The 57,671-nt window shown below is 40.9% G+C and carries 48 protein-coding genes (2 of these 48 running past the window's edge); 23 read left to right on the forward strand and 25 right to left on the reverse strand.

What is annotated here, in order from left to right; genetic code table 11:
* Positions 1–373: the 5' portion of a class I SAM-dependent methyltransferase gene (locus tag ACFEL9_RS02890; protein ID WP_385885968.1), read on the reverse strand. It extends 371 nt beyond the left edge of the window; 373 of the gene's 744 nt are visible here — the first part of the coding sequence; it begins with the start codon at positions 371–373; the stop codon falls past the left edge of the window.
* A gap of 53 nt (positions 374–426) precedes the next feature.
* Positions 427–1,083 (reverse strand): response regulator, encoded by a 657-nt coding sequence (locus tag ACFEL9_RS02895; protein ID WP_385885970.1) that lies wholly within the window; start codon positions 1,081–1,083, stop codon positions 427–429.
* Between the two features lie 1,541 nt (positions 1,084–2,624).
* Here ACFEL9_RS02895 and ACFEL9_RS02900 point away from each other — a divergent pair.
* Positions 2,625–3,455, forward strand: coding sequence for a sensor histidine kinase (locus tag ACFEL9_RS02900; RefSeq protein WP_385885972.1), 831 nt, complete (start codon positions 2,625–2,627; stop codon positions 3,453–3,455).
* A 50-nt stretch (positions 3,456–3,505) separates the two neighbouring features.
* A complete protein-coding gene (locus tag ACFEL9_RS02905; protein WP_276500460.1) occupies positions 3,506–4,156 on the forward strand; it encodes a response regulator transcription factor in 651 nt (216 codons plus the stop codon).
* 38 nt (positions 4,157–4,194) lie between these two features.
* Here the strand turns inward: ACFEL9_RS02905 and ACFEL9_RS02910 are convergent, their stop codons facing one another.
* The 8 genes from ACFEL9_RS02910 to ACFEL9_RS02945 all read right to left on the reverse strand — a co-directional run bounded on the left by ACFEL9_RS02910 (position 4,195) and on the right by ACFEL9_RS02945 (position 11,155).
* Entirely contained in the window at positions 4,195–4,851 is a 657-nt protein-coding gene (locus ACFEL9_RS02910; protein WP_385885974.1) for a CoA transferase subunit B, read from the reverse strand.
* A 3-nt stretch (positions 4,852–4,854) separates the two neighbouring features.
* Complete coding sequence (locus ACFEL9_RS02915) at positions 4,855–5,553, reverse strand: CoA transferase subunit A (protein ID WP_385885976.1); 699 nt, start codon at positions 5,551–5,553, stop codon at positions 4,855–4,857.
* A 15-nt stretch (positions 5,554–5,568) separates the two neighbouring features.
* A complete protein-coding gene (locus ACFEL9_RS02920) occupies positions 5,569–6,048 on the reverse strand; it encodes a DUF4296 domain-containing protein (RefSeq protein WP_385885978.1) in 480 nt (159 codons plus the stop codon).
* On the reverse strand, positions 6,045–6,965 hold the full coding sequence (porD, locus tag ACFEL9_RS02925; protein ID WP_385885980.1) for a type IX secretion system protein PorD: 921 nt from the start codon (positions 6,963–6,965) through the stop codon (positions 6,045–6,047). The genes ACFEL9_RS02920 and porD overlap by 4 nt, the downstream gene beginning before the upstream one ends.
* The gene (coaBC, locus tag ACFEL9_RS02930) at positions 6,958–8,154 is read right to left on the reverse strand and encodes a bifunctional phosphopantothenoylcysteine decarboxylase/phosphopantothenate--cysteine ligase CoaBC (protein WP_385885982.1); all 1,197 of its coding nucleotides are present in this window, start codon (positions 8,152–8,154) and stop codon (positions 6,958–6,960) included. Before coaBC ends, porD begins: the two co-directional genes overlap by 8 nt.
* A gap of 89 nt (positions 8,155–8,243) precedes the next feature.
* Positions 8,244–8,585, reverse strand: coding sequence for a DNA-directed RNA polymerase subunit omega (locus ACFEL9_RS02935; protein WP_276500454.1), 342 nt, complete (start codon positions 8,583–8,585; stop codon positions 8,244–8,246).
* Complete coding sequence (locus ACFEL9_RS02940) at positions 8,560–9,378, reverse strand: outer membrane protein assembly factor BamD (protein WP_385885984.1); 819 nt, start codon at positions 9,376–9,378, stop codon at positions 8,560–8,562. The genes ACFEL9_RS02935 and ACFEL9_RS02940 overlap by 26 nt, the downstream gene beginning before the upstream one ends.
* A gap of 157 nt (positions 9,379–9,535) precedes the next feature.
* Positions 9,536–11,155 (reverse strand): OmpA family protein, encoded by a 1,620-nt coding sequence (locus tag ACFEL9_RS02945; protein WP_385885986.1) that lies wholly within the window; start codon positions 11,153–11,155, stop codon positions 9,536–9,538.
* 197 nt (positions 11,156–11,352) lie between these two features.
* On the opposite strand from ACFEL9_RS02945, the gene ACFEL9_RS02950 reads away from it, so the two are divergent.
* The 8 genes from ACFEL9_RS02950 to ACFEL9_RS02985 all read left to right on the forward strand — a co-directional run bounded on the left by ACFEL9_RS02950 (position 11,353) and on the right by ACFEL9_RS02985 (position 18,560).
* Entirely contained in the window at positions 11,353–12,315 is a 963-nt protein-coding gene (locus ACFEL9_RS02950) for a polyprenyl synthetase family protein (protein ID WP_385885988.1), read from the forward strand.
* Positions 12,316–12,346: 31 nt separating this feature from the next.
* Complete coding sequence (gene recJ, locus ACFEL9_RS02955; RefSeq protein ID WP_385885990.1) at positions 12,347–14,068, forward strand: single-stranded-DNA-specific exonuclease RecJ; 1,722 nt, start codon at positions 12,347–12,349, stop codon at positions 14,066–14,068.
* A 149-nt stretch (positions 14,069–14,217) separates the two neighbouring features.
* On the forward strand, positions 14,218–14,574 hold the full coding sequence (rpsF, locus tag ACFEL9_RS02960) for a 30S ribosomal protein S6 (RefSeq protein ID WP_276500449.1): 357 nt from the start codon (positions 14,218–14,220) through the stop codon (positions 14,572–14,574).
* A 3-nt stretch (positions 14,575–14,577) separates the two neighbouring features.
* Positions 14,578–14,841, forward strand: coding sequence for a 30S ribosomal protein S18 (rpsR, locus tag ACFEL9_RS02965; protein WP_276500448.1), 264 nt, complete (start codon positions 14,578–14,580; stop codon positions 14,839–14,841).
* Between the two features lie 79 nt (positions 14,842–14,920).
* A complete protein-coding gene (gene rplI / locus ACFEL9_RS02970; protein WP_385885991.1) occupies positions 14,921–15,367 on the forward strand; it encodes a 50S ribosomal protein L9 in 447 nt (148 codons plus the stop codon).
* A gap of 276 nt (positions 15,368–15,643) precedes the next feature.
* Complete coding sequence (rbp, locus tag ACFEL9_RS02975; RefSeq protein WP_385885993.1) at positions 15,644–16,042, forward strand: RNA-binding regulator; 399 nt, start codon at positions 15,644–15,646, stop codon at positions 16,040–16,042.
* Positions 16,043–16,326: 284 nt separating this feature from the next.
* A complete protein-coding gene (locus ACFEL9_RS02980; RefSeq protein ID WP_385885994.1) occupies positions 16,327–17,703 on the forward strand; it encodes a glycosyltransferase in 1,377 nt (458 codons plus the stop codon).
* Between the two features lie 35 nt (positions 17,704–17,738).
* On the forward strand, positions 17,739–18,560 hold the full coding sequence (locus ACFEL9_RS02985; protein ID WP_385885996.1) for a universal stress protein: 822 nt from the start codon (positions 17,739–17,741) through the stop codon (positions 18,558–18,560).
* Positions 18,561–18,620: 60 nt separating this feature from the next.
* On the opposite strand, the gene ACFEL9_RS02990 is transcribed toward ACFEL9_RS02985, so the two are convergent.
* Positions 18,621–24,047, reverse strand: coding sequence for an alpha-2-macroglobulin family protein (locus ACFEL9_RS02990; protein ID WP_385885997.1), 5,427 nt, complete (start codon positions 24,045–24,047; stop codon positions 18,621–18,623).
* Positions 24,048–24,370: 323 nt separating this feature from the next.
* Between ACFEL9_RS02990 and pbpC the strand changes: the two genes are divergently transcribed.
* Positions 24,371–26,692 (forward strand): penicillin-binding protein 1C, encoded by a 2,322-nt coding sequence (pbpC, locus tag ACFEL9_RS02995; RefSeq protein WP_385885999.1) that lies wholly within the window; start codon positions 24,371–24,373, stop codon positions 26,690–26,692.
* 19 nt (positions 26,693–26,711) lie between these two features.
* Here the strand turns inward: pbpC and ACFEL9_RS03000 are convergent, their stop codons facing one another.
* The 4 genes from ACFEL9_RS03000 to ACFEL9_RS03015 form a co-directional block, all read right to left on the reverse strand.
* On the reverse strand, positions 26,712–28,265 hold the full coding sequence (locus ACFEL9_RS03000; RefSeq protein WP_385886001.1) for a GMC oxidoreductase: 1,554 nt from the start codon (positions 28,263–28,265) through the stop codon (positions 26,712–26,714).
* A gap of 17 nt (positions 28,266–28,282) precedes the next feature.
* Positions 28,283–28,675 (reverse strand): hypothetical protein, encoded by a 393-nt coding sequence (locus ACFEL9_RS03005; protein ID WP_385886002.1) that lies wholly within the window; start codon positions 28,673–28,675, stop codon positions 28,283–28,285.
* Positions 28,676–29,015: 340 nt separating this feature from the next.
* Entirely contained in the window at positions 29,016–30,377 is a 1,362-nt protein-coding gene (locus tag ACFEL9_RS03010) for a flavin monoamine oxidase family protein (protein ID WP_385886004.1), read from the reverse strand.
* 108 nt (positions 30,378–30,485) lie between these two features.
* Positions 30,486–31,205, reverse strand: a complete 720-nt coding sequence (locus tag ACFEL9_RS03015) for a head GIN domain-containing protein (RefSeq protein WP_385886006.1) — start codon at positions 31,203–31,205, stop codon at positions 30,486–30,488.
* A gap of 318 nt (positions 31,206–31,523) precedes the next feature.
* On the opposite strand from ACFEL9_RS03015, the gene ACFEL9_RS03020 reads away from it, so the two are divergent.
* From ACFEL9_RS03020 to ACFEL9_RS03045, 6 genes are all read left to right on the forward strand, one after another.
* Positions 31,524–33,905 carry a 3-hydroxyacyl-CoA dehydrogenase/enoyl-CoA hydratase family protein gene (locus ACFEL9_RS03020; RefSeq protein WP_385886008.1) on the forward strand — a complete coding sequence of 794 codons (2,382 nt, stop codon included), beginning with the start codon at positions 31,524–31,526 and terminating at the stop codon, positions 33,903–33,905.
* Between the two features lie 130 nt (positions 33,906–34,035).
* On the forward strand, positions 34,036–34,266 hold the full coding sequence (locus ACFEL9_RS03025) for a hypothetical protein (protein WP_385886009.1): 231 nt from the start codon (positions 34,036–34,038) through the stop codon (positions 34,264–34,266).
* Between the two features lie 100 nt (positions 34,267–34,366).
* Complete coding sequence (locus ACFEL9_RS03030; protein ID WP_385886010.1) at positions 34,367–34,681, forward strand: transposase; 315 nt, start codon at positions 34,367–34,369, stop codon at positions 34,679–34,681.
* 110 nt (positions 34,682–34,791) lie between these two features.
* Positions 34,792–35,478: a peptidase M10 gene (locus ACFEL9_RS03035; protein ID WP_385886012.1), complete on the forward strand. Its 687-nt coding sequence runs from the start codon at positions 34,792–34,794 to the stop codon at positions 35,476–35,478.
* A gap of 134 nt (positions 35,479–35,612) precedes the next feature.
* Positions 35,613–36,986, forward strand: a complete 1,374-nt coding sequence (locus ACFEL9_RS03040; protein ID WP_385886014.1) for a M16 family metallopeptidase — start codon at positions 35,613–35,615, stop codon at positions 36,984–36,986.
* 151 nt (positions 36,987–37,137) lie between these two features.
* Positions 37,138–38,475 (forward strand): M16 family metallopeptidase, encoded by a 1,338-nt coding sequence (locus ACFEL9_RS03045; protein ID WP_385886016.1) that lies wholly within the window; start codon positions 37,138–37,140, stop codon positions 38,473–38,475.
* Positions 38,476–38,491: 16 nt separating this feature from the next.
* Here ACFEL9_RS03045 and ACFEL9_RS03050 read toward each other — a convergent pair whose 3' ends face one another.
* Entirely contained in the window at positions 38,492–39,436 is a 945-nt protein-coding gene (locus ACFEL9_RS03050; protein ID WP_385886017.1) for a TIGR01777 family oxidoreductase, read from the reverse strand.
* 81 nt (positions 39,437–39,517) lie between these two features.
* Between ACFEL9_RS03050 and ACFEL9_RS03055 the strand changes: the two genes are divergently transcribed.
* The 6 genes from ACFEL9_RS03055 to ACFEL9_RS03080 all read left to right on the forward strand — a co-directional run bounded on the left by ACFEL9_RS03055 (position 39,518) and on the right by ACFEL9_RS03080 (position 45,035).
* A complete protein-coding gene (locus ACFEL9_RS03055; RefSeq protein ID WP_385886019.1) occupies positions 39,518–40,504 on the forward strand; it encodes a glycoside hydrolase family 43 protein in 987 nt (328 codons plus the stop codon).
* Between the two features lie 9 nt (positions 40,505–40,513).
* Complete coding sequence (locus tag ACFEL9_RS03060; protein ID WP_385886021.1) at positions 40,514–41,428, forward strand: ABC transporter ATP-binding protein; 915 nt, start codon at positions 40,514–40,516, stop codon at positions 41,426–41,428.
* An 86-nt stretch (positions 41,429–41,514) separates the two neighbouring features.
* Positions 41,515–42,300 (forward strand): ABC transporter permease, encoded by a 786-nt coding sequence (locus ACFEL9_RS03065; protein ID WP_385886023.1) that lies wholly within the window; start codon positions 41,515–41,517, stop codon positions 42,298–42,300.
* A 193-nt stretch (positions 42,301–42,493) separates the two neighbouring features.
* On the forward strand, positions 42,494–43,108 hold the full coding sequence (locus ACFEL9_RS03070; protein ID WP_385886025.1) for a hypothetical protein: 615 nt from the start codon (positions 42,494–42,496) through the stop codon (positions 43,106–43,108).
* A gap of 103 nt (positions 43,109–43,211) precedes the next feature.
* Positions 43,212–44,720 carry a pyridoxal phosphate-dependent decarboxylase family protein gene (locus tag ACFEL9_RS03075; protein ID WP_385886026.1) on the forward strand — a complete coding sequence of 503 codons (1,509 nt, stop codon included), beginning with the start codon at positions 43,212–43,214 and terminating at the stop codon, positions 44,718–44,720.
* A gap of 93 nt (positions 44,721–44,813) precedes the next feature.
* Positions 44,814–45,035, forward strand: coding sequence for a hypothetical protein (locus ACFEL9_RS03080; RefSeq protein WP_385886028.1), 222 nt, complete (start codon positions 44,814–44,816; stop codon positions 45,033–45,035).
* 454 nt (positions 45,036–45,489) lie between these two features.
* Here ACFEL9_RS03080 and ftsZ read toward each other — a convergent pair whose 3' ends face one another.
* From ftsZ to ACFEL9_RS03125, 9 genes are all read right to left on the reverse strand, one after another.
* Positions 45,490–47,418 carry a cell division protein FtsZ gene (ftsZ, locus tag ACFEL9_RS03085; RefSeq protein ID WP_385886030.1) on the reverse strand — a complete coding sequence of 643 codons (1,929 nt, stop codon included), beginning with the start codon at positions 47,416–47,418 and terminating at the stop codon, positions 45,490–45,492.
* 164 nt (positions 47,419–47,582) lie between these two features.
* A complete protein-coding gene (gene ftsA, locus ACFEL9_RS03090) occupies positions 47,583–48,956 on the reverse strand; it encodes a cell division protein FtsA (RefSeq protein WP_385886032.1) in 1,374 nt (457 codons plus the stop codon).
* A 297-nt stretch (positions 48,957–49,253) separates the two neighbouring features.
* Positions 49,254–50,318 (reverse strand): cell division protein FtsQ/DivIB, encoded by a 1,065-nt coding sequence (locus ACFEL9_RS03095; protein ID WP_385886033.1) that lies wholly within the window; start codon positions 50,316–50,318, stop codon positions 49,254–49,256.
* 220 nt (positions 50,319–50,538) lie between these two features.
* On the reverse strand, positions 50,539–51,939 hold the full coding sequence (gene murC, locus ACFEL9_RS03100; RefSeq protein WP_385886035.1) for a UDP-N-acetylmuramate--L-alanine ligase: 1,401 nt from the start codon (positions 51,937–51,939) through the stop codon (positions 50,539–50,541).
* Between the two features lie 60 nt (positions 51,940–51,999).
* Positions 52,000–53,142 carry an undecaprenyldiphospho-muramoylpentapeptide beta-N-acetylglucosaminyltransferase gene (gene murG, locus ACFEL9_RS03105; RefSeq protein ID WP_385886037.1) on the reverse strand — a complete coding sequence of 381 codons (1,143 nt, stop codon included), beginning with the start codon at positions 53,140–53,142 and terminating at the stop codon, positions 52,000–52,002.
* 12 nt (positions 53,143–53,154) lie between these two features.
* A complete protein-coding gene (locus ACFEL9_RS03110; RefSeq protein ID WP_385886039.1) occupies positions 53,155–54,429 on the reverse strand; it encodes an FtsW/RodA/SpoVE family cell cycle protein in 1,275 nt (424 codons plus the stop codon).
* A 96-nt stretch (positions 54,430–54,525) separates the two neighbouring features.
* Positions 54,526–55,866, reverse strand: a complete 1,341-nt coding sequence (gene murD / locus ACFEL9_RS03115) for a UDP-N-acetylmuramoyl-L-alanine--D-glutamate ligase (protein WP_385886040.1) — start codon at positions 55,864–55,866, stop codon at positions 54,526–54,528.
* A 239-nt stretch (positions 55,867–56,105) separates the two neighbouring features.
* Positions 56,106–57,383, reverse strand: a complete 1,278-nt coding sequence (gene mraY / locus ACFEL9_RS03120) for a phospho-N-acetylmuramoyl-pentapeptide-transferase (protein WP_385886043.1) — start codon at positions 57,381–57,383, stop codon at positions 56,106–56,108.
* 97 nt (positions 57,384–57,480) lie between these two features.
* A protein-coding gene (locus tag ACFEL9_RS03125; protein ID WP_385886045.1) for a UDP-N-acetylmuramoyl-L-alanyl-D-glutamate--2,6-diaminopimelate ligase crosses the window boundary here: on the reverse strand, positions 57,481–57,671 show its 3' portion. The gene runs 1,273 nt beyond the window's last position; 191 of the gene's 1,464 nt are visible here — the last part of the coding sequence; its start codon lies off the right edge, out of view — the gene reads right to left on this strand; its stop codon occupies positions 57,481–57,483.

Consider the following 57,671-nt stretch of genomic DNA (forward strand, 5'->3'; position numbering starts at 1 on the left):
AAGTATCATTGGCATTAAAAAAATTTAAGCTATTTCCCATACATAAGGCCAAATCAAAAATATCGTTGGTATAAAACCGAAGGACATCGGCTTGAATGGCTTTTATGGGAAGAGATTTTTTTTCAGCTATTTCCTTTATTTCATTTATATATTCTTGCAGGTTATCGACCGCTGTAACATTTACTCCTTTTTGTGCCAGGGCTATTGTATGCCTGCCATATCCGCACATTACATCCACCACTTTACTTTCATGGTTAAGATTGAAATATTGCTGAATAAACTCAGCTTCTTTTACTGAGAATTCCGGCGGAATGATTGCCCGCCAAATATCTTTATAGTAGCCGTCGAAATAGGTATTATTAATGTTTTCCATTAAGACTTTGTAAAAATATTCACGCCGGAGAAATTACACGCAAATGGATAGGATTATTCCAAAAGTTTATTTCTCATTGCATACATTACTAATCCTGCAATGGTTTTGGCCCCCACTTTTTGTTTCATGTTTTGCCGAATGGTTTCAATGGTCCGTGGACTAAGAAAAACTTCTTTAGAAATCTCATCAGTAGTCTTGTCCTCAGCAATGAGCTTTAAAATCCGTATCTCCTTTTCCGACATTTTTACCGGGTTGGGATAAAATTGACGAACCGTTTTTTTATGCTGCAGTTTCAGCAATACGGCTTTATTAACTAACTCATTAAAGTAAAAATCATCGTTCATGCAGGTAAGGATGGCCTGATATATTTCATCAGGATCTGTTGTTTTTGTAAGGTAGGCATTGGCACCCATCTCCATCATTTTCGTAATCATTTCCTGGTCGTCATACATGGTGAGCACAATTATCTTAAGTGCCTCATACTCTTTACGGATCATACTGATGGCATTGATGCCGTCAACTTCCGGCATCCGGATATCCATGAGTATTACATCGGGCAATTTGAGCTGTAGCTTATGCATAAGGTCCTTTCCGTCCTCCGCCTCCCATAATATCTTTAAATACTCCCGGTCTTTTAATGCCATTCTGATTCCATCACGGAAAATTTTATGATCATCGGCGATTGCAATTTTTATCTCCTGGCTATGCATTACAACTTTAATTTTAAGCAGTCAATTAATGGATGGTGATTTTTCGATTCCAAATGTAGTTTTTTTTGCATTTCTTATTTGTTTCGTTTTCAAATTTTTGGGCGATATAATTGAGTATAGGCATACATTATATTACATTTTAATATTGGTGCTTCATACGTTCAAATGAGTAGAATTTGTCGGAAGTCTACTACAATAACGGTAAAAAAACTGAGTTTTTAAAAGCAGCAATACTGCTCTTGTCCACACAGAAATGTGGATATAGCTTTGTTGTAAGTTGATTGACAAAGATTAGCCGCATCCAATATCCTGACCGGTAAAACCGGAAAACCGTCCATAACAAGATTTCCAATTATCCATTGAAAACCTAAAGCGAAATCCAATGTCAATCAACTTATTTTTACTTTTCCACTCCAGGTTTTAAATAGCCCCAATTTTTCTTTTTGCTTCTTTACTCTTCCTATAGGAAATTAACTTCGTTAAACTACTCATTAAAATAGTGAAAATACTGTTCTTGGTTCGAAAAAATACTCTATTTTCGAAAGTATGTTTACTTAGTAAATAGTCTATGATTCTTTACTGTAAAGGGTTTGATGAGTTTCTAAGAGTTTACCAACAAAAAACACCCCATGGAATTCCCCCCCTGCAATGTCAATTTTTACATCCAGAATCGATTCTTGAACTAAAAAAAACGTTACTGTTATGAAAAAGGCACTGAAAAATTCACGCATCCTTGTAGACGTTAAAGACCTTTCGGTTTTCGTTTGGGAAGACGCTGAATAAGCTAATTAGAAAGTTTCAATTTCTGAAAAGTTTTTCTATTTTTGGATAAAATCCATATAATAGAAAAGCTTTTTTTACATATACTTATCTACTCTTATTTGCTTCTTCCCGTTACCTTTCTTTTTTCCAAGAGTAAAAGAAAAGTTGACTTAGTCATCGGGATTTATGGAGTTATTTTTTTCATTTTTCTATTTCTACAGGATAAAAGCCTCATACCAAAAGAAATAATACGCTTGTATCAGTCATTTTATACTTTCTGCGAATATTCCTTCCTAACCTACTTGCTTTTTCAAAATATTACGATAAAAAAATTACGAATAACGATCTGGATTTTATCTTCCTTTTTTGTAGGCTTTTTGATATACGACTTTTTAAGCAACCAAATAGTTAAGCTGGATTCGATATCAGTAGGGATTGAAACAGTTTTAATTTTCATCTATATATCATTTTTCTTTTACCAAAGTTTTAAGAGTGTGAATAATGAATATATATTCAGTCAGCCAGGCTTTTGGTTATCCCTGGGCATTTTGATTTACCTTGGAGGTACTTTTTTCTTTAATATTCTCGTTAATGATATCGATGAAACACAAGCGTACAAATATTGGTTCCTGACTTATATAGCAGATACTATTAAAAATCTGTTTTTTTGTGTTTCTATTATCGTATATGCCCGCAACCGTCATAAGCAAAAGCTTCCACCTAAATCTGTACCATACTTAGACCTTGACATGAATTAACCTTACCCACCCAACAACGATATGTTTTTACTACAAGCCACTAGCCCATCTTCAGGAGTATCCTCCGTGCTGTTTATCGGCACCATGGGTATGCTTGTATTAACCGTCGGGCTGGTGTTATTTATAATTTTCCACCAGCGTAAGGTATCCCGCTACCAGCGTACGCTTCAAAAAATGGAGGAGGAGCAGCAAAAAATCCTTCTTGATGCATCAATAAGGCTGCAGGAGGAGGAAAGACAGCGTCTTGCTGCCGATCTGCATGATGATGCCGGCCCCTTGCTGGCGACCGCCCGTTTATACCTCAATGAAAACCTGGTAAACCAGGACAAGGCAACTCAATTACAAGCCATTTTCCAGGCGAGACAAATAATTGACGATACCATTCAGTTGGTACGGAATATCAGCCATAGCCTGATGCCGCCTACATTGAAGAATTTTGGGCTCGAATCCGCCATCAATGATGTTTTTCAAAAAATCAGTGGCTCAGGCAGCATGAATGCCAGCAGCCGCTTCCATGACTATAGAGACAGGTTAAAACCCGAAAAAGAGCTGATCATTTTTCGCATCGTCCAGGAGCTTATCAATAATATTTTAAAGCACAGCAGTTCAAGCTTTATTCATTTGACACAAAATGTGCATGGAGATAAGTTTTACCTCCGGATACACCATGATGGAAGAGGTATTATCCAAACTGACTTTGACAAGCTGAATAAAAGTAATATCGGGCTTGGCCTGAAAAATATCAGCAGCCGCCTGCGTGTAGCTAAAGGAAACATTTATTTCGAAAAGGATATTTCGCAAACGTATTATAAAGTAACCATTGAATTACCTAAGGACGATCCATACGAGTAGTTGCTAGTTAGTTGCTGATTATTTGCTAATTTCACCTCTTATCTGAAACTATGGGAATCATTAAGGTAGCTATTGCTGACGACCACAAAATTTTCCGAAAAGGAGTCATCCTTTCATTGCGTCCATTTACCAACATCAAATTTGTACAAGAGGCAGAAAACGGCGACGAATTGCTGAGTGGAATCGCACAATCTGAGCCCGATGTTGTGCTAATGGATCTTCGTATGCCCGGTAAAGACGGTATCGAGGCCACTAAATTTATCAGCAAGCAATACCCCAACATAAAAGTGCTGGTGCTGAGTATGTACGAGGATGAACGTTTCGTCTATCATCTTATGGAAAACGGGGCAAACGGTTATATGCTGAAAAATGCTGATCCGCAGGAAATACGGAGAGCAATAATGGAAGTGTATGAAAAAGGCTACTACCTCAACAACTTTGTTAACCGGATTCTTTTAAAGAAATCCCACTCCCGTCAAAAAGTGGTGCCATCTCTAAATAATGAGGTTACGCTGAGCGATAAGGAGAGAGATGTGCTCCGCTTTATCTGTATGGAATTTACCGCCCAGGAAATAGCTCAAAAAATGGAAATAAGTCCCCGAACAGTGGAGGCGATTAAAGATCGGCTCATGGAGCGATTTGGGAGCAAGAATACTGCGGGCCTTGTTTTTTTCGCCGTAAAGAATAACCTGATCGACTAAGCCTTGCCTTTAAACATGATTTAATTCACCGCGTCGGCTTAAAAACTCATCTCGGGAACTTCGCCTTCGATTACAAGCCTACCGGCTGTTTTTGCCTTTATTTCATCAATACTGACACCCGGCGCTCTTTCCAATAACTGAAACCCATTTGGCGTTACATCCAGGACCGCCAGCTCTGATACAATCCTCCTGACACATTTCAGCCCGGTTATAGGAAGAGTACACTTAGGCAAAAGTTTGGATTCACCTTTTGGATTGCTGTGCATCATGGCCACAATAATATTTTTGGCACTTGCGACCAAATCCATTGCTCCACCCATGCCCTTGACCATTTTCCCGGGAATTTTCCAATTAGCTATATCCCCTTCCTCACTTACTTCCATGGCTCCTAAAACAGTCAAATCCACTTTGCCGGCACGGATCATCCCAAAACTCATCCCCGAATCAAAGAATGCAGAACCGGGAATCGTCGTGATGGTTTGTTTGCCAGCGTTAATCAAATCCGGATCTTCCTCTCCCTCCCACGGAAATGGTCCCATGCCCAATAAACCATTTTCACTCTGAAATACCACGCTAATCCCCTCAGGAATGTAGTTAGCTACCAGGGTAGGTATTCCAATTCCCAGGTTCACATAATATCCATCTCTCAATTCCCTGGCAATGCGTTGGGCAATTTGTTCTTTGGTTAACGCCATGTCTTACAATTTTTTTCTTACGGTTCTTTGCTCTATTCTTTTTTCATAATTAACTCCCTGGAATATTCTATGAACGTAAATACCGGGAGTATGGATATTGTTAGGATCCAGCGAACCGGCTGGCACTATTTCTTCCACTTCAGCGATGGTAACCTTGCCTGCCATTGCCATAAGTGGATTAAAATTGCGGGCTGTCTCTTTATAAATCAAATTACCATGTGTATCACCTTTCCAGGCTTTTACAAGAGCAAAATCAGCCTCGAAAGCATATTCCATCAGGTAATCTTTTCCTTTAAAATTCCGCACCTCCTTGCCTTCGGCGACTTCTGTTCCTACACCGGCTGGAGTATAAATAGCCGGTATGCCGTAACCAGCCGCGAGACAGCGTGTGGCTAATGTACCTTGAGGAATCAACTCCACTTCCAACTCTCCACTTAGCAACTGGCGTTCAAATTCAGCGTTTTCGCCCACGTAAGAAGAAATCATTTTTTTTACCTGGTGTTGTTTCAGCATAAGCCCAATTCCAAAGTCATCGACACCGGCATTGTTGGAAATGCAGGTCAGTTGCTTAACTCTCTTTTTTACTAATGCTGAAATACAATTCTCAGGGATACCACACAACCCAAATCCTCCCAACATAATTACACTCCCATCGATTATATCAAAAATAGCCTCATCAGCATTTGCGATCACCTTTTTCATAGCAAAACTTAAGTATTAAACTGCCTTTATATCTTTCTTTTGTATTCTCCGCTTCCTGATCGAATCTATGATTCTGTTTTGACGTTCGTTCTTGAAAGGAGGTGGGATTCTTTTTTTAATAGAATCACTGAGAATGGTAGAATCTTTAGTTGGCTTAGGTGGCCCGATCGGCACTGTTTTCTTGCTTAATGAATCCAATAGCTCTCTCATTAAATCGGGATGAGCCTGGTAGTAAGAGTAGCTTTTTTCAAATTTCTCTTTTGTCGTTTTATGCAATTGATAAACTTTATTGTACCATTTTTCGCTTTCCGCTATCTTATCAATCGACGAATCTTTATTAAAAACAAAGCCATTCAGAAATTCTGCAGTACGGGTCATATCCCAAACTATTTCCTGCATTTTTTGCCTGGGCAAAATTCCTGCTGGCAATTTATCCTTATTGGAACAACCGAATAAAATTGAAAAGATTAAACCGAATAATAAAAACTTCCTCATTTTAATTCTTTATAGGCCATCGCGTTGGTAATATCCAGTTTGCTTAAAATCTCTCTTATCCTGGTTTTTGTATCTGGATTTGCGCGGCTAAAAACCTTCACCAATTCAGTACTCTTTCCCTGGAAAAAAAATTGCATGATCATGGAATTGGGGTTTTCGGTGTTGATAGTGTTTAAGAAATTTAGAGAATTGGAAATTCCACTTCTTGCCTGCTCTTCGTTTTCATAAAACAAATCCATGCCGGTTCGATAGTAAGCATAAATCGCATCATGCATTAAAGCAAATCGATTGTTATTGAGATTTTCAGCCAACCAATAACGGTTCCTGATATTTTCAAAAGATCGCCACCCGGTAATATCCCTGCTTTCGGGAGCGTTGTTTACAATATTCCATGCCTTTTTAAAATACGCATCGCCTCCCCGCAACGAAAAAGATCCATAATCAAATCCCAATATGATATTGATATAATAAGCAAAAATTGCAGGCAGATTTGCAGCTGAAGGATCACTCCCCTGCACCCGGTTTTCATTGAATTCAATGGGTTGAAACTCCTGGTAGCGAAAAACAACATCATCATCCAGGAAGTTAATAATTGGTGAATTATAGGAGCTGTTGAAAATAGGTCTTGCAGCCTGGACAGTAAGTTTTCCTTTATATAAATTATTGCCTAAATCCTGCTCAACGTTTAATAAAAAATTACATTGGATCTTTTCACCGGGTTGAAATGCGTCATTGGTCCATTTTCTGTTATTGACGAAATTGTTTAAAGCAGTCTGCAAAGTTTGAAAGATATTTTTATTTACCTGGGAACCGACCTTGCCCGATAAAACAGAAACCCGGGCCTGAAGTTCCTGCGCCCTTATCTCATTTCCAAGCACAATCGCAATAAGAAAAATAAACAATACTCTTTTAAGCATAGCATGAGTTTATAATGGTATCCACAATATCTTTCGCCACTTCACTTTTTGATTTGGTATCAAATGATATCTCCGTACCATTCTTTTGAAAGATGGTAATTTTATTAGTATCGTGTCCAAAGCCAGCACCAGCGTCATTCAACGAATTGAGAATGATCATGTCTGCATTTTTTTTATTCAGCTTTTCCCGGGCATAGTCTTTTTCATTCACAGTCTCTAATGCAAACCCGACCAGTATTTGATTTTCTCTCTTTATTTCACCAAGGCTTTTTAAGATGTCTTTGGTTTTTGTAAGTTCAACTACAAGGCCGTCGTCCTTCTTTTTAATTTTCTGATCCGCCTTTGTAACGGGAGTATAATCAGCTACTGCAGCTGCCATGACGGCAATATCTGTTTTTTCAAAAACCTCGTGACAGGCATGGTACATTTCATCAGCTGAAGTCACCTTAACAAGATGTATCCTATTTGAGGGAAATGATATTGAAGTAGGACCTAATACCAAAGTTACCTCTGCCCCCCTTTGGTGTAATTCCTCAGCGATAGCAATGCCCATTTTGCCGGATGAATGATTACCAATAAAACGAACCGGGTCAATGGCTTCGTATGTAGGACCAGCCGTTACCAGGGCTTTTTTACCTGCAAGTGGCTTGCTTGAAAAAAAAATGTCAGTAATAAGCTGCAGAATCTGATCTGGCTCCGCCATCCGACCTTCACCAAACAGGCCACTGGCCAGCTCACCCTTTGCAACCGGGAGTATCGTGTTGCCGTACGATTGTAATAACCGCAGATTATTCTGCGTGGAAGGATGACGCCACATGTCTTCATCCATTGCCGGAACTACAACTACGGGACAGGTTGCAGAAAAATAAGTAGCCATTAACAGATTATCACACTGGCCATGGGCCATTTTTGCAAGGGAGTTACAACTTAGCGGAGCTATCAACATAAGGTTGGCCCAGCGGCCAAGCATGACGTGGTTAGCCCAGGTTTGCTCATCAAACAAATCGATTAATACTGGATTTTTGCTTAGCGTAGATAAAGTCAGCGAAGACACGAAATCTTTAGCGGAGGGGGTCATAATTACCTTTACTTCCGCTCCCTCTTTGATCAATAATCTTACAAGATAAATAGCTTTATAGGCAGCGATGCTGCCGGATATACCCAATAATATCTTTTTTCCATGTAGCATCGTCTTCCAAAATTATCTATTTGCCCATAAAATACAAAAGCGATATAGCTGTCACCATATCGCCCAAAGTATTATTGTAATTACCTGGTTTAATCAAATAACTGGTCTTCTCCCTTACGGAAATAAATTTTATCATCCATAAACTCCTGTGTAGCCAATAAAGCAGGATTTGGCATTCTTTCGTAGGCACGGGAAATTTCTATTTGCTCTTTATTTTCATGGATTTCTTCAAGGCTATCCGTATGGCTGGCAAATTCATCCAGTTTGTTATGAAGCTCTTCCTTAAGAGATATATTTATCTGGTTTGCTCTTTTTGCAACAACGGCAATAGACTCATATAAATTGCCGGTCTTCTTCCTCAGATCATCAAGGCTTTTTGTTTCCACATTGTTGGCAATACCAGCACTAAGCTGACGTCTTAGCTTGCTCATTTTTTAAATTTTTAATATTTGTTTGAGATAAAGTCATGTAGTCTTGAACATCTTTGCGCAACTTACTTTCAGGAAAACGATCGACAAAATCCTCACACTCGTTAATCACTTTTTCAAATCGTTCCGTTTTCTTTTCCTCGATGCTCATTTCAGCGTACCGAAAATACGATTTTATGATCATAAGCTTATACTCATCGGCTTGTGGGGATTCGGGAAACCCGTTTAGTAAAGCCGTAAAGGCAACTCCTGCAGCTCTGAATTGCCCCATATCAAAGTATAGCTTCGCACTTTTATAGTCTTTGATCTCCAATTTTCCCCTGCATATATCGATTATTTCAGAAGCCTGTTTATTTCTTTCTGAGCCCGGGTGAGTATTGATAAAAACCTGCATCATTCCCATAGCCTTAATGGTATTGGTTTGATCCAATTCCGGCTTTGGAGATTGCTTATAAAAGCTATAGGCTCTCATGTAATCCATTTCCTCCGCCTTGGGGCTATTGGGGAAAATTTCGAGGAACGTTTTAAAGAGATTTTCTGCATTTAAATAATCAGCCTGGTTATAGGCGCAATATGCGTATTTGTAATAAATGTCCTGAAATTCAGGTCTTGTTTTATAAAAGGGCATTACATCTTCATATAAAACCTGTGCTTTGCTGTATTTTTTTTGAACGAAATACTTTTCAGCTACACGCAACTTGTATTCGGGATCAGGACTTTTAAGTACTTTATTAATACTTTTTCCTCCGCAACTTGCAAGTAAAACAGTTATCAGTAATACCGGTATAAAACGCATAAAGGTGTGCAAAGTTAATGGATGGCAACAAAACTTATATAAAAAAGATAAGTGGCCAAAATCGTGCAGTTAAGATTTTGATAAAGCAATGATAAGAAAAACCCTTCCACAGAAGTGGAAGGGTTTGTATATCAGCAAAAAGTAAATCGCTAAATTTTTATCTTTTGCGAAGATTCGGGTGTGGAGGAGCCACTGTGTTAGGTCCTTCTTCACCCTCAGCTGCGCCGCGCAGATCAACTGTATCGCAATCACCACCCTCCTGGCCATAGTTGAAGATAAAGCGGTCGGCACTTAGACCTTCTTTTTCAACCAGGTGAGTGATTACCTTATTCACGTGATCCCAGCTCAATTGCTGTTCTTTTTTGCTTGAAGAGCAATAACCGATCACGACTACTTTACACTCAGGAGCGTTACGCAATTTAGCAGCTACTGTAGCCAAAACAGCTTTATTATCATCGCTCAGCACATTTGATCCTTTTTTGAAGGAAATGCTTGGTAATGCACCTAACTTCTCTGCGCAATTATCTTTAGCAACCAATCCTTCGAAGCAAGATTTATCCGGGCATGGGCATTTACCTACACCGTCAGCATCTACTGGTTGGCAATGAGTTGGGGTGATCAATTCTTTATCTTTAGAATCAGGAACACCATCACCATCCGTATCACGGCTTACACCATGAGTATCAACCGGTACGCCGGCAGGAGTTTGCTCTTGGTCAAATTGGTCAGTAACACCATCACCATCTGCATCTGGTAAAACTGGTTTTGGCAGCCTCATCAGGCGAGGATTGCGGATTTCGCTGTAAGCGTAATCCAAAGGATTCAACCAGTAAAGAGGTTCAACAGATTTCGCGCCCAGGTTGAAGTTTAAACCAACAGTTGCATAATTATAAGAGTCAAAATCACCGGTAAGGTCACCTTGTTCAGACCAACGCTGACCATCTAGTAAATCGTCTTTAATAAAAGTCACACGATCTTCAATAGCCAGGTTGATACGATTGCTTAACTTGAAAGCCATACCTAAACCAACTGTACCAGAAGGTTTAAATGTATCGCCGAACAATTTGGGACGTGTTTCACCATGATTTTCAGCAGGTGATTCGTAAGAATCATCCAATATATCTTTCAACTCTTTACGAGTATCCTTGCGATCTTTATAAACGCCGCCATTTACTCCGCTAAAATCGGTTTGATAAGACGCTGTTCCATTAAGTGCATTTACTTTGGTATCATAAATTGTTCCTCCAATACCGCCAAACACATACATATTAAACCCTGTTTTGGCTTTATGAAAGCGAATATTATTAAGGGTTATAACTCCCTGGAGGGAAAGGTCATTTACACTTGTTTTATAGTTATTGTAATATAATCCGGTATACCCGTTCGCAGACCAGGGATTATCGGGTCTTGAAGGGATGTAACTAGAAGGTTTCCAATTCAAACCTTTACCAGTACCATGCAAATACTCAAGTCTCATAGAAAACACATAACCAAATGATTTCCTGATATGAGCACCAAACCCTAAAGTTGGAAAAACAGAAGGCATATCTCCACTAACTGTGAAGGCGCCCCCTTTAATACCTATTTCCCATTGATTACGAGGTTTGGCCGGAAAATTATTGGTTCCGTTCAAAAACTCAGTATGCTGAGGCATTCTTTTAGACGGAATTACAGAAGAATCTGACACATTATGGCCGCCAACTTGACCTTGGGCAAAGCTAAATGATGCCAGTAGACAGAATAAACCTGCCAGTAAAGTGTACTTTTTGCTTATCATAACTAAGGATTAAGATTGAGAAAACAATGTCCTAATAAAACGCAAAAATATGACTTGAACCACAATAACCAAATTTTTGTGAAAATTTTTCATGTAGTTTGTTCTTATTTTTCAATTACTTAGTCACAAAAAAAGTCAATTTCGTTGCATTCACCGCATTAATTTTTTGCAACGTAAATTGCCATTTTTTTTAACATATGAGCTTACCCGTAGGATTGATAGAAACAGAATTGAAGGTATTTGAAACCCGGTTCAGAGAGGCAGTTCGCAGTCAGACCCCCCTCCTGGATAGAATAATGAGATATATCGTAAAGCGGAAAGGCAAACAAATTCGCCCAATGTTCGTGCTACTTTCTGCAAAATTATGCGGTGAGATCACTGAACCGGCATACAGGGCGGCCTCACTGGTTGAACTTTTACATACTGCGACCCTTGTACATGATGATGTGGTGGACGATTCCCAGGAAAGAAGGGGGTTTTTCTCTGTGTATGCATTGTGGAAAAACAAAGTTTCCGTTTTGGTGGGCGACTATTTACTGGCAAAGGGACTATTAATGTCTTTGGATCACAATGATCATAAAATTCTTCACATCCTGTCCGATGCAGTCAGGAAAATGAGCGAAGGGGAGCTTTTACAAATAGAAAAAGCCAGGTCACTCAACCTGAGCGAAGAAATATATTTTGAAATTATTCGCAACAAAACTGCCTCTTTATTAGCATCGGCCTGTTCGGCAGGCGCCTGGTCAACCAGCAATAACGAGGAAATTGCTGAAAAAATGAGGCTCTTCGGTGAGAAAACCGGCATGGCCTTTCAGATCAAAGATGATCTGTTTGACTATTCAAGCGAGAATGTGGGCAAGCCAACCGGCAATGATATCAAAGAGAAAAAACTAACTCTTCCCCTGATCTACACATTAAACAATACTGATAAAAAAACAAGACGGGAAATTATTTATATTGTCAAAAATAAAAACCAGGATAAAGAAAAGGTAAGTTGGATAATCAAAAAAGTCAAAGAAACCGGCGGCATCGCATACGCCACTGAAAAAATGAACCAATTCAAGAAGGAGGCATTAGATATTCTTAATCAATTCCCGGAGAATGCCGCCAGGCAGGGATTAGAAAATCTTGTACTCTACGTAACTGACAGGAAGTATTGAGTGCCGGCTTGCTTAAAAAGATTTAGGAAGAATGAAGAAACGGTGGACAATATTACAAGACGACAGGGAGAATACTCTGCTTTTACAAAAGGCCCTTAATATTCATCCCACCCTTTGCAAAATTTTATCTCAACGGGGGATCTCAAATTTTGAAACTGCAAAAGACTTTTTCAGACCGCAGTTATCTCATTTGCATAGTCCGTGGCTAATGAAAGACATGGATAAAGCGGTTGAAAGAATATTGCGGGCAATTACAAATCATGAAAAAATTTTAGTGTTCGGGGATTACGATGTAGACGGAACAACTGCTGTTGCCTGCATGTATCAATTCCTTATAAAACAACATTTCAATGTTGACTTTTATATCCCGCACCGATACCGGGAAGGGTATGGAGTTAGCAAAGCTGGGATCGACTTCGCAAGAGAAAATGGCTTTGATCTGATCATTTCACTGGACTGTGGCATTAAATCAGTTGATCTGATCTACTATGCAAAAGAGCTAAATATCGATTTTGTCGTTTGTGATCACCATATGCCCGATGAAGTATTGCCGCCTGCTGTTGCTATTTTAAATCCCAAACAAAAAGACTGTAGCTATCCCTATAAGGAACTTTGCGGCTGCGGCGTTGGTTTTAAGTTGATAATGGCTTTGGCCGAGAAAATGAATCTTTCCGGGGATCATGTCTATGAATTTCTTGATCTTGTAGCAGTGGCCATCGCAGCCGATATTGTCCCAATGACTGGTGAAAACCGGGTTTTGGCTTTTCATGGTTTAAAAAAAGCCAACGAAAATCCCAATAATGGTATCAAGGCCTTGAGTTTCCTGAGTGGACTAAAAACCGAATTGCATATTCACAATCTAGTTTTCATAATTGCTCCAAGAGTGAATGCAGCAGGAAGAATGGATGATGCCAGGAAAGCAGTAGAGTTATTTATTTCAAAAACCTATGATGACGCTTTGGGATTTGCCGAAATGCTTCATAGCGATAACAGTGATAGAAAAGAGGCTGATATTAACACTACGCTTGAGGCACTGTCACTTATTGAGGCCAATGATCAATGGCAAAAAAACAAATCGACTGTTCTGTTCCAGCCTCATTGGCATAAAGGTGTAGTCGGAATTGTTGCGTCAAGAGTGATAGAACATTATTACCGTCCTACAATCATTTTAACCCAATCAGGAGAGTTTGCTGCTGGCAGTGCCAGGAGCGTTCCGGGCTTTAATCTTTACGAAGCTATTCATGCCTGTAAAGAACACTTACTCGGCTATGGAGGCCATTTTGCCGCAGCCGGAATGACCTTGGAAATAGATAAAATTGATGCGTTTAGAAACAAATTTGAGGAGATCGTCGCTTCGACCATCAATCCCGATTTTTTAGTTCCGGAAATTGTCATAGATGCTGAAATAGGCTTTGAAGATATTACCTGGCCTTTTTACAATATTATCTCCCAAATGGAACCATTTGGGCCTGAAAATCTTCGCCCGGTATTTCTCGTAAAAAATGTTACTGACAACGGCTATTCGAAAATAGTGAAAGAAGAACACCTTCGTTTTTGTTTAAAAAAGAATAATATTACTCTGACGGGAATCGGATTTAACATGGCATCCAAATACGAGTTTCTCAAATATAAACAGCCGGTTGACGTAGTTTTTAAAATTGATGTGAATGAGTGGAACGGAGAAAAAAATCTTCAGCTAAGGGTTATTGATTGCTTACCTTCAGATGAAATTAATTACAAATCAACGAATTAGACTTGATTTCCCTTTAGAGATTCTTATTAAACCGAAAGTCTAAAAAACTTTGACATCACCCTCCCTGTTCTACCTTCAAATACTTATCTTTGCCGCCCCGTAGCCAAAAGCATGGGGATAAACAAATTTTAAATCACAAACACAGGTAAATGAACAATTACGAATTGATGGTGATTTTTACCCCTGTTCTGAGCGATGATGAATTCAAAGCAGAACAAAAAAAGTTTGCAGCGCTGGTTACCGAAAACGGTGGCTCTATAGTTGCTGAAAACGCATGGGGACTAAAATCACTGGCGTATCCGATCCAGAAAAAGACCACCGGTCTTTATTGGGTTTTGGAATACACTGCGCCATCCGACTTCAATGAGAAGCTGAAGATCCAGCTTCTGCGTGACGAGGCTGTCCTGCGTCACCTTTGTACTAAACTCGATAAATACGCCGTCGAGTACAACGCTAAAAAGAGAAGTGGTGTAAAAACAGGAACTGAAAAAGTAGTGGAGGCTTAAGACATGGCAAAAAATGAAATTAAATACCTGACCGCCATCAAAAGCGACAAAAGGGTAAAAAAATTCTGCCGTTTCAAAAAGTACGGCATGCACTATATCGATTATAAGGATATAGAGTTCCTGAAAAAATTTCTGAACGAGCAGGGTAAATTATTGCCTCGTCGTTTGACTGGTAATAGCCTGAAATATCAGCGCAAAGTATCAGATGCGATTAAAAAAGCTCGCCAGATGGCATTATTGCCTTATGTAACAGACCTTTTAAAATAACCTCACCCTAACTTTCCGCTAACAACGGAAAAGACAGTCCGCCGCGGCGGACTGGGTAATGGTGAACAAAAAGAAAAAAATGGATGTAATATTAATTCAGGATGTTGACAACCTGGGCGCTGCCAATGAGGTAGTAAAAGTAAAGAATGGTTATGCCCGCAACTTCCTGTTCCCTCGTCAATTGGCTATTGAGAGCAGTCCGGGTAACCGCAAGCAACTGGAAGAAAAGCTGAAACAAGTAGCCAAAAAAGAAGCGAAAATGCTGGCTGAAATAAACAGTGTAATCGCAAAACTGAAAGAATCTCCACTTAAACTGGGCGCTAAAACCGGCACCAGTGGAAAGATTTTCGGTAGCGTAACATCATTGCAATTAAGCCGTGCAATTCGTGAACAAAAAGGTTACGAGATTGACCGCAGAAAAATCAGTATTGTTGACGAAGTAAAAGAACTTGGTTCTTATAAAGCATCAATCGATTTTGGCAACGGTCATTCAACAGAAGTGGATTTTGAAGTAGGAGCTGAATAAAGCTAAACTTAAGCTTTTCTCTTAGATAGAACTGTAAAGTCCTCCGGTTGGAGGACTTTTAATTTAGCGGATTGGCAGCTTTCATTACCAAAGCTTTAGGAAAAAGCTGAGGGTTATAAATAATATTTGCCAGAATGTCAAAAAAAATTCCGTTATTTTGTATAGTCTTGGTGTTCTTTACAGTTTTATAAGTCCTGAACGTTTCGAAATAAACGTAGAATGTTCATCGGTTACTGTTTACTGTTAGCACTTTTTTTATTTTTTAAATTTCTCAAAATGAACATTTACGTAGGAAACCTTAGTTGGAATTTGAAAGATCAGGATCTTTCTAACCTCTTTGCCGCACATGGTGAAGTAACTTCAGCCAAAATCGTTAACGACAAATTTACCAACCGCAGCAAAGGCTTTGGTTTCGTAGAAATGCCGAATGACGACCAGGCACAAGCTGCCATTGCAGCACTCAACGGCAGCGAAGTTGATGGCCGTAACATTGTAGTTAATGAAAGCCGTCCTAAACCAGAAGGCTCTGGCGGTGGCGGTGGTGGCTTCAAGAAAAGAAGCTTTGGCAACGGCGGCGGTGGCGGCGGCTTTAAAAAAGGCGGCAGCGGCGGTTATAACAAAGGCGGTGGCGGCGGTTACAATCGTGACCGTGGTGGATATGGTAACGACTATTAATGCAACCGAATTAGAGTATAGATCCTAAAGTCTGGCAGTGCCAGACTTTTTTATTTACTATCAGTTGGTTAGAAATTGTATCCAACTTTTTAAGCGGTAAATTGAATTCCTTTCTGATATTATCCCTACCTTCCGACATATCGCCTGGCAGTTCATTCAATCTGGGCCCGGCGATTTAGATTTCAGGCCTAATCTTTGGCTTATACCATAGTTGCATTTAATAAAATTTCCTGACGCACTATATCAGGCAATAGCATTTTTACATCAAAAAAAGGAATTAAACCATGCTATCTGTTATTATCCCCGCTTTAAATGAGGAAAAAACTATTGGGCAGGTGATAAGGTTTTGTTTTTCAGAGCCAGGGGTTTCCGAAGTAATAGTGGTAGATGACCGTTCTGAGGATGAAACAGTCTCCGTAGCTAAGGAGGCGGGAGCGAAAATTGTCATAAGTGCTGCAAGGGGAAAAGGCATTTCGATGAGGGAGGGAATTGAAGTGGCGACTAATGAGTTTATTATTTTCCTGGATGCCGATATAGACCCCTACCCCGATAAATCAATTTCTAAACTTGCTGCCCCACTTATCAACGACGAAGCTGATTTTGTGAAAGGTGCGTTTGCGAGAAATGCGGGCAGGGTGACAGAATTAGTTGCCAAACCCTTACTGGCCATAATTTTTCCTGGCTTATCGCATTTTTCACAGCCGTTGAGCGGAATGATCGCAGGTAAAAAAACGTTCTTCAAAAAAATTGAATTCTTCAACGATTATGGTGTTGATATAGGCATCCTAATTGATATGTACCTAATGAAAGCAAGGGTACAGGAGGTAAACATTGGATATATCGAGAATAAGAGCAAACCGTGGCAGGCACTCAGCAAGATGAGCGGTGAAGTTTCACGGGCGATTATAAGCAAAGCCCAACGCCATCACAATAATGAGTTGACTCATGAGAGTGTAAATTCGATGGAGGCCATTCAACGGGAAATGAACAATGTGATCCGGGAGAATCTTTCGGCGTTTAAAAAAATGATTGTCCTCGATATGGACGACACGATCCTGATAAAACGCTTTATTGATCAATGCTCCGAAGAGTTTGGCTTTAAAACAAAATTAGACGAGCTGCGTTTTAATGAAAAAGATCCGATTATCCTTACCAAGCGCATTGGGCTCTTATTGAAAAATAAAACAATGGATGATCTTCTTAATGTTATCAGTAACATGCAAATGGCCGATAACATAAAAGAAGTAGTAAGGGCTTACAAAGAGAAAGGTTATTTGGTTGGCATTCTGAGTCATAGCTACACCCTTATTACCAATTACATAAAACAACAGATCGGCGCTGATTTTTCCGTGGCACATCAACTGGAGTTTTTTGAAGGCAAAGCAACCGGTGAAGTAAATCTTCCTTCTTATTTCTTTGGATCACCGGAAAGTGTTTGTGGTCACGCATTTTGTAAAACCAATGCATTGCAACATTTATGCGAAAAATATAATGTGAGCATGAAAAACTGTATTGCAGTGGGCGATAGTAAGGACGACAGGTGCATGATTACTTATGCCGGAAAAGGCGTGGCGTTTTGTACCAGGGACGAATTGCTTGAAAAAATAGCGGATAGTAATATCAGGATAAGAGATTTTGAACCCTTGCTCGCATTCGCATAATAATTCTTAATTTAACGATTCAAATCCGGCTGCTTATGGCAAACAAACTTTATAACATACTTGTCCCCATCGATTTCACCACAAGGAATAAATGGGCTATTGCTAAAGCTATTGAATTAGCGAATAGCTTTGATTGTAACATACACCTGGTATATGTCAATAGATCGGCGAATTCACTCCTGGGAAGAAACATAAATAATGAAACTGTTTTCAGAAAACTGGAGCAGGTAAAGACATTATACAAAAATCAGCTTTGCGGGGAAGGCGATGTGGAAATAAGTGTGCTCCAGGGGAATGTTCAGAAGCAGCTTGTAAATTATATAGAACAATACGAAATGGACCTGGTGATAACTGGTTTATCAAAAATCAACTTTGTCCATCGAATTATTTCCTCTGTTTCTATCAGCCGGCTGGCAAAAAAAGCAAATATTCCCGTGTTGGCCATTCGTTCGGGCGGCCTGGTTTGTCATTTCAAAAAAATCGTATTGCCAGTATCCGGTGAAATACCTATACGCCAAATTCGATTCGCCGCTTTACTCGGAAGAGCTTTTAAATCTACCGTTTACTTCGTATCCCTTCGAAAAAATGCGGACGATATTACAAGAGGTGTACTTGACAAGGCCCTGGAAATGGTACAAAGTATTTCGACGATTCCAGTGCAGTGTGTTTTATTGGAAGGACAAAACCTGGCCAAAAGCACTTTGGAGTTCTCAAAAAAAATCAATGCTGATCTTATCATGGTGAACCCGATCAAAGATTTTCGTCTTCCAGGCCTGTGGAATAAATTAACTAATAAATTACTTTCTTACGGCTCTAAAATACCTGTAGTCACAGTAGCTTCAAACAATAAGAACTAACGAATAGATTTCACCAAAATAAAATGCCACTTAATGTGGCATTTTATTTTACATCATTATTTATTGCTCAATTCGAATTACACCTGCCCCATTATACGAATGATATTCGCCGTTATACATAGCATCTGCGCTAACCGGTCCCATTTTATACTGACCCGGTGACACCGCACGAACAGCATAGTAATAAACTTGTTTATTATAATCAGTATTGACAAAGAAATGGATCCGGTCATCCCGTACGTCTAATGCTGTCGGCGTAGCGGCGTCTTTAATCCAATCCATGCCGGGAATATCTTTTGTCCGCGGATTTTCAATTTCAAATCCTGCAGGTAACAGATCAGTGATCACAACATTCTCAATAGAAGTTGAAAAAGATCGTTCCAGCGTAATCCCAACAATGATAAGATCATTTTGCTTAAACGTGTTAGTGGTTATGGGTCTGCCGAAACGGTCAAAGAAACGCTTCCTCACTTTTAAATAATTGTCCTCTTCCTTATAGTCCCCGGTTGCGCTTATACCCTCGGTCTGCCAGAAATAATATAATCTTCCACTCCCTTTCGTGACAACTTCTATATTACTTCCCTTCAAAGCAGCTTTATCACCCCGCCATTGACCGCCATCTATTTTAGCAATAGTTTTTCCATCAACCTTTATATCAGCGGTAACGGTTGAATTATTTGAAGCTTTAGCCAATTTTCCCAATGCAAGAAAGGCAAATGCCCTTTCCTGTGTACTCAGCCATCTGCGGTTTTTTAACTTATCGGCCACATGTCTCGCCATGATCCCAATTTGATTATTTCCGGGGTCTACTTCGAGCAAAGCATTTAAAGCAATGGCCTCATCTCTCACATCGGAATAAAAACTACCTCCCGTTTGCGCCACTGATTCCTCCCCTGAGAAACTGGAAGGTAACATTGCAGTAAAAGCCTTTTTATCACCCGCAACAGCATAAGTGGCCGACAAAAGATACCTGCTATCGAGAGCCAGTATTTCGGGTTTTGCTTTGTAATAATTCATCGCAGGGACATTGCTTCGTCCTGCCAGCGCCAAAACATACAAACTATACGCAACTTCTTTAGGTGCAATTTTTTTATTCTGAGTGCGGTTGAAATAATAAGTAATCGTCTCCCTATTTTTAAGCTTGTTGCTGATATAACCCAACATGGTTTCCAATAAACTATTGTCAACATCAAAGCCAGCCTTTTTGGCTTCTAGTAAAAAGTGGGCTGAATAAATACTAGTCCACCAGTCCTCTCGTCCTTCGCCATCCCAGAGTGTAACCGCACCGCTATATAGTTGTCGCATCTTTATTTTCCGGATCGCTTCCAGGATATTGCTATTAGCATTCGTTTTGCCTGCCTGTCCGGTAGGCAGGTTCTGCTTATTTAATTGCATTAAGTCGGCCATATCGCTATAATACAATTGTGGAAATGCGGCCGACACGGTCTGCTCAGTACATCCATAAGGATATTGCACAAGATAACGCAGTTGCTCACCTAATTCCAGCATAGGTGAACGGCTGACGACTAAGCTATAATCTGCGCTTCCCGGTATATAGCGGCCCAGGTCTATATTCAACTTCTGTGAACGACCGCCTGTGATTGAACCACTACCGGTGGCTTTCTGCAAAGTGGACGGAGGACGAACAGCGATTTCTGTTACATCTTCAAACTTTTCACCTAATCCATTAACCCGGATCTTGATTTTAGAAATACCAATTGCAGGATTGGCTATTACGTTAAACAAAACTCTTCCTTCACTCTTTGCACTAATGTTGATGCTTTGACTATTACCAGCGCCAGGTTTCACCTGTCCTTCGGTGCTAATAGTAGCAGTGATACTTGCCGATTTATCAGTAGTGTTGCTCAATGTGACAGGGACACTAACAGTATCTCCCGGGCTTAAAAATCTCGGTAACGCTGTGCTGATCACCAGAGGGTCTGCCACAGTCATGGTATTATCCGTTGCACCAAAACTTTGCCCCTTATAGGAAACCGCCATTAATCTGATCTCGCCGCTGAACTGAGGTATATCAAATTCAAATTCTGCTTCACCACTTCCGTTCGCTTTTTTTATACCGCTCCAATAGCTCATTACTTTTATTCGTTTGGCCGGCATCGGGTTCACTCGTTTATCCATGCTTAACTCGCCGTCTCCACCAGTACTACTCAATTTGGCCCTAACCTCAGCAAACAGCAAGGGATACAAATCGTAGGCTGAAACCTGTAATGCTTTTTTTTGATAAAAATAGTTGTAGGGATCCGGAGTCTTAAAATCAGATACCTGCAATACTCCATTGTCAACAGCAGCCAATGTAATATAACTGCCTGGAGCAGCCTTCACCCTCACTTTCTGGTGAGTTCTGGAACGAACAGTCTTTTGCGCCTGGATACTTATCGGGATCTTCCGGCTCTTTTCTTCCACAATCACATTTTGAAATCCGTGAGCCACGGTTAAAGGAATATCCGAAACCTCATGCGGTTTAATAAGAGTAGCTGTAATATAAACATTCGGAACATGATCGCCGGAAAGTTTAAGATTAAGACTTGCGGAACGATTGCTGATATCCACATATTCATACGACAACACATGGTCCGTTTCCATCGTAACAAGCATTTTACCACTAAATGGCGTTTTAAATAATGCTGTTACCGTTTCGCCACTGAGATAGGACTTTTTATCCAGTTCGATATCAATATTTCCTTCGTTATTTACTTCGAACGAATTGTTATTGCCGCCCCAACTGCCGTAGCTATAAAAACTTCTGCTTACATAACTATTTGCGCCGGGTCTATAAATACGCAGCTCATAGTCACCCGGCGATCTTGGTATGTATGAATAAACCGTATTGCTGCCAACGGCAACCTGGCTTTCAGTCATGAGCTTATCTTCTTTTTGTGACTCATAACGAAAATAACTGCCGCTTTTTGTCAACACTGTTCTGTATTCATGTTTTATTACTTCAATCCTGGCTGTTGAACTAACTGCATTGCCATCTCTATTAACAGAAACGAGTTGAAATTTTACTGCCTGGTTCAACGGATAATAAAAATACCAGTCATACTTTATTCCATAGAAAACATCCTGGGTAAATATATCGGCGGACACGGCCCGGCTTACCGGTCTGCCGGTTTCATCAAAAACAGTTGTATAAAAATTAGTTTGCAACATACCAATGTTGGCATAACCCGCCGGCACTTCATACTTTTCATAGGCATTTCCTTCAGCATCGGTTTTACCTTGCTTTACCTGTTTGTCAAAAAAACTATTCTGATTGGCAAGACTAAATTCATACTCCCTGAATTTTTCCGGAGCAAAGGCTTTTTGTTTGACCTGGATCTCCGTTTCATAATTGCGATTGGCAGCAGGTGGGCCAAAGAAATTCTGCGCATTGATGGATAAGTCAGCCGACTCCCCTGGCTTCAGCGAACTTTTGTCAAGCTTTGTAGTCACACGGATACGATCCGGCACAAACTCTTCAACCGAAAAGTTTTTTGATGCCAACAGCACATCTGTTGAAGTATAAACCTCCAGCGTATATCCACCGGTAATAGCGGAAGTTGCAATATCAATACTTCCTTCCAGTGAGCCTTCTTCATTCAGGTTTTTCCGGAACGACTTTAACTCTTTCCCATTGGGTAACAGGAATTTCATTTTTAAAGGAATATCACCCGGTGCTTTCCATTGCCTGTCACGAATGATGACAGCAAAATTTATTTTTTCCCCCGGCCTGTAAATATCTCTTTCAGCGTAAACAAAAGCATCTAAACCGGAAGGATTTGTTCTCTTGCCTCCTACTTCAAACCGCGACGTGTTCACCCTGGTATTATTAAATGGCAGATAGTTAAAATCATCCGCCGTTTTTGCAATGATCATCGCAGCTCTGAATCCAGCATATTCTTTTCTTGCATAAGCAATTTCCGCTACTCCTTTTTCATTGGTCGCACCCGTTCCTATCAGTTGGTTATTGACCGCATATAATGAAATGTTCACGTTGCCAACCGGCAAAGCTGTTTTGATCGAATTACTAAAAATATAAATTTTATCCTGGCCTTCTTTAGCAATCAATCCCAGGTCTGACAGCGAAACAAAGCGACTGTCTCTAACCCAATAATCTTCTGAAGAGCGAATAACAATATGATACACCCCTTTAAAATCCGGCAACCGGTCTTCAAACTGCGAAAAATTAAGCAGCCTGCCTGCACCACTTTTGGGCAACGATCGGGTATCGATTTCCTTTTCATAAATTACATCACCAAGCAAAGCATCGCTACCACCATCTTCATAATAGTCGCCTTCATATTCCCTGTCATAACTCGCTACTGTTGCTTTCGTTTCCTGCGGGTAGTAGCCATATCGTTGTGAAAGCAAGAGATTGTTCTCGTATATCTTTGAAATAACCAATTTTACTTTTGGCACATTCGTAATCTGCACTTCTATATTTTTTCCACCCTTTTTTGAAAGGTAAACGGCTTTGCTATTTGTAAACCTGATATTAGCTTCCAATTCCCCGAAAGCTACGCTGCCTGAATAATCCTCTTTCAACACGCCGCCAATCTTTCCTCTTAATCCTTTTGCAATAGTCAGTATATAACTTTTTTCTACATCAAATTTGTCACTTCGGATGGTAAAGCCATTTTCAGCTTGTTCTACTGTATATGCCAGCGCCGGCTCAAACTTAATAAGCGACTTCAGGTTTTCGCCGGTCAGCTGCTGGCTTGTCGTTACCGCAACAGTACCTTCCATTCCATCGTGTTGTGATTCCATTCCCAGCACGGTCAACACATAAGGCGACGGAATGGATAATGACGCAATGATTGCATTATCGATACCATTCGTACCACTCTCCGGTTTTAGTCCTTTGTCGATCGTCACTTTTGCCGTATAATCTTTATCTTCTGTTTTCAATCCCCGGATGCGCAGCGATATTTTATTATCCGGCGAAGCCGTAATCATATTAAAATCGGCTGTCTTTCCGTCCACTTCCACTTTTAGCTTGTCTTTGATATCTGCAGGGTTTACCCGGTAATTAAAATACAAATCGACCTGCGGAATTGCGGAAGTATTTGTCTCTCCTATCCATACTATTTGAGAATTGTCAAGCAGCAGATCGGGAGTATGAAACTCGATTTTGTCGCCTTCCTTTACATCATTGTACTTACTGAAACGTAGCACAGCATTTCTGACCTTTGCCTTATAGCTTGTAGCCGGGCTTAATGGTTGCGAGGGAGAAAAAACCAGTTGATCAGGACTCTCCCATCTAAACCGGCCCTTAATAGCAGGCTCAAAAGAAATATAATCCGTCGAATCCCATGCATTCAGCATAGAATCTTTTACCATGCTTTGATTAAATCGAAATATCAAATTGCCCAATACCGGCACTTCCCCTTTTGCATTGGTATAAGAAAGGCTAACGGTGTTTTTACTACAGGCTAAAAAAAGAATTGTCCCGCATAACAACGAAATAAGTAATGACTGAATACGCATATAAGATTTGGTTAATGGTCTGGTTGGTTAATAAAGCAGGAAGCGGCATTATCCAATAGCTTCCATGAGATCCGTCGAACTACGAACCTGCTAAAACTAAATGGATTTTTTTACTGGCAAAAATATTTAGGGAGGAATATCTTTTGCTGGCTTGCGATGCTCGGAGTCCATAAAGAGAGGGGAGAATTTGAATGGAAAATTAATACAGTTGTCAGAGCCTTTGCAAATTTGATTCGATAAATATTTGTTAACTGCAGTAATTTGCTTTCGGTCAGCGGAAAGCAGCAAAAATTTTATTCATCTTTACAGCGCACCTGCCAAAAATGAACTCAAGGCTTACCAGCAAGAAAATCTTTCGCCTTTTAAAATATTCTTTTATTGGCTCATTGTTTTTGTTCATTTTATTCCTGTTGTTGAATTGGATATTTCCATTACCTGATAAAATAGAATACTCAACCGTTATTACTGACAACAAAGGCGAAGTCATTAACGCCTATCTTACCAGGGATGAAAAATGGCGGATGAAAACAGAGCTTGAGCAAATATCACCATTACTCCGGAAGACGATTGTCGCTAAAGAAGATAAATATTTTTATTCCCATCCCGGGGTAAATCCATTTGCCATTACCAGGGCATTCTTTAAAAATCTGCTCCGGATGAAAAGAACCTCGGGAGCCAGCACTATCACAATGCAGGTGGCCAGAGCATTGGAACCAGGCAAACGAAATATTTTAAATAAAATCAGGGAAAGCTTCCGGGCTTTTCAACTGGAATGGAAATATGACAAAACCGAAATATTACAACTCTATCTCAATCTTGTGCCCTACGGGGGTAATATTGAAGGAGTGAAAGCAGCAGCTTTTTTATATTTCAAAAAGAGCCCGGATCACCTTTCGCTGGCTGAGATCACAGCACTCAGTATAATTCCTAACAGACCTTCTTCGCTGGTAATTGGGAAAAACAATGATCATATTGTCGCCGAAAGAAACAAGTGGCTCCAAAAATTCACCAATGAAAAGATATTTACAAAAAAGGAGATTGAAGATGCGCTGGCAGAACCATTAACTGCAACCCGGGGAATGGTGCCACACTATGCACCTCATCTTTCCTATCAACTCAAACAGCAAGGAAATATTTTAAACAAAACCACTATTGACCTAAATACACAATTAAAAACTGAAAAGCTGGTTGAAGATTATGTAAGGGCTCAAAGACTCCGAAATATTAAAAATGCCGCCGTTGTTATTATCGACAATAAATCTCATAGAATAGTTTCTTACGTAGGTTCATCTGACTTTAATGATACCACAGATGGCGGGCAGGTCAACGGCGCCAAAGCCATCCGTCAGCCCGGAAGCACTTTAAAACCTTTGTTATATGCGATGTGCTTTGATGAAGGCCTGCTGACTCCTAAAACGGTGATGACCGATGTGCCTGTCAATTATGAAGGCTATGCCCCTGAGAATTATGATAGAAAATTTAATGGCTATATCACTACTGAATATGCATTGGAACATTCGTTGAATATCCCGGCTGTTAAAAGCTTAAAATTATTGGGACATGAAAAGCTGATTCAAAAACTATCAGACTGCAATTTCAGGCAGGTGCAAAAAGACAAACGGAAATTAGGTCTTTCCATGATATTGGGAGGATGCGGAACAACCCTTGAAGAACTAACGGGGCTGTTTGCCGCTTTTGCGAATGATGGCATTTATTATGTCCCTTCATTTCTGCAGGATGATAGCATTACCAGGAAGACAAGAGTTGTAAGCCCCGCAGCAGTTTATATGATCAATGAAATACTGTCCAAAGTAAACAGACCCGACTTCCCCCTTAATTGGACCGCCACGGAGCGAATGCCCAAAATAGCATGGAAAACGGGCACCAGTTATGGACGGAGAGATGCCTGGAGCATTGGTTATAATACAAACTATACTGTTGGCGTTTGGGTCGGTAATTTTTCAGGCGTGGGAATAGCTGACCTCAGCGGAGCCACTATCGCCACTCCACTACTATTTAAAATTTTCAATACACTTGATTATGATAATGACAAAGAATGGTTCAGCCAGCCCAAGGATTGCGAGATAAGACAAGTTTGCAGTGAAACGGGGTTCATCCCCTCTCCTCATTGTGCCAATTTGATTACCGATTATTTTATTCCGCTGGTTTCGTCTACAAAAGAATGTAATAATCGCCAGGAAATAATGATTAGCCCCGGCGAAGAAATATCCTATTGCAAAGCCTGTGTTCCGGCAACCGGCTACAAAAAGAAATCATATAAATCAATCGAACCTGAAATGCAGGCATGGTTGGAAGAACATCAAATTGCTTATCAAAAAATCCCGTTGCACAATCCCGATTGCGAAATGATCTTTAAAGGAAGTGCTCCCGTGATAAGTTCACCCGCAAATGGCCTGGAATATCTTATTAATAAAAAAGATCCTGAGCCATTGCAGCTTGTTTGTAAAACCGCGAATGATGTAAGCAAAGTGTACTGGTATATCGACAATAAATTTTACAAAAGTTCAAATACAGGGGAGAAGCAATTTTTTGTTCCCAATGAAGGTCCTGTAAAAATCTCCTGCACGGACGACAAAGGCAGAAACAGGGATATAAAGATCATAGTGAAATATGTGAACTTATAAAGCCACAGGCATAGCAGCTTTACGTAATTATGTTTTCCTTAATTCTTTCTTTTAAATGATCCGATAGTCTCAACGATAAAGCGACCAGCGTGAGTGTGGGGTTAACGGCGCCTCCCGTAGGAAAACAAGATGAACCTGCGGCAAATAAATTATCAATTCCATGTATTTTACAATTGGAATCAACCACTCCTTGTTTAGGATCATTATGCATTCGGGTAGTTCCCATATGGTGCCAGCCGCCACTGGTGAATGAAGGCATGCTGTTATCATTATTATCCAATAAAAACTCTGCTAATCTCACCCGGCCGATGCCTGCGGCGCCTACCTGCTGTCCAATCAATTCATTCAATTTCCGTATGGTCCATTTATCAAGTGACGTCATAGCCCAATGCAGATTGGCACGTGGCATACCTAATTCATCTTTTTCAGCGCTCAATACAACACGGGAAGAAGGATTGGGAGACTGCTCAATTCTTGTATATAAGCCATAGCAGTGTGTATTTCCTGAGCTGAAATATTGGTAAATGTTTTTTTTGTATGCTTTTCCATAATCTTCATTAAAGGAATGAAGGCTTTTCCGCGGATCTTTATCCTGCCAGGTTTTAACAGCGGGTTGCAGCTTCTTCGATATAGAGATTGGCATCAATGAAACGGTCCCGTTGAGCAGCCTGATGGCTTCCTGCATTTTTGCAGACACAGCCAGTTCAGCCCTTACTCTTAACTCTCCTCTTATATATAATTTTAACGGATTGGGCTCAGCAAGCCATAGCTCCCCGGTCTTCAATTCCGGGTGCTCCATGAAATACCGCCCCACTAAATCGTAGCCGTTACCAAGGCCGGCAGGTACCTGTTGGTTAGAGGCCAGTAACAAACGGGCATTTTGTATAGCGCAACAAGCAAGGATAAAATACTTTGCCTTAACCGTATGCTGTTTTCCTGAATAGTTTTTGACCACGACTTCTGTTATGGATGAAACGCTCCCATTGGCCTGGATGATGGTTACGTTTGCATATGTATATAGGTGAACGTTTGGCGCATTAACGATTGTACTTCTATATTTTTCACCAAATCTTGTAGGTGGAGAAAACTGCCACATTTTGCTCCAGATAATATTTTCATCTAAGGGCAGCGGCACAAAAGATTTATATTTTTGTTGCCAGAAAGCCAGGTCATATTCATAAGGTCCCAGGTCAAGCACCGGATGAGCTCTTTTGTAATAAGGATCAATTTCTGCCAGGTTGATAGGCCAACCGCTGTGATCTATCCAATCCCTTTTTTTAAAATCTATATCATCAAAAGTAGAACACATGCCGCCCCAATGACCGGAGGCGCCGCCAAAATAATGCAGCCGGCTCGACTTCATCGGATAATAAGGGTGGCCGGTAATCTTTCCATCGTATAAGTTTTGCACCCGCTCATCATATTCAAAACCTCCCCCTTCAAGCAATATAACTTTGTACGGACTATTGATCCATTCCAACGCCATAGTTATGCCCGCAGGCCCCGCCCCCACAATACAAATATCACCTTCAATCAGCGACTCATCTTCTAAATCTCTTGCGTCGATATGCATAAATTTCAACCTTGGTTCTATAAAAATGAAAACAATGCGCATTGACGGAACTCCGTGCTTGAAATCACCCAGCCATTAACCGTAATCGTGTTGAACGTCAAAAAATCATGGTGTATCTTTTTCCTCAACCACTCTCTCAACGCAAACTCATCTTTTGGCCCCGCCTTGTTGCCGCCAGAATCGGATAGTAACACCTGCCGTAATTTTTGCTGGTTGTATCTTGACGGAAGCAATTTTTTATAGTAAAGCCCTATTTCACGAATCGTGTCTTCATCCGTTAATTTTCCAAGATCCTCGGGCCATACCAATGGATCTTTCCCCGACCTATTTTTAGTCCTGGTATGTACTATTGGGCATGTAAAAGCTGCCGCAGCCGCCAGCGTTGTCAAGATAAAAGTACGTCGCTTCATAAGTAAAAAAGTTTATCACACTTTGCTACGCAAAGACAATGATACTGGAAGCAACATTTAAGGTAAGTATTTTTGAAAAAAAGTTGACTGCCTGCAATGTAAAACCAGGCGCAATAGGGTTTCATAGTATTTTCTAAAGCTGGATTTTTTAAAAAAATACCGACTAAATACTGTCCCGATGTGTGATTCAAAATTGTTTAAAAAAATAATTTCGTTGCATGACTAAACTTAGGCTGCAAACTGACTAAAGTCATAAATTTTCTATACAATTCATGCTATCAGTAGTGGCAAGTTTATTAAATGTGACATACTTAAAGGCTAATTTATCCCTGACTCTGTTTCAAATTTTCGCCGCCGCCGCTTCGCCGGTATTGATAGCACCTTCCATAAAGCCCTGCCAATCGGCCAGGTGCTCACCGGCAAAATGAGTATGTATGTGAGAACGCCTTAGTATCGGGCCCAACCTGAACCATTGTCCTTTACCATAAATAGCATAAGCTCCACGGGAGAATTCATCATTACCCCAATAATAATTAGCCTGTTTTTCCAGCAAGCTTTTTACATCGCCAAAGTGAGGCTGCAATGTTTGTTGTATCATTTCAGCTTTCCATTCGTCAGACTGGTTAGCAACAACAGCGGCTTTTTCACCAATGGTATAAGAAATCAAAACTCCTTTGCCTGAAGATTGATTTTTGGTGGCATGATAAAAATAATGAGGCGTTTGATCAGTGACCATATCGAAACTCTCGTCTCTCCAAAACCGCTCTTTAAATAGCAAAGGATTTTTATTAATACGTGCATATTGCAACTCATTCATTGCATCCACCTGCTCTGCAGGCAAACCCGGCTCCCATTTAATGCTCCTGGCCGAAAAAGTTGGAACTGTACAAATGATCCTGTCAGCTTTAAAAGATTCGCTACTTTCACAAAAAACCTCTACACCTCCTTTGGAGTCTTGCCTCACCCGCTTTACCCTATGTTGCAATTTTATTTTATCCATTCCTATCTTTTCAGCGATAGCTTTTGCAAGCTGGCTGTTGCCACCCTTGATTTTCAGATCCATTTCGTTTTTTTCACTGCTTTCCGCATACTCAGCTAAAGCCGCAAAAGCAGATACGCTCCGGATCGTTTCGCCAAAATCCGTGCTGTCCAGCAATTCACTTAATTCCAGGTCTCTTCCTTCACAACCGTTATTTACCAGGAACCGCCACCAATCCATCTTATCCAATTTTATCTTTTCTGCCTTAGTCAGCTTTTCATAGCCATTGATAATGGATTCGAACCTTTTCTTCCATTCATCACTGTAGCTCCACTCATTGTTTTTATAATACTTACCCTTGTAAATCAGGTGTGATTCAAATTGATTGTTTTGTAGCTCCAGTCCAAACTCATTACAGAGGTTTTGTAAACGGATATGCGAATTACCTACCCACTCTGCACCCAACTCAATTACAAGATTTTCTTGTGTGTCGATAGTATGAGAAAATACCCGGCCACCAATACGATTTCTTGCTTCCAGGATAATAAACCCGATATTTTTTTTATACAAATAGTAAGCGGCCGATAAACCGGCAAACCCCGCTCCTATAATGATAACTTTTGGCTTTTTACTGATATTGAAATTGCCGAATGAAGACGATGCAAGTAAAACGCCGCCAGTTGCCAGTGTTGATCTTTTGATAAACTCCCTGCGTGAAAGCATATAATTTGGTTGCAGCCTAAGTTCCTGATTTATTCCAATTGTAACAAACTTTATAAATAAAAAAAAGCCCCCATTAATGAGGGCAGAAGAACATAGGTTCACTATCCGTTAATCTACTTTTCTGATACTGCTTGCGCCGTTTATATCCTGTGTGATGGCTGGGTTGCCCCTATACTTTACTTCCGACGCCCCACTGGCCTGCGCATCTAATTTTACACTGGCAAAAACCTCGGCTGAACTGGCGCCAGAAATATCAACAGTAGTATTTTCTGTCATCAGGTCAAAGCATTTTGCACCACTTGCGCCGGAACCAACTACATTCAAATCCTTTGTTTCACCGGTCAACGTAATAGTTGAAGCACCTGTGACTTCTGTGTTGATGCGCGGGGTTTTTAAATCCACTTTTGCTTCTGATGCCCCGCTTAGATCAATGTCCAGGCTTTCGGAAGAAACCAATTTGTTTTCGCTGGTGATAGTGCTTGCTCCGGATACATCAATAACTCTGAAAGACGGTGCGGTTATAAATACTTTTATTTTATGAGATGGATCCAGGTTATAGTTGTTTTTCGGTGAAACTACCAACACTCCATTACTTTCATACACTTCAACATATTCCTGCAGGTTTTCATCAGTTTCGACTTTTACCGACTGGTTTGAGTCCTGCTTTACATACACATCAATAGCACCGCTGACATCGAGACTATTAAATTTACCGGTATTACGGCTTTGCGCAACATTATTGCCATTTCCACGAATACGCTTTCCCCCAATGTAGTCACAGGAGGAGACAATAACTAAAAGGCAGCAAAACAAGAACGTTGGTTTCATGTGTCTATATTTTTGGGTTTTGGTCATCCCGAAATTCACCGGGACATTTTATTTAACTTTTCGTGTTGACAAATTTGCGTCTTTTAAGCCGGTTTTAAAATTAATATGACGCCACATTGAGCTAACAGGTTACCATTATAAACCGGAAATTATGTCTTTGTATAATGGGGATAGTAAAAACCTCAGCCTTTTTGTAAAAAAACCTCATTAAGATTTTATTCTTCCTGCTTTTAAGACATATCTTTTTCTCTTACCTTCACACAAAATAGTTGTTTAACTAACTAATTTTAATCCTGGTTAATTCCAAAGCTTAATCATATGAATAATCGCACGATCAAAAAAATTGCCGTTTTAGGAAGTGGCGTGATGGGCTCACGTATTGCCTGTCATTTTGCAGGCGTGGGTGTACAGGTATTGTTGTTGGATATGGTTCCTAAAGAAGCCGCCGAAAGCACCAAACCTGCTGAAAGAAATAAGCTGGTAAATGATGCGTTGACGACAGCCGTAAAAAGCAACCCCTCTCCTGTTTTCACCAAAGACGTAGTAAAGAAAATAACCACCGGCAATTTTGATGACAATATGAAAGATATTGCCAGCTGCGATTGGATCATTGAAGTAGTAGTAGAACGTTTAGATATTAAGAAACTGATCTATGATAAGGTAGAACAGTTCCGCAAACCGGGGACATTGGTTACCTCCAATACTTCAGGTATTCCTATTCACCTGATGACAGAAGGCCGCGGTGACGATTTCAAAAAGAATTTTTGTGGCTCCCATTTTTTTAATCCGCCGCGTTATTTGCGCCTGCTTGAAATTATCCCAACACCCGATACCGATCCTGCCGTTGTTGATTTCCTGATGCACTATGGCGATTTGTATTTAGGCAAAACTACTGTGTTGTGCAAAGACACACCAGCGTTCATTGCCAATCGTATTGGTGTTTACGGCATCATGTCCATCTTTGGACTCGTTGATAAATTAGGATTAACCATTGATGAAGTAGATGCATTGACAGGCCCAATCATCGGCCGGCCAAAATCCGCCACGTTCAGGACTGCGGATGTGGTGGGCATTGATACGCTTGTTAAAGTAGCAAAGGGAGTTTATGATAATTGTCCCACTGATGAAGCGAAAGAATCATTCGTAATACCAGGATGGCTAAATAAGCTGGTTGACAATAACTGGCTCGGCGATAAAACCGGGCAGGGGTTTTTCAAAAAAACAAAAGGCGCCGGTGGCGAAAAGGAAATTCTTACCCTTGACCTGAAGACTTTGGAATATGGTCCAAGAATAAAACCCAAATTTCCAACAGTAGAAGCTGCCAAACCCATTGACGATTTGCATACCCGTTTAAAAATGCTGGTAGCCGGCCAAGATAAAGCCGGTGAGTTTTACCGTCATTTTCATTACGGCTTGTTTTCCTATATCTCTCATCGTATTCCTGAAATCAGTGATGAGCTGTATCGTGTAGATGACGCCATGATGGCGGGCTTTGGCTGGGAAATTGGTGCTTTTGAAAGTTGGGATGTGCTGGGTGTAGAGAAAACCGTGAAAGCTATGCAAGCCGCCGGATACAACGTTGCCGGTTGGGTAACCGAAATGTTAGAGGCAGGAAATAAATCATTTTATAAAGTAGAGTCAGGCAAAAGATATAGTTATGATCCTGCTTCAAAAACATATAAACCTTTACCGGGCGGCGAAGCATTCATCGTAATGAATAATTACCAGGATAAGCTGGTATGGAAAAATGCAAGTTGCCGGTTGTACAATCTGGGCGATGATGTATTAGGTCTTCAATGGTTCACAAAAATGGGAAGCATTGGCGGGGATGTGTTGAGTGGTATTCAAACAGCAATCGATAAAGCGGAAAAAGGTTACAAAGGTTTAGTGATAGCCAATGAAGGCTCTAATTTTAGTGCCGGCGCCAATGTAGGTATGATCTTTATGCTGGCGATAGACCAGGAATATGATGAACTGGATATGGCAATTCGCCTTTTCCAGAACACCATGATGCGAGCAAGATATTCTGCAATCCCTGTTGTTGTTGCGCCGCATGGACTGGCTCTCGGGGGCGCCTGCGAATTAAGCCTTCATGCTGATAAAGTTTGTCCGGCCGCTGAAACGTATACAGGCCTTGTGGAACTTGGCGTCGGGTTAATTCCCGGCGGTGGTGGTACCAAAGAATTTGTGCTAAGAGCTTCCGATGAAATGCACAACGACGAACCCGATACGATTACATTAAAAAATCGTTTTTTAACTATAGCTACTGCTAAAGTAGGGACCTCAGCTCATGAAGGTTTTGAGATTGGCGTATATAGAAAAGGATTGGATGAAGTAGTAATGAACCAGGGAAGACGTATTGCAGAAGCAAAACGATCCGTCATAGAAATATTTGACAGCGGTTATACAGCACCCGTACAACGGAAAGATATAAAGGTATTGGGACAGTCGGCATTAGGTGCTTTGTACGCCGGTGTTCATGCAATGAAAATTGCTAATTATGCAACAGAGCATGATGCGCTTGTAGCCAAAAAACTGGCCTATGTCATGTGCGGTGGCGACCTTAGCGAGCCAACCCTGGTTTCCGAACAATATTTGCTTGATCTGGAACGGGAGGCTTTCCTCTCTCTCTGCGGCGAAAAGAAAACGCTGGAAAGAATACAAAGCGTGTTGAAGAGTGGGAGACCAATTCGTAATTAGGAAACCGGAACTCTGTTCCGGCAACATCAAACAAAAGAAACCGGAACTCCGTTCCGGCAAGAATATCGCTTTTAATAATAATTACATAACAACCTAAGCTATCAGGCTGGGACTGAGCTCCGGCATCTTTATGGCCACACCGGTTTTCTATACAAGAAAACTGCCTCACTGGCAACCTTCAGAAGAAACTTTTTTCATTACGTACAGGCTTGCCGGCTCACTGCCATTATCAATTATTGCAACGCTTAGGGAAAACTATTTTAAAGAAAAACAACATCCCCGCAACCAAACTATTGAAAGAAAAGAAGCGCTTCGGCAGGATTATTTTTTCGCTTTCGAAAATGAACTGGATAAAACTTGAATGAGCCTCATTGGCTGAAGGACGAAGCTGTTGCCGCTTTGGTAATGGATTCTTTATTTTTCAATGATAACAAGCTTATATTTTATCGGCTGCCTGTATTATGAGTAATCATGTACACATACTGATCAGGCTTTTGCCAGGTGCTCCTTCTTTAAATGTAATTCTCCAAAATCATAAAAAATTTACCGCTGTTCAATCCAATAAACTTTTGAACCGCTCTGGTCCATTTTGGGCTGAAGAAAGTTTTGATACGATAATAAGAGATAATACACATTTCTATAACATTGTTCATTATATCATCCAAAATCCTGTAAAAGCCGGTTTAGTAAATAATTGGTGCGATTGGAAATGGAACTATCTTCATCCTGAATTGGATAAGGAATACCGGCTGGATAAAGGAACTCAGTTCCGCTAACTAAAACCAGGCTTGGACAACCCGATTTCATTCAGTTTCCTATGCAGATGATCAAAACAACCGGAAGTTATTAAATTACTTTAAAAACGGAACGGAGTTCCGCTATCCTTATGGGCACAGTAGAACAGGAAGCCAATCAACAACTCACCATCTCCTCCCATATTATTACATATGGCAATGCCGCCGATGCGGCCGTTACCGAAAATATCCGGGAAGAAATTGAAACCATGTGGAATGAAGCCAGGGGGATTGTGCAGATTGATGATTACTCTTATCATGTTGTATTCAGAATCACTGCAGCCTTTCAACCAGCCATCACTGATATCGAGATTTACCAAAACATTGACGCCCGCAATAATTATTTCCGTATTGAAGAGTTTGCCCATGGTAATATTTCCTTTGTAGATGGACTGGGTTGTAATACGGGTTATTTCAAACTGGATAATCTTTACAAGGGCTCCACAACAGCAGCACATGAATATGGTCACACGATCGGCTTACACCACCCAACTGATATCGATCTTCGCGGCAAAGGTGTTCCGGGTATTATGTATCCCAGGGGAACTTTAGTAGATGCACAATATCAATACAACCCCGCCGCAAAACCTGGTGATAATACCAATGGCGGCACCATGCATCCCATGTACCGAAAAGTGAAACAGGAAGACATTTCGTTGCTGAAGCTTCACAAGCTGAGTTTTGAAAATGGTAAGTCTATTATCGGTGAGTTTACCAGCATTTGGCATCCCGATCATGCAGCTATTTCAGCGAATGAATTTCCGGGCATTCATGGATAAAATCATATTTCCCCTCTCACATTACTCGCCGGCCGCAGGTAGAAATTATTTTTTTGCCATCCAAATCTTCCGTAGCTTATAAGAGCATTCCCTGCCTACCGGTCAGGCAGGCATTAAACCAAAAACATATTTGTATGGCAAAGAAATGGCTAACCATTTTGGTTATTGCAGCCACATTTGCTGCATCGGCACAGCCCCGACTTCCCAAAAATTATTACTGGCAAAAACTGGACAATGGTCTTGAAGTAGTGGTGATCGAAAACCACAAAGTTCCATTGGCCACCATCGAAATTGCTGTGAAAAATGGTGCCTATACCGAAGGGCCTGAGTATAGCGGTCTATCGCATTTGTTCGAACACATGTTCTTCAAAGCCAACAAAGATTATCCGGACCAGGAAAAGTTTATTGATCGGGCCAAAGAATTAGGAGCTATCTGGAACGGCACCACCGGCGAAGAAAGAGTCAACTACTTCTTTACTTTTTCAAGTGATAGCCTTGAAGCAGGCCTGAAATTTATGAACGCAGCCATCAGGTTTCCCATCTACCGGACAGAAGACATGCAAAAAGAAAGACCAGTAGTAGATGGCGAATTTCAACGCGCAGAAAGTAGTCCCTTCTTTCAATTGTGGATTGATGTAGCTAAAAGAACCTGGGGCGAAAATTTTACCCGCAAAAATCCAATTGGTGATCACGACATCATTAACACGGCCACGCCTGAAAAAATGATGATCATAAAAGACAAATATTATCATCCCAACAATTCTCTATTGGTGATTTGTGGCGATGTAAAACCGGATGAAGCATTTGCACTGGCCAAAAAAATTTATGGTGACTGGAAACACAGTGAATTTGACCCACATGAAAAATACCCTATCCCGGAATTTAAGCCCCTGGAGAAACCGGATTATAATATCAAAACATCCTCAATAGCCGAAACTCCTTTCATGATGTTTCAATGGATTGGCCCCGAATACCGCAGGGACTCAGCAGCTACATTGGCCGCTGATGTATTTTCAACTATACTGGGTCTCAATTCTTCAAAATGGCAACAAGCTTTAATCGATAAAGGCCTCGCCAGTTTTACCAATGTTACCTATCAAACCTGTCGTTTTGCAGGCCCTGTTTATGCGTTAGCCTTACCTACCCCATCCAAATTGAAAGATTGTTATGAAGAAATGCTGAAACAAGTGAGCAAGTGGGCCGACGATGATTATTTTACTGATGAACAATTGCAAACTGCAAAAGATATATTGATCAGGAACAAAATCAGGAACGAGGAAAAACCATCGCAACAGGCATCTGGCCTTACCTACTGGTGGTGCAGCACTTCCATTGATTATGCTACTGACTATGACGACAACATGCAGAAGGTAACAAGAAAAAATATACAGGATTATCTAAAAAAATACATTGTCTCTAAACCCTATGTAGCCGGTATGATCATTAATGATGCCATGAAGAAAGAATACAAACCTGAAGAATACTTCGCTTCCGGGAAATCTTTCTGATCCGCAGGTTTTATCGTAACCTGATCACTGGTAACGATTAAGATCAAAACAATGAAATAAGCCAAAAAATTTTCGACGTATTATACCAACGACCGATGAATCCCGACTTGTCGGGACCATGTTGCAAATAGAAAAAATAAAAAATATACACATGAAAAAGATACTGCAGTATATGGTTATCATCACCCTATTAATACCCTGCCTGGTTATGGCACAATCAGGTAAGCCATATGACATAAATATAAATGGGGTAAAAGTAATCGTTCAGCCCAGCGGCAATCAAATTGTGGTCATACAAACAATAATCAAAGGTGGTGTTCAAAATTATGCGGAAAACAAGGCTGGTATTGAAAACCTCGCTGTAAGAGCTCTTACAGAATGCGGCACCACCAATGATGATAAAAACAGTTTTAAAGATAAGCTGGATAAGGTAAGTGCACAAGTATCAGGATGGAGTGGTATGGATTATGCCAGCGTCAGCATGAATTGCATAAAAAATGATTTCGACAAAGTGTGGCCATTATATGCCGACGCTTTACGGACACCCCGTTTTGATGAAAAAGAATTTGATCGCATTAAACAAGATGCTATTACTTTTATTCGCACCAATGAGTCGTTTCCTGATAATGCTATCGACAAAATGGCGAAAGAAACCGCCTTCAAAGGGAAAAGCTATGCAAAAGATCCGCTCGGCACTATTGCGAGTATACAGCCGATCACAGCGGTTGAAGCAAAGAAATACTGGCAATCCATTTTCACCCGTTCACGCATGACCGTCGTTATCGTCGGTGATCTTGAGAAAAGCGAAATTGAAAAAAAACTGGCTGATTTTTTTACCAAAATTCCTGCAGGAAGTCCCTTTGTATCTAAAAAAGAAAATTATACACCGGCGGTCAATACTTTCACTTCAAAATCCAGGGACAACGCAACTAATTATATCAGGGGAATAACAGGAGGCCCTGCTGCCGGTTCGCAGGATTATAATGCTTTTATATTAGCGATGCGAATTTTTTCGACCCGGCATTTCATCGAGATCAGATCCAGGAATGGTTTATCCTATGCGCCATGGGCCTGGTTCAGCCAGGGCACTACACCCTACTCTACTATTTCCGTTTCAACCACTGAGCCGAATAAATATATCGCTACGGCCAGGGCACTTATCGACAAGGTGAAACAGGAAGGATTTAAAGATTCAGAACTAAAAAATGAAAAAACAGGTTACCTGACAGAAGTTTATTATCGCCAGGAAACAAATGAAGCCCAGGCATCAGCCCTTGCAAACGCCGAAGTATTATTTGGTGATTGGAGAAGGGCAGTAACCATCAAGGACGATATTAAAAAAGTGAGCCTGGATCAAATGAATAATGCGTTCAAAAAATATATCAATAATATTACCTGGGTATACCAGGGCGACACTAAAAAAGTGGATCCGAAAATGTACACGCAAAAACAAACGCCCAGTCTCCCAGAGGAAAAGAAAGCTTTCTAATGATCAGTAAGCCTCCTCAACCGGAGGCTTTTTTATTTTCAAGATCATTTAATGCAGCTTCAATCGCAGGAAATAAAAAGGTAAATCCGCAATAGTGAATTTTATCACAACTTACCGTGGTGCTCTTTAACACTTCAATACTCATTTCACCCAGCACAGCTTTTATAACAAAAGAGGGCACATACAATGGAATAAAAAATTTACCCTTTTTCGTTTGTGCCAGTTGAAGCATCAATTCTTTATTAGAAACAGGTTTCGGCGCCACCGCATTGAACACCCCTCTCATATCATCACTTTCAATAGCGGTGATGTACAATCTAACGAGGTCATCAATGTGTATCCAGCTTATTCTTTGCTTGCCCGATCCTAAAATTGCCGCTACACCAAACCGTACCGGCTTTTCAAATTCTTTAAATGCTCCGCCTTCATTACTTAAAACAATGCCTGTACGGTATTTAACCACCCGCTTGCCTAATTCAGCTATCGGGTCAATGCTTTTTTCCCATTCCAGGCAGGTCTGTCCCAGGAATCCTTTATCAGCAGGTGCCGTTTCGAGAAATGGATTTGAGTTAGGAACTGCGGGATCTTCGCCGTACCAACCAATGGCGGATGCGCTCACAACGGCCTTTACCTTATTGGGCATATCCCGCAAAGCTCTTGATAACAATTCACCAGCTTTTACCCGGCTGTCCCTGATCTCCTGCTTTCTTTTTTTTGACCATCGTTTGTCGGCAATACCTTCTCCTGCCAAATGAATGATATAATCTGCTTTGCCAATTGCCTCTTCACTGATCGTTTGGTCTTCTACGTTCCACAACGCATAAGATACATTTCCGCCATGCTCCTGTTTATTATCGCTGCTTCTTGATAAAATAATTACTTTATAATTCTTTTCCAGCAATGCCTTCGTAATAGCACTGCCAATCATTCCCGTACCGCCCGTTATCAATATTGTGGTCATATATAAAAGCTAAAATGTATCCAACAAAAATAAAACCAAGTTATAAGACAAAATGCTTTAGTAAATTGGGAAAAAATCTTGATGCGAATTTCATTATTGATCCTTTTCATCGTTTTCACTGCCACATCAATAGCGCAACAAGATAATGCATTGAAAAAAACCAACGCCGGTAATCCCGTGTTTCCGGGCTGGTATGCCGATCCTGAAGGTATAATTTATACGAAGCAGTATTGGATCTTTCCTACTTATTCGGCTCCCTATGATAAACAGGTTTTCTTTGATGCCTTCTCCTCTCCGGATCTTATTACCTGGACAAAGCACCCCACTATCCTGGACACCGCCGCTATCAAATGGGCTAAAAGAGCCATGTGGGCTCCATCCGTTATTGAAAACAAGGGGAAATATTTTCTCTTTTTTGGCGCTAATGATATTCAAAACAACAACGAATATGGGGGAATAGGAGTAGGTGTGGCGGATAAACCAGAAGGGCCTTATAAAGATCACCTGGGAAAACCGCTGATCGATAAATTTCACAACGGCGCACAGCCCATCGACCAGTTTGTTTTTCGTGATGCGAATGGTCAGCATTATTTGATATACGGCGGATGGAGACATTGCAATATTGCCAAACTCAACGATGATTTTACCGGCTTTATTCCATTTGAAGATGGTACAATCTTCCGTGAAATCACACCAACCGGTTATGTAGAAGGTCCTTTCATGTTTATACGAAATGGCAAATATTATTTTATGTGGTCAGAAGGTGGATGGACGGGGCCTGATTACAGTGTGGCTTACGCTATTGCTGATTCACCCTTTGGGCCTTTTGAACGGGTGGGAAAAATTCTTCAGCAGGACCCTGCTATTGCGACTGGTGCGGGTCATCACTCAGTAATAAAGATTCCCAACAAGGATGAGTGGTATATTGTTTATCATCGCCGCCCGCTTACTGAAAAAGATGGCAACTCCAGGGAGACCTGTATTGACAGAATGTATTTTGATGAAAAAGGAATGATCAAACCTGTTGTCATCACCAAAGAAGGTGTAAAGAAGAGAACGTTAAAATAAATACCAACTATGAAGCCGGTTCTTTCGATCCACAACCTCACTAAATTTTATGGCCGTATCCGTGCCCTAAATAAGGTGTCTTTTGAAGTGCCTGAAGGAAGTGTATTTGGCATACTCGGTCCTAATGGAAGCGGCAAGACAACGCTGCTCGGGATCGTTATGGATATCTTAAAGCAAACCGAAGGAAATTACCTCTGGAAAGGAGAACCGGCAACAGCTGCAATGCGGCAACAAATAGGGACGCTGCTGGAAACGCCTAATTTCTATCATTATTTAAGCGGTGAAAGAAACCTGCGCATAGCTGCCGAAATCAAACAAAGAGGAAAAGAAGATATCGAAAAGACGCTGCACCTTGTCAATCTCTATCAGCGTAAAGACTCCAAATTCAGCACCTATTCACTAGGTATGAAACAAAGGCTGGCCATTGCTTCTACATTGTTGGGAAGCCCCGACATTTTGGTTTTTGATGAACCGACCAACGGGCTCGATCCCGCCGGCATTGCAGAAATCAGGGAACTAATGAAACAACTGAACCGGCAGGGCAAAACCATTATTATGGCAAGCCATATATTAGATGAAGTAGAAAAAGTTTGCACCCATGTGGCCATCATTCAAAAAGGAGATTTAAAAGCTGTAGGAAGTGTAAAAGATATCCTTGATACAAAAACACTGGATGAAACGATCATTGAACTGGCGGCCGATGACCTGGATGCATTAGAATCCACCATTCAGCAAATGAGCGGTGTTCTGGAAACACAGGTAATAAACAACTACCTGCAGGCGGTTTTTAGCAACGGGATCACGGCACAGGATGTGAATCGTTTTTGTTTTGAAAAAGGAATTGTGCTGAGCAAACTGAATGTAAAAAGAAAATCGCTGGAATCAACCTTCCTGGAAATTACAGGAACAAAGAGTGAGCATTGACAGAAGTTTACTGGGTTATCCATTTACTTGTTTACTGGTTCAATATATAGACATCAAACTTCGAACACCAAACATCAAACAACACCATGTTACACCTTTTAAAGATCGAATGGCTGAAAATAAAAAATTACCGGGCCTTTTGGGTGTTTGCTGTACTTTACCTGGTAAGTATTTTTATCGTTACCTATATCAGTTGGTACATTGAACAACGCACCAAGGCGCAGGTGCCCGAAGCCTCCATGCTCCTCGGTGATTCCTTTGCCTTTCCCAAAGTATGGCAAACAGTAGGCTGGCTCAGCAGTTGGCTACTGTATTTCCCCGGGATGATCATCATCATGCTGATGGTAAATGAATTCAATTTTAAAACCCACCGCCAAAACATCATTGACGGCTGGAGCCGCAACCAGTTCATTGGCATTAAGATCGCTTTGGTGGTCATCTTTTCATTATTGATCACTCTAATCAATATTATTACCTGCGTTGTTTTTGGCTCTATTTCTTCCGGTAGTTTCTCCATGGATGGAACAGCCTATATATTCTACGTGTTCATACAAGCCCTGGCTTATTTATTCTTTGCATTGATGCTGGCCGTATTGTTCAGGCGAAGCGGGTTGGCCATCATTATCTTTTTTCTATACGGGATTATTTTTGAATGGCTGATCGCTGCTTTGACCAATTTCCAGTTTAAACTTTCCCCTGCCGGTTATTTTTTGCCGTTGCAGGCATCTGATGTATTGATTCCTATCCCTTTTGGTAAAAAAGTTTTTTATCCTGATAGTCCTGATACTAGCATTTTAATTATTGCCGTTCTTGCCTATATCACGGCATATGTTTTTTTTGCGAGGAAGAAATTTTTGGTGGATGATTTGTAAGGTTTAAGAACTGCACAACAATAAAAATAGCGAGTTTTGTAACAATTCTATTTATGGGACTATTTGGACTGTTTAAGAAACATTTTGACAAAATCAAAAAGGAAGAAAACCCGAAAATCATTCTAACAAAACAGAGCTGACAATCTCGGCTGACACTCTTTCTTTTGACCAACAGTTGAAAATATTCAACACTTTGGGTTATCAATTAAATTCAGGAATTACCAAAGAAATAATATTTAAAAACATGAAAGGTAATTATTTACCTGGCACCGACCTTGAAGCAGAGTTCAGAAAATCGCCATTTCAACTGTTGTACTATTATTTAGGTTGGAGACATTCTGGTCATCCAGTTCATTACACGGACAATTGTGTTTGGTACGACATTGAATTTATTGACCCAAGCAGTGATTATATAACTTTTATGAAACGCATGGGAACAATAACAAAGGGAGAATTGAATTATACTGACATTTCATTAAGAGTTGACGAAAACAACTACGAATGGATAAATTTCAAAGTTAACGGAGCAATTAAAAAATGGAAATTATCTAAAGTTGGCTACATAGATGATTCATTTTTTCAGCGTTTCTCATATTTACCAACAGAATTTAAAACCAAAGGACGTTACACATATTATGATGACGGTGGACAACAATTTGTAATTGATTATGCAACAGAAAACGAACAAAAGAAATTTATAGAAACAACAGGGCTAAAAAGAGAGTGGCTTGGAGAGGAAATCATTTTTCAGAACATGATGACAAAAAATAACTGCCACCCCCCTGCTCTTCGAAACCTCCGGTTTTGAAGTTCTTTTTTATCGCCTTTGGCGATCACATACGTTAAGCAGTTAATCCGCTCATCTCCCCGTTTGCATACTATTCAGTAACTTCTACCTCCAATTTTTTTATATGCAAACCTTACCTGTTGCCACAGCAAACCGCCAGGCAATATTAAATATGCCTGCTGAAGAATTCAGAGCCATTGGCCATTCACTCATCGATCAGCTCGCTGATTTTTTAGAACAATTACCCAATAAAAAAGTAACTGAAGGTTTGACGCCTTCGGAAGTCAGAAAACTGATCGGTGCCGATAATCATTTACCAGACAATGGAAGTGATGCAGCTACTCTTGCTCAACAAGCGACTTCTTTACTCACCGATCATTCCTTGTTTAACGGTCATCCAAAATTCCTTGGCTATATCACCTCCTCTCCTGCACCACTCGGCGCCATGGCTGATTTTATTGCTTCACTGACCAATCCTAATTGCGGCGCCTTTATTTTATCGCCCGTCGCAACAGAAATAGAATTACAATGTATCCGCTGGTTATCGGAACTGATCGGTTATCAAAAAGGTTGTGGTGGTGTACTGGTGAGTGGCGGCAACATGGCCAATATCGCAGGCATATGGGCGGCCCGGAAGAATAGGGCGCAGTGGAATATCCGCGAAGAAGGGTTGACGGAAAAAGGACTAAAGTTTACCTTGTACGCCACCCAACAGGTGCATACCTGGCTGCATAAAACAGCCGATTTGTTTGGCCTGGGATTACAGGCTATCCGCTGGATACCGATGGATGATTCACAACGTATGGATGTACAAGCGTTGGAAAAACAAATACAGGAAGATAAAGCCGCCGGGTTTATTCCATTGGCCGTTGTAGGCACAGCCGGTAGTGTTGGTTTCGGTACTACCGATCCGTTAGCTGGCATTGCGACCATTTGTAAAAAGCATAACACGTGGTTTCATATCGATGGTGCTTATGGCGGCCTGGCTGCAGCGTTGCCGGAATTGCAGGAAATGTTTGAAGGACTAAAAGATGCTGATTCCATTGCCATTGACCCGCATAAATGGTTGTATTGTCCGCTGGAAGCCGGCTGCACCCTGGTTCGTGATCCCAACCTGCTGGCCGATGCATTTTCTTTTCATCCTGCCTATTACCAGTTTGATAAAATGGGTGATGAAACGCCGGTTAACTTTTATGAATTCGGGCCACAAAACTCAAGAGGATTTCGTGCCCTTAAAGTTTGGATGGTCATGCAACAGGCAGGACGGCATGGCATCACCGAAATGATACGTGACGATATCACCTTATCAAAACAATTGTTCAATGAATTGAAGAAACAGAAAAATATTGAAGTATATACTGACGAGTTAAGCATTGTCACTTTTCGGTACACACCCGACAATGCGCCAGCAAATGAACAGGAAAAGGAAGAATGGCTAACCCGGTTAAATACTGCTTTGCTCACCAATCTTCAAAAAAATGGAGAGTTGTTTGTCAGCAATGCCATGCTGGAAGGAAAATATCTTTTGCGAAGTTGCATTGTTAACTTTCGTACTTCCTTGGAAGATATCATGGCTATCCCGGAGATTGTTATACGATATGGCAAAGAGGCGGAGAAGGAATTGAGAGGTTGAGTCAAATTCCAAATAATCATGTTATTTTGGTGCCAGTCGACCACATTTAAAATAGTTCTTTTGAAAAAAGTAGATTTGTATAAACTATGAATTATGTCGCCTTCTCCACTAGATATAGAGTTGAGTAAATACTGGTCGTTATTAACGCCGGCTCAAAAGGAATCTCTTTTAAACGTAATTAAATCTTTTATACAATCCCCCGAAAGAATTGCCAGGGAGCAATATAACCATGAATTGGAAGAAGCCGAGGCCGAGTTCCAGGCCGGAAACTATATCAGTTCTGAGGAAATGCTAAAGCTTATCCGGCAATGGTAGAAAGAAAATATGAGGTGGTATGGACAAAACGTTCACAGCAGCACATGAAAAAGGCTGTTGAAAAATTAATTGGCTGTCGTCAAGGGAGGAAAAGAATGGCTATCGGGGAATCCATTCAGGGGGGCGTCACGAACGGATTTCTATGAAACGAAAGGAATAGTTACTGGGTTGCCTGGTCCTGCAAAACCTTTTAAGGACTATTTCTCAAACCCAGCTATAATAAATTTGCCCAATAGCGAACCGAACCTTGAACGGTGCGACGCAACAGGTGATGCCATGAAATACAAATGTTGGCTACAAAATCAACTTCAAACAAGTTCACCCTTCGCCAGGCTACAAAAAAACCCCCGATGCAAACACCGGGGGAACAACTAAAAACTCAGCCACTTTATTGGCTTTTTATTGGGAACGTCCTTCGGCTCAGTCATAGGGTTATGTGCCGAAAGACAATTTATCAGTCGGGTTTTTTACCGTCTAAAAAAGTATTAATGGTGCTGATATGTGCCTGGTTATTTTGGTCGGACTTGACCTCGTAATTGCTATAGAAGCTTTCAATCTGGGAACTGCTGTTATACAGTTCCATATTGCGGCGGATATAGGCCGGCACTGTTTCAAACTCATTATTTGGGTCAGCTGAATTGACATTGAACGACAAGTTGCGCAACTTGTGCAGCCTTTCAGCAGCCCTACGTTTTTGATCTTCGGCTTCGTTCGCCATCGGCGAATCCTCAACCTCAGGATACAAAGGTGTGTGAGCATGGTGGGCTAACGGCATATCCGCCGCTGGAATGTCTTTTTCCACCAGCTGCATTTGCATGTCAGGTAGTTCGTCACCTGGTTTTGCGGCAGCATGGGAGGAGACTGGCTTCTCAACAGCAGGCATTGAGGCATTGGCCTCTGCTTTTGATTCTGCGTAGATATTGGAGGGTCTGGCCAGTTGATAACCTCCCGAAGCTGCAGGCATCGGGCTGTTAGTACTTGTACTTGTACTATCTTTACGTTCTTGTTCTTTTGATGAATTGGTGGATAAGGTAGTTGGTTCGGATACCGGAGTGCGTTCTGAGATCGAATATATATCTTCTTTTTTTTCCGGCGGTAACATTTTGCCAACAGTAATTTTACCATCTTCCACCGTGTTTTTACCTGGTATTTTTTCTTTTGTTTGTAAATGCCACAGCACGATCGGTTCTTCTTCTTTGATGTATTCCATTTCAATCGCATCATTTACCCCAGGCATGGGAGCATCCTGTATGTGAAATTCGTCAACCAATTTAGGAGCCAACAAATCTTCTCTTGTTTCTTCTTTTTTCTCTTCTTTCAATTCAGTTTTCTTAGCAATCGTTTCACCAAGAGTCATCACAATTTTTTCCTCCTTCTTTACTTCCACCTTCTTTGGTGCCTGTTTTGTAAAAGGATCTTTGTGTTGAAAACCGGTAGCGATTAATGTGATACCTAATTGATCGCCCAACGAATTATCATATCCCAATCCCATGATCACATCAGTACCCTCGCCAGCCTGTGACACCAGGTGATTTTGTATGATCTCAACTTCATCCATGGTAAACTCATGTTCTCCTTCCGCAGAGTTGATATTGATAAGTATCCACTTCGCACCACTGATCTCGTTATCATTCAACAATGGAGAATTCAATGCTTCCTCAATAGCCCTGTATGCACGGCCTTCGCCAGCAACAGCAGAACTTCCAAGGATGGCCACACCACCATTACGCATCACAGTGCATACATCCGCAAAGTCCACATTGATCTGGCCGGTGCTATTGATGACATCAGTTATACATTTTGCAGCAGTTGCCAGTACATTATCAGCTTTGGCAAATGCATCCCGCATTTTTAGATTACCAAATTGATGACGCAATTTGTCATTGCTGATCACCAGCAGTGTATCTACATATCCTTTCAATATTTTTATACCTTCTTCAGCCTGTAGTTGTCTTTTTCTTCCTTCATATGCAAAAGGTGTCGTAACGATACCCACTGTCAGGATGCCCAGGTCTTTACAAATTTTTGCAATGATAGGTGCACCACCGGTTCCTGTACCACCGCCCATACCGGCAGTGATAAAGGCCATTTTAGTATTTACTTCAAGTATGCGCTTTATTTCTTCCAGTGATTCTTCTGTTGCCTGGCGGCCGATCTCAGGATTAGCGCCGGCGCCTAAACCCTGTGTAAGGTGCGGTCCGAGTTGAATCCTGTTTGGAATGCCACTATTGGTCAATGCCTGCGCATCTGTATTGCAAATAATGAAGTTGACACCTTCAATGTCCTGGCTGAACATATGGTTTACCGCATTACCGCCGCCGCCGCCAACACCTATCACTTTGATGATAGATGATTTTTCTTTTGGCAAATCAAAATGTATCATAATTAACTGGTTTTAAAAAGCCCTGCACACCTGCTACCATAGATGAGTTTGGGCTGTTTAGAATTTGGGTTAGTAGTTGCAACGATCTATTTCTTTCACGTTGCATTTTTAGTTTAGTTATTAAAAAGAACTTGGTAATCCCTGCCCGGGATTGTATGTAAGGTTTATAAGTGCTTATCTTCTTCTTCTTTGAAAAGATCAATGATGCCGTCCTTGAATTTTCCCCAGAAATTGTTCAAACCTTTTCTTTGTTTCACTTTCTCCGCACTCACTTCTTCAATTTCAATCTCTTTCTCTTCTTTTTCGATGGCCTTTTTCAAAGTCTCCGGTACATTTACTTTTTTATATTCTTTTTCAAACTTCTTCCGGTTGTGCTCATAATCATCATAACCTTTTAATATAAGCCCGATGCAAGTTGAATAGGTTGGTTTCGCTAATTCTTCAATATGCCCGGCCGCTAAATGCTCGTTAGGAAAACCAATTCTTGCTGGCAAACCAGTAGCATATTCGGTAAGTTGAATCAGGTGTTTTAGTTGAGAACCGCCGCCGGTTAGTACTACACCACCATTCAATGCCTTGCTATCGAGCCCCACCTGCTTCAGGTGATAAGTAACAAAATCCATGATCTCACTCATTCTCGCCTGTATGATGTTGGCCAAACTTTTTACACTGATCTCTTTAGCCGGCATACCTCTTAAACCAGGAATGGTGATGTAGGCATTACCCTTTGCTTCATTCGCTAAAGCACTACCAAACTGCACTTTCATTTGTTCGGCCTGTGTTTTCAGCACACCCAAACCGGTTTTAATATCATTGGTAATATTTTCACCGGCAAAAGGAATAACTGCAGTATGTTTCAGGATACCTTCATAAAAAACAGCGAGGTCAGTAGTACCACCGCCAATATCAACGATGGCTACACCGGCTTCCAGATCTTCCTGTGCCATTACCGCTGAAGACGAAGCCAATGGCTGTAACACCAAATCCTTTGTATGCAAGCCGGATTTTTCAACACTGCGGTTGATATTACGAATTGCATTTTTATCACCCGTGATGATGTGAAAGTTTGCTCCCACTTTTACACCACCATAACCGATGGGATTAGGAATGTTTTGAAAATTATCTACGGTAAACTCCTGCGGGATCACATCAATGATCTGATCGCCGGCAGGTATATAAGTTTTGTACTGATCGCTGATCAACTGATCGATCTCCCGTTGAGAAATTTCTTCATCGTTTGCCTGGCGAACAATATCGCCACGGGTTTGCAAACTTTTAATATGATGGCCGGCAATACCAACATACACATCATTAATTTCCAAATTTGGATTGGAAGCAAAGCAGTTGTCTAAAGCAGTTCGTATAGCTTTGATCGTTTCATCGATGTTCAGCACCTGGCCGTGTTTTACACCATTTGAGTTAGACTTACCAAATCCAAGTATCTCCAGCTTGCCAAACTCATTCTTTCGCCCGGCAATCACTGCGATCTTGGTTGTCCCAATGTCAAGACCTACAATAATGGGTTGTTCGTGGTTCATAATGTTGTTTTTAGTTGTTGTTTTTATCGAAAGAGTTTTTATTCTGTTACCATCGTTCTGTTCCCTGATCATCGTCCCTTGCGTCGCACTCTTGTACTACATTAATTCTGCTCAGCAGGCCTCACCCTCTTATCCCTTCTCCGGGATGCTTCGACTTAGTTCAGCAGGAGGGTTCGGCGTTACAATATCAAACTTCATCACTACCACATCTATTTTAATCGCTCTACTCACCATTTTCGAAATGCATTATATAGTGAGCATCTTCGAAAAGCGGGGTCCGTGCCCTGGCGGCTTCCCCTATCGGGAGAAGTCGGATGGGGGCCTCTTCATTACAGCTTTAGGCTTTTTTTTCTCTTCAGCAGCTTTTGGATTTCGGTTTTCCCGGGTGGAATTAGGGGTTGGATTGTTGAGATCAGTATTCACTATTCCTGTTTTGACATCGGTTTGCTGTTGAGCTACAGTTGTCGCCATTGATTTTTCGATAGCTTCGTTTTCCAATTCTATTTTCTTAATCTGGTCTAATAGTTCCTGTACATTTTTACGCAACTGTACGGAGTCCACTTTGGGATTTTCACTTTTACCGCCAATCACCTGTCCGGCAAAACGAACATCAATGGTTTTGTATTTATCAAATCCTGTCCTGCTTAGTATCTCCTTATAAAAAATAAAAAGCCGGTTGAATTTTTGCTCGATATTCTCACCATCACCCAGCTTTACAATATGATTGCCGACGACAGGCACCATTTCAAATTGCCAGGAACCGTCCGCATCGGATCGTACCAGGTCAATCTGCGCTACCTGTGATTTCCAAAAGGGATTGCTGTTGATAAATTGCGCTGTAGTTCTTATATCATGAATCAACAAGCTATCTTTCTTTTCCCTGTCTTTTTTATCCGGCACATTGGTAAACACGGGTAGCTTTGTACTTAAATTCTCCGACAAGGGAATTCCTTTTTCATCCGCATCGATATAAAATGTTTTACCGCTGCCGGTAAATATTCTTGCTACTGGTTCTCTTTCCGTAACAGAAACGTGCAGCACATCTTTATTATCGAAATAAAGCTGTGCATCCTTTATCCAGACATTATCTTCCAGCAAGCTCTCCATTTCCAGCAGGTTGAACGACTCCTTCGCTTGTCCTTTGATATTTCCTTTAGCAGCCACTTTCAGCAATTTGACGATCTCCGTTTTATCCAGGAAGAAATTTTCTTCCTGGTTGCCTTTTATCGTCACCACATAATCCCTGCAGGTATTCTTTTTCTGCTTACCCATGGCGGCGATCAGCAATACCAGCATCCCGCTGCCAATCACCAACCACATGGCAATGAATAAAATTCTTCGTATCGCTTTTTTTGTATTCACTTTCTTTTGTTGGCTCTCTGTTATTTTTATATATCGCTCCTACGGAGCTTACTTGTAATTATTATTCTTTCTTCTTCTACCAATATGTCGCCCCTACGGGGCTCATTTCATTGTCAAACTCCTTCTACCAAAATGTCGCTCCTCCGGAGCTCATTTCAATTAAATTCTTCTGTTAACATATCGCCTTCCGCGGCACATTTTCCCAATAGTCCCCTCCATCTTACAAATCCCCGTTCAGACTTGCTCTTATCTTTTCCACCAGCGTGTCTATATCTCCTGCCCCTGCTGTTATCAACAAATTGCCAAACTCTTTATCCCTGCGTTTTGTAAAATCATTTTCTATCCAGTTGATCGTTTCTTCCTTTGTCTTTACTGACTTATTAGTGCCTTTCATTTTTTCCAGTAATAATTCACTGGTTATACCTTCTATCGGCAATTCTCTCGCAGGGTATATCGGCAGTAAAATCACTTCATCCGCCATCCCAAGCACTTCAGCAAACCCATCCGCAAAATCTCTTGTTCTTGTGTACAGGTGTGGTTGAAAAATGATAGTGACCTTTTTCCCTTTAAACAATGTTTTCGCCCCATTGATCAATGCCCGCAACTCTTCAGGGTGATGAGCATAATCGTCTACATAAACCAATTCATTCGTCTTGATTATATACTCAAACCTGCGCTTTACACCCCTGAAGGAAGCAACTGCTGCTTTTATCTTTTCATTTTCTATTCCCAAAGAACTCGCTGCAGTAATCGCCGCGATCACATTCTCCACATTATGCATACCGCCCATATTCAGCACTACATTCTCCAGCATCCTATCCTTCATCATTACATCAAACTCGTAGCTGCCGTTCATCATCCTGACATTCGCAACATATACATCGGCCGCATCATTTTGTAAACTATAGATCAACTGTCTGTCCCCACCCAATTCCTTTCCACGTTTCAAACCAAACTGTCGGATCAGCAAGCCACCGGGTTTTACTCTTTTGCTGAAATCGATAAAAGCCTGCTCGACTGACTCAGCCGTTCCATATATATCGAGATGATCTGCATCCATTGCTGAAATGATCGCTATATCCGGGCTCAGTTTCAAAAAACTCCTGTCATACTCATCTGCTTCAATCACACAAACATTTTTTGGATCACTCCAAAAGTTAGTCCCATAGTTTACTGATATCCCACCTAAAAAGGCATTGCATCCAAAACCGCTGTCACGCAACAAATGGGCAACCATGGTAGTGATTGTCGTTTTTCCATGAGTACCGGCAATGCAGATATTAAAAGAACTTTCAGATATCATTTGCAGCACATCACTTCGCTTCACAACTTTGCTTCCCTGCTGCTGATAAAACAACAATTCCTTATGATCTTTCGGCACTGCCGGTGTATACACCACCAGTTGCGCCCCCTTCGGTATCTTATCAATATTCTCCTCGTAGTGAATAGTGATACCACTTGCTTCTAATTCTTTTGTCAGCGTAGTGGGTGTTTTATCATACCCACTCACACTTATTCCTTTTGACTGAAAGAACCTGGCAAGAGCGCTCATCCCAATACCTCCAATGCCGATAAAATAAACTTCACGGATATTGTCACCCCCTAAAAAGGGAGTGTTCATAAGGACAGTATTTGAATCTTTTTTCATTCTTTACAGCTGTTTCAATATCTCAGCGGCTATTTATCTGACACTTTTTAAAATTTCATCAGCAATTCTTGTATCAGCATCTGTAATGGCCAATACAGAAATATTTTGTTTCATCTCCTGCTGACGGTTGACATCTTTTGCCAGCTGGATCGTCATTGGCACCAGCTTGTCCGGTGCCTCATCATCTTTGATCATCAAGGCGGCGTGTTTGTTCACCAACTGTTTTGCATTCACTGTTTGGTGATCTTCGGCTGCAAATGGGTAGGGTACGAATAAAACGGGCTTTTTAACAACACATAGTTCAGCTACTGTCATGGCACCCGCACGGGCCACCACTATATCAGCTGCAGCATACGCATATTCCATTTGTGTAATAAACTCATTTACCCAAACAGATGATTTTCCTGCTGTATGCTCTTTGGCTTTCGCAGCATAAGGTTTTCCGGTTTGCCAGATCAATTGTAACCCGGCATTTATTAATTCATCTATATGTTCGCCGATAGCTTCATTGATCGATTTTGCTCCAAGGCTTCCGCCAACAACAAGCACCGTTTTTTTATTTGCATCCAGCGAAAAGAATTTAATCCCTTCTGCTCTTGTTATCACTGTTTGTGCAATCGTGCTTCTTACAGGGTTACCTGTCACCATGATCTTGTCAGCAGGAAAAAATTTTTCCATTCCTTCTGTACCGGTAAACACTTTTGTAGCTTTTTTCCCCAATAACATATTTGACTTACCTGCAAAGGAGTTGGACTCATGAATAAATGTGGGTATTCCTTTTGCCTGTGCATAACGCAGTACAGGAAAACTGGAATAACCTCCCACGCCAACTACAGCGGCAGGCTTAAACTGGTTTACAATTTTCCTTACCTGGAAAAAACTCTTTACCAATTTAAATGGCAAGCCAATATTTTTTATCAAAGAACTTCGGTTGAATCCTGCTATATCCAGCCCTTCTATATTGTACCCCGCTTGTGGCACTTTTTCCATTTCCATTTTTCCCTTTGCGCCAATAAACAGGATCTCAATGTTCGCATCGATATTTTTCAATGCATTGGCAATCGCAATCGCCGGAAAAATATGCCCGCCGGTTCCGCCACCCGCTATGATAATGCGTCCTCCCCGTCCCCTAAACGGTGAGCCAGAAAAATCACTATTGCTAAACCTTTCGCTCATATCAGACTCTTTCTAAGCCTCTCCGCCAGCCGGCGGAAGGTTTGTGGATTTTCCCTCTAACTGCTCCACATTCCTCGCTACACTTAATATGATTCCAATTGCCAGGCAAGTGAAAATGAAACTTGATCCACCCATACTCACCAACGGCAAAGTCACACCTGTTACCGGGAACAAGTTCACCGTTACAGCCATATTGGCTATTGCCTGGATCGCCAGTGTAAAACTTAATCCCAATGCCAGGAATGCACCAAATGCATAGGGACAACGTTTAAAAATTCTTATACACCGGTATAGAAAAACCAGGTAGATAAACACAATGAAGACGCCACCAACAAAACCATACTCTTCAATTATGATCGCAAAAATGAAATCATTATACGCCTGTGGCAGGTAATCTCTTGTTGTACTGTTGCCGGGACCAACACCCAAAATTCCACCCTGAGCAATAGCGATCTTTGCCTGGTTCACCTGGTACATCTCATCATTATCCGCTTCTTTACCACCATAAATGAAATTTTCAACACGACCGATCCATGTCTCCACCCGGCCAAATAAACCTGATGAAGATTTTGCCACCGCAACTGTCTCTTCATTTTTTGATTTATGATTGGCAACGGCAGCAATGATGAGGAACAAAATGGGAATCATGGCTAATCCAATCACCAGTAATAAATGTTTTGCTCTTGCCCGGCCAATAAACAGCAGCATCATACAACTGGCTCCTAATAACAAAGCCGTTGATAAATTAGCAGGGGCAATCAACAGGCACACAATTCCGATAGGTATCATCACCGGCAAGAATCCTTTTTTAAAATCCTTGATCACATCCTGCTTCTTACTTAACAGGCGTGCCAGGTACATGAACAAAGCCAACTTGGCTAAATCAGAAGTTTGCATCGTCATATTGATCAGCGGCAACCTGATCCACCGGCTTCCTTCATTCATCCTAACTCCAAAAAACAATGTATAGATCAGTAAAGGAATAACCAGCAAAAACATGATGGTGGCTACTCTTGAGTACAATGTATAATTGACAAGATGCGCAAAGTATACAACCAATATGCCAATGATGATAAAAGCGATCTGTTTAAATAAATAAACTTCGGTGTTGCCTTTATAATTTTTATAGGCCAGCGAACCGGTAGCACTATATACTGCTAATAAGGACACTAACGCCAACAATACTACCAATGCCCAAATCACTTTATCACCTTTGGTTTTAGTCAGTAGTCTACGGGTATTGAAATTTCCCATTTCACTGAATCGTATGTCTCTTGATACTTCCATTTCTTTTGTTACTCGTTGGTCGTTGCTCGTTTCTGGCTGCTTATTATTAATTGCTGGTTGTCCTGTCAACTGTCTACCATCATCTGTCAACTTTTCTTACAACTCCTTTACCGCTTTCTTAAACTGATTTCCCCTATCCTCATAATTCTTGAACAAATCAAAACTGGCGCAGGCCGGGCTTAACAAAACCACATCACCCTTATCCGAAAAATGAAAAGACGCCTGCACTGCATCTATAGCATTGTCGGTATTTACAATCGTACTGACAATATTTCCAAATGCTTCGTGAATTTTCCGGTTGTCAACCCCCAGGCAAATGATCGCTTTTACTTTCTCTTTTACCAACTCCTCTATCAACGAATAATCATTTCCCTTATCCACCCCACCAAGGATTAAGATCGTTGGTTTCGTCATACTCTCCAGTGCATACCAGGTAGAGTTTACGTTAGTTGCTTTGCTGTCATTGATAAACTCCACACCACGAATTGTTGCCACAGGTTCCATGCGATGCTCCAAACCCTGGAAATCCTGCACCGCCTCCCTTATCTTTTCCTTGCGGATATCCATCGTTGATCCCGCTACACAGGCTGCCATCGTGTTGTATTGATTGTGTTTTCCTTTCAGGGCAAAATCATATACACTCATACTGGTAAATTCTTCGCCTGTTCTTACGTACATGTCCCCGTCTTTGATAAATGCTCCTTTTGATAGTTCTGTTTTCATACTGATTGGCAGTTGGTTTGAGTGAATATTTTGCTCATTAATATATTTCATCGTGACTTCGTCATCCGCGCAGTAAATGAAATAATCAGTTGACTGCTGATTCATAGCGATGCGAAATTTGCTCCTGATATAATTTTCAAAATTGTAATCGTAACGGTCCAGGTGATCTTCAGTAATATTTGTAAGAATTGCGATATCAGGTCTGAAAGTTTTGATATCATCCAGTTGAAAACTGCTGATCTCTGCTACGTATAGTGGCTTCGGATCTTCAGCGACCTGGCGGGCAAAAGAATAACCAATATTTCCCACAAGAGCGCAATCCAATCCCGCTTTCTTACAAATATGGTAGGTCAAAGCAGTAGTGGTTGTTTTCCCATTGCTGCCGGTAATGGCTATGATCTTGCTTTCACCTTTGAAGCGGTAGGCCAATTCAATTTCGCTGATGATCTCAATACCCCTGGCCCTGATTTTTTTAACCAACTCATTCTTTTCAGGAATGCCCGGGCTTTTCATTACTTCATTGGCCGAAAGGATGCGTGTCTCATCCTGTTGCCCCTCTTCAAATTCAATACCTGCCTGTACCAAATCGTTACGATAATTATCCTTCAAAGAGCTTTGGTCTGAAACGAATACATCATATCCTTTTTGCTTCGCAAGAATGGCGGCACCAACACCGCTTTCACCTCCACCCAATATGACGATACGTTTGCTCATAGGTCACTTGATCCGGCTTCGATCTCAGCCTTCATCCATTTTTGGTGCTGTCTCTTGCAACAGCACATGATTCAACTTATGTTAGTTTCTCAGCGGTTAGGAAAAAATGGTTCTTCACAAGTATCAACTTTGCAATAGCCTCACAATTACTTCACATCAGAGTACAATCTTCAAGGGGTTCGATAGCAGCCGGCGTGGTTTTTCAAAAAAATCCGTTCCTAAAAACTATATCCTTGTTTTTACCTTAATTTCAATGTTACAATACTCAACACCACACATAGCACCGTCACAATCCAAAACCTTGTCACAATCTTCGACTCATGATATCCCTTCTTTTGATAATGATGATGTAAAGGGCTCATCAAAAAGATCCTTCTTCCCTCACCAAATTTTTTCTTTGTGTATTTGAAATAACTGACCTGCAGTATCACACTTATATTTTCTACCAGGAACACTCCGCAGAAAATGGGTATCAGCAATTCTTTGTGAACGATGATAGCCAGCGCTGCAATGATTCCACCTAAGGTCAGGCTCCCCGTATCACCCATGAATACCTGTGCCGGATAAGAGTTGTACCAAAGAAATCCTATACAAGCCCCTATCATCGCAGCGATAAATATGGACAACTCTCCTAATCCCGGTATATACATGATATTGAGATAGTCGGCGAAAAAGAAGTTACCGCTTGCATACGCAAAAATTCCCAGCAAAACACCGATCAATGCCGATGTCCCTGTCGCTAATCCATCAAGACCATCTGTAATATTCGATCCGTTGGAAACTGCGGTGATGATGAATATCACTACCAAAATGTACAATACCCATGAATATTTTCTTATTGCTTCCGGCAATAATTTCGTGTAATTAAATTCATGGTTCTTTACAAAAGGGATAGTGGTAATCGGCTCTTTCGTTTCCACGAAATGTTTTGTCCGATTATTTACCTGCCTTGTTTTCACTGTCGTATCACCTGTCGGGGGAGTGCCCTGGTACTCCCGCCAAATTGTTACATCACTATTAAAATAAAGAACTGCGCCTACTGTAACTCCCAAACCAACCTGCCCCAATATTTTAAACCATCCCGCCAAGCCATCTTTATCCCCTTTCTTATAAGCCACACCTTGCTGCTGGGCAATTTTTTTGGCCCTTAATTTCAAATAATCATCCACAAAACCAATTATTCCTAACCACACTGTAGCAATCAACATCAGGACGATATACACAGTATCTAATCTTGCCAGTAAAAGCGTTGGTATCAATATCGCAAGGATGATAATGATGCCTCCCATAGTTGGTGTTCCTTTCTTTGTTTGTTCTCCTGCAAGCCCCAGGTCCCTTACACTTTCACCTATCTGCTTCTTTTGTAAAAAACGGATCAGTTTCTTACCATATACCATGGTGATGAATAAGGAAAGCAATACGGCCAGTAAAACCCGGAAAGTAATGAACCTGTAAAGCTCACTGCCCGGAAATTTTACTCCCTGTTCCCTTAGCCAATCAAATAAATGGTACAACATGCGTTGAGTTAGTTTATAAGTTTACCTGTTCAATAGTTCATAAGTTTTCAACCACTGACATTGAATTTGTGAACCCGTGAACTCTTTAACTTCTCCCTTATTTATCTAATATTTCAAAAATTTCTCTCACTACTTCTTTATCATCAAAGTGATTCTTCACACCTTTTATTTCCTGGTATTTCTCATGTCCCTTGCCTGCAATCAAAACGATATCCTCCTGCTTCGCTAAACTGATCGCCGTCTTAATTGCTTCCCTTCTATCCTCAATCGAGATATACTTTCTTTTTG

Source organism: Terrimonas alba, from assembly GCF_042434975.1.
Classification (GTDB): Bacteria; Bacteroidota; Bacteroidia; order Chitinophagales; family Chitinophagaceae; genus Terrimonas_B; species Terrimonas_B alba.

Coding starts and splice junctions, on each gene's coding strand:
- ACFEL9_RS02950 (WP_385885988.1), top strand. CDS start 11,353: ATGAGCTTACCCGTAGGATTGATAGAAACAGAATTGAAGGTATTTGAA.
- mraY (WP_385886043.1), bottom strand. CDS start 57,383: ATGTTGTACCATTTATTTGATTGGCTAAGGGAACAGGGAGTAAAATTT.
- ACFEL9_RS03035 (WP_385886012.1), top strand. CDS start 34,792: ATGGGCACAGTAGAACAGGAAGCCAATCAACAACTCACCATCTCCTCC.
- ACFEL9_RS03060 (WP_385886021.1), top strand. CDS start 40,514: ATGAAGCCGGTTCTTTCGATCCACAACCTCACTAAATTTTATGGCCGT.
- ACFEL9_RS03045 (WP_385886016.1), top strand. CDS start 37,138: ATGAAAAAGATACTGCAGTATATGGTTATCATCACCCTATTAATACCC.
- rplI (WP_385885991.1), top strand. CDS start 14,921: ATGGATGTAATATTAATTCAGGATGTTGACAACCTGGGCGCTGCCAAT.
- ACFEL9_RS03025 (WP_385886009.1), top strand. CDS start 34,036: ATGGCCACACCGGTTTTCTATACAAGAAAACTGCCTCACTGGCAACCT.
- murC (WP_385886035.1), bottom strand. CDS start 51,939: ATGAACACTCCCTTTTTAGGGGGTGACAATATCCGTGAAGTTTATTTT.
- murG (WP_385886037.1), bottom strand. CDS start 53,142: ATGAGCGAAAGGTTTAGCAATAGTGATTTTTCTGGCTCACCGTTTAGG.
- ACFEL9_RS03075 (WP_385886026.1), top strand. CDS start 43,212: ATGCAAACCTTACCTGTTGCCACAGCAAACCGCCAGGCAATATTAAAT.
- pbpC (WP_385885999.1), top strand. CDS start 24,371: ATGAACTCAAGGCTTACCAGCAAGAAAATCTTTCGCCTTTTAAAATAT.
- ACFEL9_RS02920 (WP_385885978.1), bottom strand. CDS start 6,048: ATGAGGAAGTTTTTATTATTCGGTTTAATCTTTTCAATTTTATTCGGT.
- ACFEL9_RS03065 (WP_385886023.1), top strand. CDS start 41,515: ATGTTACACCTTTTAAAGATCGAATGGCTGAAAATAAAAAATTACCGG.
- ACFEL9_RS02935 (WP_276500454.1), bottom strand. CDS start 8,585: ATGAGCAAGCTAAGACGTCAGCTTAGTGCTGGTATTGCCAACAATGTG.
- ACFEL9_RS02945 (WP_385885986.1), bottom strand. CDS start 11,155: ATGATAAGCAAAAAGTACACTTTACTGGCAGGTTTATTCTGTCTACTG.
- ACFEL9_RS02940 (WP_385885984.1), bottom strand. CDS start 9,378: ATGCGTTTTATACCGGTATTACTGATAACTGTTTTACTTGCAAGTTGC.
- ACFEL9_RS03030 (WP_385886010.1), top strand. CDS start 34,367: ATGAGTAATCATGTACACATACTGATCAGGCTTTTGCCAGGTGCTCCT.
- ACFEL9_RS03010 (WP_385886004.1), bottom strand. CDS start 30,377: ATGCTTTCACGCAGGGAGTTTATCAAAAGATCAACACTGGCAACTGGC.
- ACFEL9_RS02910 (WP_385885974.1), bottom strand. CDS start 4,851: ATGGCGTTAACCAAAGAACAAATTGCCCAACGCATTGCCAGGGAATTG.
- ACFEL9_RS02990 (WP_385885997.1), bottom strand. CDS start 24,047: ATGCGTATTCAGTCATTACTTATTTCGTTGTTATGCGGGACAATTCTT.
- porD (WP_385885980.1), bottom strand. CDS start 6,965: ATGCTTAAAAGAGTATTGTTTATTTTTCTTATTGCGATTGTGCTTGGA.
- ftsZ (WP_385886030.1), bottom strand. CDS start 47,418: ATGATACATTTTGATTTGCCAAAAGAAAAATCATCTATCATCAAAGTG.
- ACFEL9_RS02895 (WP_385885970.1), bottom strand. CDS start 1,083: ATGCATAGCCAGGAGATAAAAATTGCAATCGCCGATGATCATAAAATT.
- ACFEL9_RS03000 (WP_385886001.1), bottom strand. CDS start 28,265: ATGCATATCGACGCAAGAGATTTAGAAGATGAGTCGCTGATTGAAGGT.
- rbp (WP_385885993.1), top strand. CDS start 15,644: ATGAACATTTACGTAGGAAACCTTAGTTGGAATTTGAAAGATCAGGAT.
- ACFEL9_RS03050 (WP_385886017.1), bottom strand. CDS start 39,436: ATGACCACAATATTGATAACGGGCGGTACGGGAATGATTGGCAGTGCT.
- ACFEL9_RS02980 (WP_385885994.1), top strand. CDS start 16,327: ATGCTATCTGTTATTATCCCCGCTTTAAATGAGGAAAAAACTATTGGG.
- ACFEL9_RS02985 (WP_385885996.1), top strand. CDS start 17,739: ATGGCAAACAAACTTTATAACATACTTGTCCCCATCGATTTCACCACA.
- ACFEL9_RS02915 (WP_385885976.1), bottom strand. CDS start 5,553: ATGAAAAAGGTGATCGCAAATGCTGATGAGGCTATTTTTGATATAATC.
- ACFEL9_RS03015 (WP_385886006.1), bottom strand. CDS start 31,205: ATGAAACCAACGTTCTTGTTTTGCTGCCTTTTAGTTATTGTCTCCTCC.
- ACFEL9_RS03055 (WP_385886019.1), top strand. CDS start 39,518: ATGCGAATTTCATTATTGATCCTTTTCATCGTTTTCACTGCCACATCA.
- ACFEL9_RS03110 (WP_385886039.1), bottom strand. CDS start 54,429: ATGGAAGTATCAAGAGACATACGATTCAGTGAAATGGGAAATTTCAAT.
- coaBC (WP_385885982.1), bottom strand. CDS start 8,154: ATGCTACATGGAAAAAAGATATTATTGGGTATATCCGGCAGCATCGCT.
- ACFEL9_RS02900 (WP_385885972.1), top strand. CDS start 2,625: ATGTTTTTACTACAAGCCACTAGCCCATCTTCAGGAGTATCCTCCGTG.
- ACFEL9_RS03040 (WP_385886014.1), top strand. CDS start 35,613: ATGGCAAAGAAATGGCTAACCATTTTGGTTATTGCAGCCACATTTGCT.
- recJ (WP_385885990.1), top strand. CDS start 12,347: ATGAAGAAACGGTGGACAATATTACAAGACGACAGGGAGAATACTCTG.
- ACFEL9_RS03080 (WP_385886028.1), top strand. CDS start 44,814: ATGTCGCCTTCTCCACTAGATATAGAGTTGAGTAAATACTGGTCGTTA.
- ACFEL9_RS03020 (WP_385886008.1), top strand. CDS start 31,524: ATGAATAATCGCACGATCAAAAAAATTGCCGTTTTAGGAAGTGGCGTG.
- murD (WP_385886040.1), bottom strand. CDS start 55,866: ATGAGCAAACGTATCGTCATATTGGGTGGAGGTGAAAGCGGTGTTGGT.
- ACFEL9_RS03005 (WP_385886002.1), bottom strand. CDS start 28,675: ATGAAGCGACGTACTTTTATCTTGACAACGCTGGCGGCTGCGGCAGCT.
- rpsF (WP_276500449.1), top strand. CDS start 14,218: ATGAACAATTACGAATTGATGGTGATTTTTACCCCTGTTCTGAGCGAT.
- ftsA (WP_385886032.1), bottom strand. CDS start 48,956: ATGAACCACGAACAACCCATTATTGTAGGTCTTGACATTGGGACAACC.
- ACFEL9_RS02905 (WP_276500460.1), top strand. CDS start 3,506: ATGGGAATCATTAAGGTAGCTATTGCTGACGACCACAAAATTTTCCGA.
- rpsR (WP_276500448.1), top strand. CDS start 14,578: ATGGCAAAAAATGAAATTAAATACCTGACCGCCATCAAAAGCGACAAA.